At 66.7% G+C, this 43,220-nt stretch carries 40 protein-coding genes, 1 tRNA gene and 1 pseudogene; 18 read left to right on the top strand and 24 right to left on the bottom strand.

The window, feature by feature from the left end:
- Positions 1–44: 44 nt before the first annotated feature.
- Together ACFWM7_RS08155 and clpB are read right to left on the bottom strand one after the other, a co-directional pair.
- On the bottom strand, positions 45–593 hold the full coding sequence (locus ACFWM7_RS08155; protein WP_383256491.1) for a YbjN domain-containing protein: 549 nt from the start codon (positions 591–593) through the stop codon (positions 45–47).
- A 158-nt stretch (positions 594–751) separates the two neighbouring features.
- Positions 752–3,343, bottom strand: coding sequence for an ATP-dependent chaperone ClpB (gene clpB, locus ACFWM7_RS08150; RefSeq protein WP_383256489.1), 2,592 nt, complete (start codon positions 3,341–3,343; stop codon positions 752–754).
- A 245-nt stretch (positions 3,344–3,588) separates the two neighbouring features.
- Here clpB and ACFWM7_RS08145 point away from each other — a divergent pair, with 245 nt between their 5' ends.
- Positions 3,589–3,990, top strand: a complete 402-nt coding sequence (locus tag ACFWM7_RS08145) for a pyridoxamine 5'-phosphate oxidase family protein (protein ID WP_010063192.1) — start codon at positions 3,589–3,591, stop codon at positions 3,988–3,990.
- A 114-nt stretch (positions 3,991–4,104) separates the two neighbouring features.
- Here ACFWM7_RS08145 and ACFWM7_RS08140 read toward each other — a convergent pair whose 3' ends face one another.
- Both ACFWM7_RS08140 and ACFWM7_RS08135 read right to left on the bottom strand, forming a co-directional pair.
- Positions 4,105–4,425 (bottom strand): hypothetical protein, encoded by a 321-nt coding sequence (locus ACFWM7_RS08140; RefSeq protein ID WP_030588701.1) that lies wholly within the window; start codon positions 4,423–4,425, stop codon positions 4,105–4,107.
- A complete protein-coding gene (locus tag ACFWM7_RS08135; protein WP_383256484.1) occupies positions 4,422–4,661 on the bottom strand; it encodes a hypothetical protein in 240 nt (79 codons plus the stop codon). The genes ACFWM7_RS08140 and ACFWM7_RS08135 overlap by 4 nt, the downstream gene beginning before the upstream one ends.
- Positions 4,662–4,762: 101 nt before the next feature.
- On the opposite strand from ACFWM7_RS08135, the gene ACFWM7_RS08130 reads away from it, so the two are divergent.
- Positions 4,763–5,773 carry a helix-turn-helix transcriptional regulator gene (locus ACFWM7_RS08130; RefSeq protein ID WP_383256481.1) on the top strand — a complete coding sequence of 337 codons (1,011 nt, stop codon included), beginning with the start codon at positions 4,763–4,765 and terminating at the stop codon, positions 5,771–5,773.
- A gap of 389 nt (positions 5,774–6,162) precedes the next feature.
- On the top strand, positions 6,163–6,687 hold the full coding sequence (locus tag ACFWM7_RS08125) for a hypothetical protein (RefSeq protein ID WP_383256479.1): 525 nt from the start codon (positions 6,163–6,165) through the stop codon (positions 6,685–6,687).
- A 109-nt stretch (positions 6,688–6,796) separates the two neighbouring features.
- Here the strand turns inward: ACFWM7_RS08125 and ACFWM7_RS08120 are convergent, their stop codons facing one another.
- From ACFWM7_RS08120 to dnaK, 4 genes are all read right to left on the bottom strand, one after another.
- Complete coding sequence (locus ACFWM7_RS08120; RefSeq protein WP_205081238.1) at positions 6,797–7,249, bottom strand: heat shock protein transcriptional repressor HspR; 453 nt, start codon at positions 7,247–7,249, stop codon at positions 6,797–6,799.
- 1 nt (position 7,250) lies between these two features.
- Positions 7,251–8,441, bottom strand: coding sequence for a molecular chaperone DnaJ (gene dnaJ, locus ACFWM7_RS08115; protein ID WP_383256475.1), 1,191 nt, complete (start codon positions 8,439–8,441; stop codon positions 7,251–7,253).
- A gap of 96 nt (positions 8,442–8,537) precedes the next feature.
- A complete protein-coding gene (grpE, locus tag ACFWM7_RS08110; protein ID WP_205081236.1) occupies positions 8,538–9,191 on the bottom strand; it encodes a nucleotide exchange factor GrpE in 654 nt (217 codons plus the stop codon).
- Positions 9,188–11,041 (bottom strand): molecular chaperone DnaK, encoded by a 1,854-nt coding sequence (gene dnaK / locus ACFWM7_RS08105; protein WP_383256471.1) that lies wholly within the window; start codon positions 11,039–11,041, stop codon positions 9,188–9,190. Before dnaK ends, grpE begins: the two co-directional genes overlap by 4 nt.
- Before the next feature lie 316 nt (positions 11,042–11,357).
- Here dnaK and ACFWM7_RS08100 point away from each other — a divergent pair, with 316 nt between their 5' ends.
- From ACFWM7_RS08100 to ACFWM7_RS08085, 4 genes are all read left to right on the top strand, one after another.
- A complete protein-coding gene (locus ACFWM7_RS08100) occupies positions 11,358–12,320 on the top strand; it encodes a sugar transferase (protein WP_383256468.1) in 963 nt (320 codons plus the stop codon).
- A 148-nt stretch (positions 12,321–12,468) separates the two neighbouring features.
- Positions 12,469–14,736 carry a (Fe-S)-binding protein gene (locus tag ACFWM7_RS08095; protein WP_383256465.1) on the top strand — a complete coding sequence of 756 codons (2,268 nt, stop codon included), beginning with the start codon at positions 12,469–12,471 and terminating at the stop codon, positions 14,734–14,736.
- A gap of 250 nt (positions 14,737–14,986) precedes the next feature.
- Positions 14,987–16,126, top strand: a complete 1,140-nt coding sequence (locus tag ACFWM7_RS08090; protein ID WP_383256462.1) for an FG-GAP repeat domain-containing protein — start codon at positions 14,987–14,989, stop codon at positions 16,124–16,126.
- A 118-nt stretch (positions 16,127–16,244) separates the two neighbouring features.
- Positions 16,245–17,252 (top strand): Yip1 family protein, encoded by a 1,008-nt coding sequence (locus ACFWM7_RS08085; RefSeq protein WP_383256459.1) that lies wholly within the window; start codon positions 16,245–16,247, stop codon positions 17,250–17,252.
- Positions 17,253–17,336: 84 nt separating this feature from the next.
- On the opposite strand, the gene ACFWM7_RS08080 is transcribed toward ACFWM7_RS08085, so the two are convergent.
- Both ACFWM7_RS08080 and dcd read right to left on the bottom strand, forming a co-directional pair.
- Complete coding sequence (locus tag ACFWM7_RS08080; protein ID WP_018514097.1) at positions 17,337–17,837, bottom strand: phosphoribosyltransferase; 501 nt, start codon at positions 17,835–17,837, stop codon at positions 17,337–17,339.
- Between the two features lie 6 nt (positions 17,838–17,843).
- Positions 17,844–18,419, bottom strand: coding sequence for a dCTP deaminase (gene dcd / locus ACFWM7_RS08075; RefSeq protein WP_050358434.1), 576 nt, complete (start codon positions 18,417–18,419; stop codon positions 17,844–17,846).
- A gap of 515 nt (positions 18,420–18,934) precedes the next feature.
- Here dcd and ACFWM7_RS08070 point away from each other — a divergent pair.
- Positions 18,935–19,008, top strand: a tRNA-Gly gene (locus tag ACFWM7_RS08070).
- 260 nt (positions 19,009–19,268) lie between these two features.
- Here the strand turns inward: ACFWM7_RS08070 and ACFWM7_RS08065 are convergent.
- From ACFWM7_RS08065 to ACFWM7_RS08050, 4 genes are all read right to left on the bottom strand, one after another.
- Positions 19,269–20,117 (bottom strand): hypothetical protein, encoded by an 849-nt coding sequence (locus ACFWM7_RS08065; protein WP_383256456.1) that lies wholly within the window; start codon positions 20,115–20,117, stop codon positions 19,269–19,271.
- A 362-nt stretch (positions 20,118–20,479) separates the two neighbouring features.
- Complete coding sequence (locus tag ACFWM7_RS08060; protein ID WP_383256453.1) at positions 20,480–21,637, bottom strand: tyrosine-type recombinase/integrase; 1,158 nt, start codon at positions 21,635–21,637, stop codon at positions 20,480–20,482.
- A complete protein-coding gene (locus ACFWM7_RS08055; RefSeq protein ID WP_070204304.1) occupies positions 21,637–21,855 on the bottom strand; it encodes a helix-turn-helix domain-containing protein in 219 nt (72 codons plus the stop codon). Before ACFWM7_RS08055 ends, ACFWM7_RS08060 begins: the two co-directional genes overlap by 1 nt.
- A gap of 188 nt (positions 21,856–22,043) precedes the next feature.
- Positions 22,044–22,529, bottom strand: coding sequence for a helix-turn-helix transcriptional regulator (locus ACFWM7_RS08050; protein ID WP_032782050.1), 486 nt, complete (start codon positions 22,527–22,529; stop codon positions 22,044–22,046).
- A gap of 305 nt (positions 22,530–22,834) precedes the next feature.
- On the opposite strand from ACFWM7_RS08050, the gene ACFWM7_RS08045 reads away from it, so the two are divergent.
- From ACFWM7_RS08045 to ACFWM7_RS08030, 4 genes are all read left to right on the top strand, one after another.
- A complete protein-coding gene (locus ACFWM7_RS08045) occupies positions 22,835–24,064 on the top strand; it encodes a DUF3631 domain-containing protein (RefSeq protein WP_383256501.1) in 1,230 nt (409 codons plus the stop codon).
- 184 nt (positions 24,065–24,248) lie between these two features.
- Positions 24,249–25,046 (top strand): DUF2637 domain-containing protein, encoded by a 798-nt coding sequence (locus tag ACFWM7_RS08040; RefSeq protein WP_383256448.1) that lies wholly within the window; start codon positions 24,249–24,251, stop codon positions 25,044–25,046.
- Positions 25,047–25,127: 81 nt separating this feature from the next.
- Complete coding sequence (locus ACFWM7_RS08035) at positions 25,128–25,784, top strand: MobC family plasmid mobilization relaxosome protein (RefSeq protein ID WP_383256445.1); 657 nt, start codon at positions 25,128–25,130, stop codon at positions 25,782–25,784.
- Positions 25,781–27,484, top strand: coding sequence for a relaxase/mobilization nuclease domain-containing protein (locus tag ACFWM7_RS08030; protein ID WP_383256442.1), 1,704 nt, complete (start codon positions 25,781–25,783; stop codon positions 27,482–27,484). Before ACFWM7_RS08035 ends, ACFWM7_RS08030 begins: the two co-directional genes overlap by 4 nt.
- 32 nt (positions 27,485–27,516) lie before the next feature.
- Here the strand turns inward: ACFWM7_RS08030 and ACFWM7_RS08025 are convergent, their stop codons facing one another.
- Positions 27,517–28,359, bottom strand: coding sequence for a DUF1932 domain-containing protein (locus tag ACFWM7_RS08025; RefSeq protein ID WP_383256439.1), 843 nt, complete (start codon positions 28,357–28,359; stop codon positions 27,517–27,519).
- A gap of 300 nt (positions 28,360–28,659) precedes the next feature.
- Between ACFWM7_RS08025 and ACFWM7_RS08020 the strand changes: the two genes are divergently transcribed.
- From ACFWM7_RS08020 to ACFWM7_RS07995, 6 genes are all read left to right on the top strand, one after another.
- Entirely contained in the window at positions 28,660–29,889 is a 1,230-nt protein-coding gene (locus tag ACFWM7_RS08020; RefSeq protein WP_383256436.1) for a helix-turn-helix domain-containing protein, read from the top strand.
- Between the two features lie 283 nt (positions 29,890–30,172).
- Positions 30,173–30,391 carry a hypothetical protein gene (locus tag ACFWM7_RS08015; protein WP_073741181.1) on the top strand — a complete coding sequence of 73 codons (219 nt, stop codon included), beginning with the start codon at positions 30,173–30,175 and terminating at the stop codon, positions 30,389–30,391.
- Positions 30,388–30,597 carry a hypothetical protein gene (locus ACFWM7_RS08010; protein ID WP_383256434.1) on the top strand — a complete coding sequence of 70 codons (210 nt, stop codon included), beginning with the start codon at positions 30,388–30,390 and terminating at the stop codon, positions 30,595–30,597. Before ACFWM7_RS08015 ends, ACFWM7_RS08010 begins: the two co-directional genes overlap by 4 nt.
- A gap of 97 nt (positions 30,598–30,694) precedes the next feature.
- On the top strand, positions 30,695–31,927 hold the full coding sequence (locus ACFWM7_RS08005) for a hypothetical protein (RefSeq protein WP_383256498.1): 1,233 nt from the start codon (positions 30,695–30,697) through the stop codon (positions 31,925–31,927).
- A 108-nt stretch (positions 31,928–32,035) separates the two neighbouring features.
- A complete protein-coding gene (locus ACFWM7_RS08000) occupies positions 32,036–33,358 on the top strand; it encodes a UDP-glucose dehydrogenase family protein (protein WP_383256431.1) in 1,323 nt (440 codons plus the stop codon).
- Positions 33,359–33,384: 26 nt separating this feature from the next.
- On the top strand, positions 33,385–33,696 hold the full coding sequence (locus ACFWM7_RS07995) for a MazG-like family protein (RefSeq protein ID WP_383256428.1): 312 nt from the start codon (positions 33,385–33,387) through the stop codon (positions 33,694–33,696).
- A gap of 376 nt (positions 33,697–34,072) precedes the next feature.
- Here ACFWM7_RS07995 and ACFWM7_RS07990 read toward each other — a convergent pair whose 3' ends face one another.
- The 9 genes and pseudogenes from ACFWM7_RS07990 to ACFWM7_RS07950 all read right to left on the bottom strand — a co-directional run.
- On the bottom strand, positions 34,073–34,855 hold the full coding sequence (locus ACFWM7_RS07990; protein ID WP_383256425.1) for a DUF3883 domain-containing protein: 783 nt from the start codon (positions 34,853–34,855) through the stop codon (positions 34,073–34,075).
- 191 nt (positions 34,856–35,046) lie between these two features.
- Complete coding sequence (locus tag ACFWM7_RS07985; RefSeq protein ID WP_383256422.1) at positions 35,047–37,008, bottom strand: SNF2-related protein; 1,962 nt, start codon at positions 37,006–37,008, stop codon at positions 35,047–35,049.
- 2 nt (positions 37,009–37,010) lie between these two features.
- Positions 37,011–37,943 carry a hypothetical protein gene (locus tag ACFWM7_RS07980; RefSeq protein ID WP_364885917.1) on the bottom strand — a complete coding sequence of 311 codons (933 nt, stop codon included), beginning with the start codon at positions 37,941–37,943 and terminating at the stop codon, positions 37,011–37,013.
- 443 nt (positions 37,944–38,386) lie between these two features.
- Entirely contained in the window at positions 38,387–40,378 is a 1,992-nt protein-coding gene (locus ACFWM7_RS07975) for a DUF1156 domain-containing protein (protein ID WP_383256418.1), read from the bottom strand.
- 706 nt (positions 40,379–41,084) lie between these two features.
- Positions 41,085–41,261: pseudogene (locus ACFWM7_RS07970) on the bottom strand (site-specific integrase); the annotation flags it as partial.
- A 57-nt stretch (positions 41,262–41,318) separates the two neighbouring features.
- The gene (locus tag ACFWM7_RS07965; protein WP_383256415.1) at positions 41,319–42,008 is read right to left on the bottom strand and encodes a contact-dependent growth inhibition system immunity protein; all 690 of its coding nucleotides are present in this window, start codon (positions 42,006–42,008) and stop codon (positions 41,319–41,321) included.
- A gap of 12 nt (positions 42,009–42,020) precedes the next feature.
- Entirely contained in the window at positions 42,021–42,326 is a 306-nt protein-coding gene (locus ACFWM7_RS07960; RefSeq protein ID WP_383256412.1) for an RNase A-like domain-containing protein, read from the bottom strand.
- 9 nt (positions 42,327–42,335) lie between these two features.
- Positions 42,336–42,944: a hypothetical protein gene (locus tag ACFWM7_RS07955; protein WP_383256410.1), complete on the bottom strand. Its 609-nt coding sequence runs from the start codon at positions 42,942–42,944 to the stop codon at positions 42,336–42,338.
- A 98-nt stretch (positions 42,945–43,042) separates the two neighbouring features.
- Positions 43,043–43,220: transposase (locus ACFWM7_RS07950; protein WP_383256495.1), on the bottom strand; the 178-nt coding region annotated here is incomplete at its 5' end.

Genomic DNA, 43,220 nt, shown 5'->3' with positions numbered 1-43,220 from the left:
GTCGTGATGACCGCTGCCCGGGCCGTTGCCGTGACGAAGCGTGGTCAGGCGCCCGCAGGCTCCTCGCCGTCCTCCGTCTTGCCCTCGGCGGGCTGGATGCCGAGCCGCTCGACGAGCCACTTGTCGAACTCGATCGAGGCGCGCACCCAGCTCACCGTCGAGGAGACGAAGTGCTCCAGGCTGACGCCGGTGCCGATGAGCATCTGCGCCTCACCGATCAGCCGGACGGAGCCCGTCTCGCCCTCCTCGCCCTCGTGGGCGTGGGTGTAGACCTTGGGCCACAGGGTGCGGCGGTTCCAGTCGTCGATGGCGTCCAGCAGGACGGGACGCTGGTCCAGGTCGTGCGGGCGGTCGTAGAACGTACGGACCGAGAAGACCTGCTGCTCCGCCTCGCCGCGGAACATGAAGTACGTCCGGAACTCTTCCCACGGCGCCGCGAGGTCGCCCTCGTCGTCGACGACGTACTTCAGCTCCATCTGGTCGAGGAGCTGCTTGACGAGGTCCTGGTCAGGGACGACGGGGCCCTCCGGTCCTGCCGCCTGCGGTTCGGGCTGGCCCCCGAAATTAGGAATCGAGGACGGATCGATGCTCACCGTTATTTCCCTTCGTGCGGTTGCGGCCATCCTCTCCCATGGCGGGCGGGGCATGGCAAGCCCCGGCGGCCCCGATCAGCCACAAGCTGACAGACAGCGTGTGGAGACGGGATCCGCCGGGCGTTCGCCCACAGACTGCGACGGTCCGTGACCGCAGGTTACGAGGCGGGGCCGACGATCAGTCCGTCCTCGGCCCGGTCCACCCGTACGGTGTCACCGTCGCGGACCTCGCCGGACAGGATCTCCTTGGCGAGCCGGTCGCCGATCGCCGTCTGGATGAGCCGGCGCAGCGGCCGCGCCCCGTAGGCCGGGTCGTTGCCCTCCTGGGCGAGCCAGGCCAGCGCCTCGGGAGTGACGTCGAGGGTGAGCCGCCGCTCGGCCAGCCGGGCCGCGAGCCGGTCGATCTGGAGCCCGGCGATATGGGCCAGCTCGTCACCGGAGAGGGCCGAGAAGACCACGAGGTCGTCGAGCCGGTTGATGAACTCCGGCTTGAAGGAAGCCCGCACCACCTCCAGCACCTGCTGCTTCTTCACCTCGGGCTTGACCAGGGGGTCCATCAGGAACTGGGAGCCGAGGTTGGAGGTGAGGACGAGGATGGTGTTGCGGAAGTCGACCGTGCGGCCCTGCCCGTCGGTGAGCCGGCCGTCGTCGAGGACCTGGAGCAGGATGTCGAAGACCTCGGGGTGGGCCTTCTCCACCTCGTCCAGGAGCACGACGCTGTACGGGCGCCGGCGGACGGCCTCGGTGAGCTGGCCGCCCTCCTCGTACCCGACGTAACCGGGCGGGGCCCCGACGAGCCGGGCGACGCTGTGCTTTTCGCCGTACTCGCTCATGTCGATGCGGATCATGGCCCGCTCGTCGTCGAACAGGAAGTCCGCGAGCGCCTTGGCCAGCTCGGTCTTGCCGACGCCGGTGGGCCCGAGGAAGAGGAACGACCCGGTGGGCCGGTCGGGATCAGCGATCCCGGCGCGCGTACGACGTACGGCGTCGGAGACGGCCTGCACGGCCTCGGTCTGCCCGATCAGCCGCTTGCCCAGCTCGGACTCCATCCGCAGCAGCTTCTGGGTTTCGCCCTCCAGCAGCCGCCCGGCCGGGATGCCGGTCCAGGCGCCGACGACGTCCGCGATGTCGTCCGGCCCGACCTCCTCCTTGACCATGGTGTCCTTGTCCTTCGAGGCTTCCTGCTCGGCCTCGGCGGCCTCCTCCAGCTCCCGCTCCAGGCCGGGGATCTCTCCGTACAGCAGCTTGGAGGCGGCGTCGAAGTCGCCGTCGCGCTGTGCCCGTTCGGCCTGGCCGCGCAGTTCGTCGAGGCGCTCCTTCAGCTCACCGACCCGGTTGAGCCCCTGCTTCTCCTTCTCCCAGCGGGCGTTGAGGCCGCGCAGCTCCTCCTCCTTGTCGGCGAGATCGCGGCGCAGCTTCTCCAGGCGCTGCTTGGAGGCGGGGTCGGACTCGTTCTTGAGGGCCAGCTCCTCCATGCGCAACCGGTCGACGGAGCGCTGGAGTTCGTCGATCTCCAGCGGCGAGGAGTCGATCTCCATCCGCAGCCTCGACGCCGCCTCGTCGACCAGGTCGATGGCCTTGTCGGGGAGGAAGCGGGAGGTGATGTAGCGGTCGGAGAGGGTGGCGGCGGCCACCAGCGCCGAGTCCGCGATCTGCACCTTGTGGTGGGCCTCGTAACGGCCCTTGAGCCCGCGCAGGATCGCGATGGTGTCCTCGACGGACGGCTCGGCGACCAGCACCTGCTGGAAGCGGCGCTCCAGGGCGGGGTCCTTCTCGATCCGCTCGCGGTACTCGTCGAGCGTGGTCGCGCCGACCATGCGCAGCTCGCCGCGGGCCAGCATCGGCTTGAGCATGTTGCCGGCGTCCATGGCGGAGTCGCCGCCGGCGCCCGCGCCGACGACGGTGTGCAGCTCGTCGATGAACGTGATGATCCGGCCGTCGCTCTCCTTGATCTCGGAGAGGACGGTCTTCAGGCGCTCCTCGAACTCACCGCGGTACTTCGCGCCCGCGACCATCGCGCCGAGGTCCAGCGACACGAGCCGCTTGTCCTTGAGGCTCTCCGGAACGTCGCCCTTGACGATGCGCTGGGCGAGCCCCTCGACGACGGCGGTCTTACCGACGCCGGGCTCGCCGATGAGGACGGGGTTGTTCTTCGTCCGGCGCGACAGCACCTGCACGACGCGGCGGATCTCCTGGTCGCGGCCGATGACCGGGTCCAGCTTGCCCTCGCGCGCGGCGGCCGTGAAGTCGGTGCCGAACTTCTCCAGGGCCTTGTACTGGCCCTCCGGGTCGGGTGTGGTCACCCGGCGCCCTCCCCTGCTCGTCTCGAATGCGGCCAGCAGCTCCTTGGCACCGGCGCCCTGCCCGTCGAGGATCTCACCGGCGCGCCCGCCCTTCGCGGCGATGCCGATGAGCAGGTGCTCGGTGGAGATGTAGTCGTCGCCGAGCTCCTTGGCCCGCTGCGCGGCGTCCTGGATGACGGCGAGCATCTCGCGGTTGGGCTGCGGCGGGGCGACGGTGGACCCGGTGACGCTGGGCAGCCCGCCGAGCAGCCGCTCGGTCTCGCCGCGCACCAGCGCCTGGTCGGCCTCGACAGCGGCGAGGAGGTCGGTCACGTTCTCGTTGTCCTGCCCCTCCAGCAGCGCGAGCAGCAGGTGTCCCGGGGTCAGGTCGGGGTGCCCGTCCTTCACGGCCCTGCTGGTGGCCGCGTTGATGGCGTCCCGGCTCTTGTTGGTCAGCTCGGCGTCCACGTGTGGTTACTCCTCCTCGCAGCTGGTGGGTCGTGCCTGCGTGCGTACGTCCTGTATTGACTCAAACAACGTGTACAAAGTTGAGTCTACTCCACTCAAGGCGCTGCGCGCACGCGTGGCGGGGCCCTCGAAGCGCCCTGGCCGCGGGGCCCCCGGAGCACCCTGCCGGGCTGCGGGATCCTCGGAGCACCCTGCCGGGGGTGCTCGCACGCCGCCCGTGGCCGGGGTGCTCGTACGCTGCCCCCATGGCAGACGTACGCAATCCCTCCCCCGAATACGTCGCGTTCTGGCGCGAGAGCCACCTCTCCACCCTGACGACCCCCCGCCCGGACGGCACGCCGCACGTGGTGCCGGTCTGCGTGACGTACGACCCGGAGGCCGGCGTGGCACGGGTGATCACCGACGGCGGCAGCCGCAAGGTCGCCCACATCCGCGCGGCCGGCCCCGACGGGGCGCGCGTGGCGGTCTGCCAGATCGACCGGGCCCGCTGGGCGACCCTGGAGGGCCGCGCGGTCATCCGCACCGAGCCGGAGACCGTCAAGGACGCGGAGGCCCGCCACGAGGAGCGCTACGGCCGCCCGCCGCGGATCAATCCGACGCGGGTCGTCATCGAGATCACCCTCGACCGGGCACTCGGCAAGGCCTGACCTCTCCGCCTTGGGCAGCCCGGGGACAGCACAACGGCGCCACCGTGTTCAGGTCACGGTGGCGCCGCTGTGTGGGGGAAGCGCCGGAGCGATGGGTGACGACGGGGGAATCGCTCAGGCACTGCGGGGGGTGGCGGAAAGGGGTTCTGCGTCGAACAGCTCGTGGTCCCGCTGGTCGAGATTGACGAAGATCATGCCGTACCTGACAGCACAGCGGACCGGCTGCGGCGCACCGCGGGGCCGGCGGAGGCAGCGATAGGCGCGGACGTCCTCGTCCTCTTCCATCACCACGACGATCGGCTCTCCGAACAGGGTGACCATCAACGAGTCGCCACGGCGGGGGAGTGCCGTGAGCAGATCGATGAAATGCCACCCTGAGCGATAGGCGGTTGCCATCTCGCGCCGGAAGGTGCGGTCGTCCGGCGGGGTGGTCATGCGACCGTACGGGCCGGAGCGACCCAGCCGATGTCCCCTGGGACCGCGGCGGGCGCGACCCAGCCGATGTCACCCGGGACCGCGGCGGGCGCGACCCAGCCGATGTCACCGGGCGCTGCAGCCTGAACAGCCTTCTGCTCGCCGCTGCCGCCCATGACGCCGACGCCCGTCAGCCCGAGTCCAAGGGCCGCGACGAACGAGGCGGCAAGCGCCGAGCGAAGCATTCGCTTGTACATAGTCGGCTTCGTCCTCACTTGTGGATTCTTCTCCCCCGCACCTAAGACGATGTCCCACCTGGGCACACGAACACCACCGGGTCGATGCATCATGTTCCTGAATGTTCAGGAACCTGGGGGGTGGAGATATGACCACAAGCCACATAAAGACGACACATCCTCACGGGATCACCGAACTATGCGAAGCAGGGGGGCGTCTTTACGCCACCGCGCTCCGGTCCGGCCGCATCGCCCGATCCGAGCTGGCACCCGCTCCGTGCCTGATGGAATTCGCGCTGCTCCATCCGGACCCGGACGACCCGGGCTGGCTCCGGCCGGTGCCGCCGTCAGCGGCGCTGGCCCAGCACCTGCACCCCATAGAACGCGAGATCCAGGAACGCCGACGGCATTCGGTGGAACTGACCGAGTCCTTCGAGCCTTTTATGGACATCAGCGCCCAGGGCCCGCCCACAACGCATGCCATCACCGTGCTGGAGGGCGTCAACCGGATCAACGCTGCCCTCGATCTCGCGACCACGGAATGCCGGGCCGAGGTGCTCACCGTCCAGCCGGGCGGCGGACGGAACGAGGACCAGCTCAGCAAGTCCCTGGAGCGCGGGCTGTCCGTCGTCCACCGCGGGGTGCGCATCCGCACCCTCTACCAGCACACGGTGCGCCACAGCCCCAGCACCCTGGCCTACGCCGAGCGCATCGCCAACGACAACGTGGAGATCCGGACGCTCGAAGAACTCATAGAGCGCCTGATCGTCTTCGACCGCACGGTTGCCTTCATCCCGGCCCAGGACGACCGCCAAGTCGCTCTCGAACTGCGCCACCCCGGCCTCGTCGAATATCTTGTGAAGGTCTTCGAGCAACTCTGGACCCGTGCAGCGCCGCTCCTCGAAGAGGTCAAGTACGACCCGATGCCCCAGGGAATCAGTGGCGTTCAGCGTTCCATCGCCCAACTGCTCGTCGAGGGGCACGTCGACGATTCCATCGCCCGCCGACTCGGCATGAACGTCCGGACCTGCCGTGCACACGTGGCCAAACTCTCCGCCGCCCTGGGAAGCAGCAGTCGCGCCCAACTCGGCTATCTGATCGCCCGTTCGGGAATCCTGGACCAGAGCTCCTGACCCTTGCGCCCCCTCTCGCACCGGGGCACGGCCGCGCCAGGGGGAGAGGGCAGCCGCGCCCCGGAACCATCGAGGAAGTGCCCCGACTCCCCATGCCCCGAGCCTTTCGCGCCCCTTAGGCTTTGACCACCGTCATCTTGTTGCACTGCAAATGATGGGGGGTCAAAAATGCATACGGAGGGGCGAAACGGGCCCATGCGCACGGGAACAGAGAATTGTGCCCGCCCGCCGTCCAGCTCTACGAGACGGCGCTCCGCAACGGCCGCATCGCCCGCGCCGAGACCACCGGGCTTCGCCCCCCCTCCCCCGCGTCCTGCGAGAATCCCGTACGTCAGTCCTGACCGACCTGGCGAACACTCTCCGCACGACAGAAGGACCACGAAGCCCAGATGACCGACACCGCCCCCCTGCCCGCCCCCGTCGAGGACGACCACCACGGGGACATCCTGGTCGAACTCACCGGTGAGCACGGCGAGATGATCGTCGTGAGCGGCGAGCGGATCCCCCGCGTCGTCCTCACCCGCGCCCCCGGCGCGACGGTCGACGACCACATCGCCATCGGCACCCGCGACCGCCGACACCTCACCCTCACCGTGGACGGCCGGGAAGCGACGATCGCGCCCGGCAAGGGGAAGCTCCGCCGCCGCTCCTACCGGGTCGACGTCCGCCACGCGGGTACGTCCTACCGGCTCGTGCCCGACTCGATCCCGAGCAGCCGGCTGACCCGGAACGGCAAGCGCATCGGGGACTTCTCCTCGGCCGGCGACCGGCGGGTGCTCGCCGAGTGGCGGGACGGGGCCGTCGTCGAGCCGGCCGACGCGGCGATCGGCTACGCCCTGGCCGCCGCGTTCGGCACCGGCGGGCAGCCCATGTGGATGATGGCGGTCGAGACGATCAGCGAGTTCCTGCCGTAGGGCCCACCCATGCCCCCGGACACGCGAAAGGGGCCGGGAGGGCGTTCAACCGCCGCTCTCCCGGCCCCTTCGCACGGGCGCACGCACAGGCGCACCGGACGGACAGGCCCTACTCCGTCGGCCGCTTCGGCTTCGGCCGCCAGACCACCAGCGCGCTGGTCTGCTGCACGTCCTGATACGGCACCAGGTCCCGCCGGTACGAGGCGTGCACCTGGGCCTCGCGCTGCTGCATGGCGACCGCCGCGCCGTCCACCGCCGCCGAGAGCTCGGCGACGCGCTGCTGGAGCGCGGTCACCTGGTTCTCCAGCTCGATGATCCGCTTGATGCCCGCGAGGTTGATGCCCTCGTCCTGCGACAGCTGCTGCACGGTGCGCAGCAGCTCGATGTCGCGGGCCGAGTAGCGCCGGCCGCGCCCGGCCGTACGGTCCGGGGAGACCAGGCCGAGACGGTCGTACTGGCGCAGCGTCTGCGGGTGCAGGCCCGAGAGCTGGGCCGCGATCGAGATCACGTACACCGGGGTCTCGTCGGTCAGCTGGTACGGATTGCGTCGACGGCCGTCCATCTCAAGCTCCCTTCGCCGCCTGGAACAGTTCCGCCCGCGGGTCCTCGTCCGCGGTCGCCTTCCGGTAGGCCTCCAGGGCGTCCCTGGCCTCCTGGCCCAGGTCCCTGGGGACCGCGACCTCCACGGTGACCAGCAGGTCGCCGCGGGTGCCGTCCTTGCGCACCGCGCCCTTGCCCCGGGCGCGCATCGTACGCCCGTTGGGGGTGCCGGCGGGAAGCTTCAGGGTGACCGGGGGGCCGCCGAGGGTCGGGACCTTGATGTCGCCGCCGAGCGTCGCCTCGGGATACGTGACGGGCACGGTGACCGTGAGGTTGTCGCCCTTGCGGCCGAAGACCGGGTGAGCGTCGACGTGGACGACGACGTACAGATCGCCGGCCGGACCGCCGCGCTCCCCCGCACCTCCCTTGCCGCGCAGCCGGATCCGCTGGCCGTCGGAGACGCCCGCCGGGATCCGCACCTGCATGGTGCGCGCCGACTTCGCCCGGCCGCTGCCCTTGCAGACGTCGCAGGGGTCCTGGGCGATGAGGCCCCGGCCCTTGCAGTCGACGCAGGGGTCGGTGAGCGAGAAGCCGCCGCCGCTGCCGCGCGAGACCTGGCCGGTGCCGACACAGGTCGGGCAGACCCGGGGGGTGCCGTTCTTGTCGCCGGTGCCGGAACACGCCTTGCAGGGCGCCTGGCTGGACATCCGCAGCGGGACCGTGGCCCCGTCGACCGCCTCGGTGAAGCTGAGCGTCACCTCGGACTCGATGTCCTGGCCGCGCCGCGGCTGGACCCGGGTGCCCGTGCCGCCGCGGTTGAACAGCCCGCCGAAGACGTCGCCGAGACCGCCCCCGCCGCCGAAGCCGCCGCCCGCACCGCCCTGTCCGCCGCCCGGGGCTCCCCCGCCGAAGAGGTCGCCCAGGTCGAAGTTGAAGTTGCCGCCCGCACCACCGGGACCGGCCCGGAAGCCGCCGTTGCCGAAGAGGGCGCGTGCCTCGTCGTACTCCTTGCGCTTCTTGGGGTCACCGAGGACGTCGTTCGCCTCGGAGATCTCCTTGAAGCGCTCCTCCGCCTTGGCGTCGTTCTTGTTGGCGTCCGGGTGGAACTCGCGGGCGAGCTTCCGGTACGCCTTCTTGACCTCGGCGTCGGTGGCGTCCTTGGGGACGCCGAGGACCTTGTAGTAGTCCTTCTCGACGAAGTCCTTCGTGCTCATCGACGTCCCTCCTTCCGGACGATCGGCCGAGCGGCCGGCCCGTGGGCCGGCCGCCGGGCCGGTCGGTGTGCACCGCGGTGATCAGACGGGTCGACGTCAGACCTCCTCGGTGCCACCGCTCTCCTCGTCGTCTGCCTTCTTCTCTTCCTTCGCCGCGGCGGGCGTGGCGCCCGGCTGCGGCTCGGCGACGGCCACCCGCGCGGGGCGGATGGTGCGCTCGCCGATGCGATACCCCGGCTGAAGGATCGCCACGCAGGTCGTCTCGGTGACGTCCGGCGCGTAGCTGTGCATCAGGGCCTCGTGGATCGTCGGGTCGAAGGGCTCGCCCTCCTTGCCGAACTGCTGGAGGCCCAGCTTCGCGACGGTGGTCTCCAGCGATTCGGCCACCGACTTGAAGCCGCCGACCAGCTCGCCGTGTTCCCGGGCGCGGCCGACGTCGTCGAGCACGGGCAGGAGCTCGGACAGGAGGTTCGCGACGGCGATCTCCTTGACCGTGACCCGGTCCCGCTCGACGCGGCGACGGTAGTTCTGGTACTCGGCCTGGAGCCGCTGGAGGTCCGCGGTGCGCTCGCCGAGCGCGGTGCGTACCTGGTCCAGCTGTGCGGTCAGACCGACGGTCGGGTCGAGGTCCCCGGCCGGGGCCGCCTCCTCCTCCTCGGAGGAGTCGGCAGCCTTCGGCTCGGCGTCATCAGGGGTGGCGCCGGAGGGGACGTCGGGCTTCTCCTCGAAGCCCGGAGTCTCCTCGGTCACGCCGCACCGCCCTTGGCGTCCTTCTCGTCGTCCACGATCTCGGCGTCGACGACATCGTCATCGGCCTTGGCCTGCCCGTCGCCCGGGGCCTCGGCGCCCGGGGTCGCACCCTCGGCCTGGGCGTTGGCGTACATCGCCTGGCCCAGCTTCTGGGAGACGGCGGCGACCTTCTCGGTGGCCGTACGGATCTCGGCGGAGTCCTCGCCCTTGAGCTTCTCCTTCAGCTCCTCGACCGCGGTCTCCACCTCCGTCTTGACGTCGGCGGGAACCTTGTCCTCGTTGTCCTTGAGGAACTTCTCCGTCTGGTAGACGAGCTGCTCGCCCTGGTTGCGCGACTCGGCGGCCTCGCGGCGGGCGTGGTCCTCCTCCGCGTACTTCTCGGCCTCTTCGCGCATCCGGTTGACCTCGTCCTTCGGCAGCGAGGAGCCGCCGGTGACGGTCATCTTCTGCTCCTTGCCGGTGCCGAGGTCCTTGGCGGCGACGTGCATGATGCCGTTGGCGTCGATGTCGAAGGCGACCTCGATCTGCGGCACACCGCGCGGGGCCGGCGGCAGACCGGTCAGCTCGAACATCCCGAGCTTCTTGTTGTACGCCGCGATCTCGCGCTCGCCCTGGTAGACCTGGATCTGGACGGACGGCTGGTTGTCCTCGGCCGTCGTGAAGATCTCGGAGCGCTTGGTCGGGATCGTGGTGTTGCGCTCGATGAGCTTGGTCATGATCCCTCCCTTGGTCTCGATGCCGAGGGACAGCGGGGTGACGTCGAGGAGCAGGACGTCCTTGACCTCGCCCTTGAGGACACCGGCCTGGAGCGAGGCGCCGATGGCGACGACCTCGTCCGGGTTCACACCCTTGTTGGCCTCCTGGCCGCCGGTCAGCTCCTTGACGAGCTCGGCGACGGCGGGCATACGGGTGGAGCCACCGACGAGAACGACGTGGTCGATCTCGGAGAGCTGGATGCCCGCGTCCTTGATGACGTTGTGGAACGGGGTCTTGCAGCGGTCCAGGAGGTCCGAGGTCAGCTGCTGGAACTGCGAGCGCGTGAGCTTCTCGTCCAGGTGCAGCGGGCCCTCGGCGGACGCCGTGATGTAGGGCAGGTTGATCGTGGTCTCGGTCGAGGACGAGAGCTCGATCTTCGCCTTCTCCGCGGCCTCGCGGAGACGCTGGAGAGCCATCTTGTCCTTGGACAGGTCCACGCCGTGCCCGTTGGCGAACTGCTTCACCAGGTAGTCGACGACGCGCTGGTCCCAGTCGTCACCACCGAGGTGGTTGTCACCGTTGGTGGCCTTCACCTCGACGACGCCGTCGCCGATCTCCAGGAGGGACACGTCGAAGGTGCCGCCACCGAGGTCGAAGACGAGGATCGTCTGGTCGTCCTTGTCGAGGCCGTACGCCAGGGCGGCGGCGGTCGGCTCGTTGACGATGCGCAGGACGTTGAGGCCCGCGATCTCACCGGCCTCCTTGGTCGCCTGACGCTCGGAGTCGTTGAAGTACGCCGGGACGGTGATGACCGCGTCGGTCACCTTCTCGCCCAGGTACGACTCGGCGTCGCGCTTCAGCTTCTGCAGGATGAAGGCGCTCATCTGCTGCGGGTTGAAGCTCTTGCCGTCCAGGTCGATCTTCCAGTCAGTGCCCATGTGGCGCTTGACGGAGCGGATGGTCCTGTCGACGTTGGTGACCGCCTGGCGCTTCGCGACCTCGCCGACGAGCACCTCGCCGTTCTTGGCGAAGGCGACGACGGACGGCGTGGTCCTGGCGCCTTCGGCGTTGGTGATGACGGTGGGCTCGCCGCCTTCGAGAACGCTGACGACGGAGTTAGTCGTGCCCAGGTCGATGCCGACCGCACGTGCCATTTCAATTCCTCCAACAACTGACTACTTGAGTGGATCTGACTCAAGAATGCATGACGCCGGTCCCCGCGTCAACAGACCTGAGTCTCTTACGCTCAACTTATGTGCTCACACGGGGCACACTCGGCCCCGCCCGGCCGCCTCCACCACCACACGCCCCCACCCGCGCACGCCACACCCCGCGCGCACCACCCGGCCCACCGTCTCACCGTGGGATCGTTCTGTCACGAAATGCCGTGAGACGGCCACAACCGTCACCGACCGGCAGGTTTCACCGTGGATCGTCACACCATCGAACCTCGAACCCCGGGCGGGCGCGATGCAGAACGCGAGGAAGCCGCGCGTACGGCAGAAGAACAAGAAGAACCGGAAGAGCCAGAGGAACCGGCAGCCACAACAAACCCGGCCGCCCCAGCAGCCCCAGCCCCCACAGCCCCCACAGCCCCGCTCGGAGCCGGACAGGAGCCCGGAGCGGTACGCGACGCAATCGCGCAGCCCGGAGCGGTACGCGACGGAATCGCGCAGCCCGGAGCGGTACGCGACGGAATCGCGCAGCCCGGAGCCGTACCCGCCACCCGCGCACGCATCGGCCCCGCCCGCGCACCCGTACCCGCACCCGCACCCGCACCCGCACCCGTACAGAACACACCCGTACAGAACACCCACCGGCACAGCCAGGGGCCACTTCCCCTCGCGCCCCGCCGCACGCCTGGCCGACCTCACCGACCGGGCCGGGCGGCTCGCGGACCGCTTCGCCCCGCGCACACCGGCCGAACGGGTCCTCGACCTGACCCTCGGCACCGCCCTGCTGCTCCTGACCGCCCCCGCCGTAGCCGCGGCCGCCCTCACCCTGACCGCGAGGCGCACCCCGGGCGGCGCCTGGGACCGCCGGCCCCGGACCGGCCTGGGCGGCCGGGTCTTCGAGCTGCGCACCCTGCGCACGCGACGCTTCCGCCTGGACGTACTCTCCCGGCTCCCCCACGTCGTCCGGGGCGACCTGTCCCTGGTCGGACCCGCCCCTCTGGCCCCGGGCGACCCGCGGGCCACCGGGCCCGGCGCCCGGCAGTGGCGGCAGGAACTGCGGCCGGGACTGACCGGACTGGCCCAGGTACGCGCCCGCTCCGGCATGCCGTGGGACGACCCCGCCCTGCTGGACCAGCACTACGCAGAGCACCATGGAGTGGTGCTCGACCTGGCGATTCTGACGGAAGCCGTACGCGACTGCTTGCGGACGGCGCTCCGGAAGGCCCGCCTCGTCGAGGCACGACCAAGGCACACCTGAGCGACGCAGATCACCGCCCGCCCGACTGCAGCAGGGTGGACTAAGTGGATAGTGTCAGCACAGACTAATTAAGTTACTGCTTAGTAGTAGCGGGCAGTATCACGTACTCAACTGGATCCCGCTCTCGCAGGCCCGAGGAGCCCTACTCATGCAACTCGCCGCGATCATCGTGTCGCTGGTGCTGACGGTTGTCGGCGTTGCGCTCGTCGCCCGAGCCGTCGCGCAGATCTACCGCTTCGTCCGCCTCGGACAGGCGGTACCGGCAGGCAGCCGCACCGACGACCCCAAGCAGCGGACGATCACCTTGATCAAGGAGTTCGTCGGCCACACCCGCATGAACCGCTGGGGAATCGTGGGCGTCGCCCACTGGTTCGTCGCGGTCGGCTTCCTGACCCTGGGCCTGACGATCGTCACGGCGTACGGCCAGTTGTTCAAGGCCGACTGGGTGCTCCCGTACATCGGCACCTTCCTGCCGTACGAGGTCTACATCGAGTTCATCGCGCTCGGCACGACCCTCGGCATCCTCGTCCTGATCGCGATCCGCCAGCTGAACCTGCCCTCGCGGGCGGGCCGCAAGTCGCGGTTCACCGGCTCCAAGATGGGCCAGGCGTACTTCGTCGAGGCGATCATCCTGATCATCGGCGCCGCGATCATGGTGCTCCGCGGCCTGGAGGGCGCGCTCCACCACGTGGACGGCTACGGCCCCGCGTACTTCGCCTCGTACCCCCTGGTCATGGCCTTCGAGGGGCTGAGCGTCGAGACGCTGCAGAACCTGGTCTACCTGTTCGCCATGATCAAGCTCGGTACGACGATGATCTGGGCGATCACGGTCGGGCTGAACACCAACATGGGCGTCGCCTGGCACCGTTTCCTCGGCTTCCCGAACATCTGGTTCAAGCGGAACGCCGACGGCGAGGTCGCGCTCGGCGCGCTCCAGCCGATGACGTCGGGCGGCAAGGAGATCGACTTCGAGGACCCGGGCGAGGACGACACCTTCGGCGTCTCCCAGGTCGAGCAGTTCTCCTGGAAGGGCATCCTCGACTTCTCCACCTGCACCGAATGCGGCCGCTGCCAGTCGCAGTGCCCCGCGTGGAACACCGGCAAGCCGCTCTCGCCGAAGCTCCTGATCATGTCGCTGCGCGACCACGCGCACGCCAAGGCGCCGTACCTCCTGGCCGGCGGCGGCAAGGACATGGAGGGCAACGAGAAGGCCACCGAGGAGCAGCTCAAGGACGTTCCCGCGGCCGCCCTCGCCGAGGCCGAGCGCCCGCTGATCGGCACCGCCGAGGAGAACGGCGTCATCGACCCGGACGTGCTCTGGTCCTGCACCACCTGCGGTGCGTGCGTGGAGCAGTGCCCGGTCGACATCGAGCACATCGACCACATCGTCGACATGCGCCGCTACCAGGTGATGATCGAGTCCGCATTCCCGTCCGAGGCGGGCACGATGCTCAAGAACCTGGAGAAGAAGGGCAACCCCTGGGGGCTGGCCAAGAAGGCGCGCGTCGAGTGGACCAAGGAGGTCGACTTCGAGGTCCCGATCGTCGGGAAGGACGTCGAGGACCTCACCGAGGTCGACTACCTCTACTGGGTCGGCTGCGCCGGCGCCCTGGAGGACCGGGCCAAGAAGACCACCAAGGCCTTCGCGGAGCTGCTGCACATCGCGGGCGTCAAGTTCGCGATCATGGGCGGCGACGAGAAGTGCACGGGTGACTCCGCCCGCCGCCTGGGCAACGAGCCGCTGTTCCAGCAGCTCGGCCAGGAGAACGTGGCCATGCTGAACATGGCGTACGGCGAGGACGATGAAGACACGACGACGAAGAAGCCCAAGTCGTCGAAGAAGATCGTCGCGACCTGTCCGCACTGCTTCAACACGATCGCGAACGAGTACCCGCAGCTCGGCGGCGAGTACGAGGTCATCCACCACACCCAGCTGCTCCAGCACCTCATCGACGAGGGCAAGCTGATCCCGGTGACCCCGGTCGAGGGCCTGATCACGTACCACGACCCGTGCTACCTGGGCCGTCACAACAAGATCTACACCCCGCCGCGCGAGATCATCGCGAAGGTCCCGGGTCTGCGGAACGAGGAGATGCACCGCCACAAGGAGCGCGGCTTCTGCTGCGGCGCCGGTGGTGCCCGGATGTGGATGGAGGAGCGGATCGGCAAGCGCGTCAACAACGAGCGCGTCGACGAGGCCCTCGCCCTCAACCCGGACATCGTCTCCACCGCCTGCCCGTTCTGCCTCGTCATGCTGACCGACTCGGTCAACGGCAAGAAGAACGACGGCCAGGCCAAGGAGTCCATCCAGGTCGTGGACGTCTCGCAGCTCCTCCTGGAGTCCGTGAAGGCGCCCGTCGACCCGACCGGTGAGCCGGAGCAGGTGGACGCACCGGAGCCGGAACCGGCAAAGTGACGTAACGCATCAGCGCGATGAGCGGCCGGACCTGCCTCGGGGGCAGGACCGGCCGCTTTTTCGTGCCCGGAACCTCGCGGTGGCCGGAGGCCGACGTGACGACCGCCGCAGAGGAACTGTGAACTCGGACATGTACGCGACGACGTAACTGGAGCATCATGTGCCCCGGAGAAGCCCACCCGGGCTCCCGGAACACCTCCCCGGCATCGACGGGGGAGGTAGAGGTCACCGAACACCGAACGAGGCCCCCGTGCGCCCACGCACCCGCACCGAGCACCCGCAGGCAGCGGTCACCAGCAGGGTGACGGCCGCCCTCGCCGTGGGCTGTACGGCCCTGCTGCTGGCGCTCACGGCCTGCACGGGCCCGTCCTCCGCGTCCGACGGCAAGAACGGCGACACCCCGCCCCCGGCGCGGGCACGGGCCCAGGCGGAGACGGCGAGCGCCCCCGTCCCCCGCGGCACCGGCAGCCGCGTCCCGTACGACTTCAACGGCGACGGCCACCGCGACCTGGTCATCGACGACCTGGTGAAGGCCCCCGAGGACAGCCACGGCGACGACGCGGGCATCGGCATCGTGTACGGCTCCGAGGACCGCGGCCGCCCCCTGGACCCGGCCACCCGGCAACTGCTGAGCGCCCGCGCGAACGCGGCGAAGTCCGGCGACACCCTGCCGGCCGCGTTCGACGCCGAGGCCGCCTGCGACCTGGACCGGGACGGCTTCACCGACCTGATCGTCTCCACCGACCCCCCGTACAACGGCATCGGCGCCCCGCCCGTCCCCCTCCAGATCCTCTACGGTTCCCCGCAGGGCCTGACGGGCAAGGCGGTCACCGTACGCATCCCGCAGCAGGCCCGGTTCGGCAACGAATGGCCCGAGCAGCCGGTCTGCGGCGACTTCGACGGCGACAAGAAGGCCGACCTCGCGGTCACCGCCAGCGCCGGCCAGGTCACCTTCCTGCACGGCCCCTTCACCCGCACCGGGGCCCCGCGCAGCGCGGAACTGCTGCCCGACGGCGGCCCGTACCTCTACGCCCCCGAACCCCGCTCCGACACCGACGGCGACGGTTACGACGACCTCGTCGCCGCCGCCCGCCCGCACGCCCCCGGCCAGGCGGGCAAGGGCACCCTCCTCCTCGGCTCCGCGAAGGGCCCGGCGGGTCCGGGCAGCGCGTACGCGTTCGCGGCGGAGGAGCTCCCCACCGCCCCGCTGAACGCGACGGGCGCCACCCGTACCGCTCTCCTGAACCACGGCGACTACGACGGCGACAAGAAGCCGGACACGGTGGTGCGGACGTACCGGGGCGAGCGGCAGGACCTGATCGCGCTCTACCCGGCGGGTAACACGAAGGAGCCCCTCGTCACCTTCTCCACGGCGCTGTTCCTCCCCTGAACTCCCCCTCCGGGGGCCCGGGGTGCGGCCCCTAGGGGATGTCACAGCTCGGCCGCAATGGCGCCCGGGTTCCCCCGGCCCCCGCTCCCCGCCCCCGAGGACCAGGTACGTTCGACGGGTGGCTGGATTCAGGATCGGACGCGGCCGGGACAACCGCACCCCGCAACAACCGCAGCAGCAGCGGCAGCAGCCGTACGGAGGGCAGGCACCACAGCCGCCGTACGGTGCTCAGCCGTGGCCGACGGCAGGAGGCCCCGGCAACGGCGCGGCCCCACCGCCGTACGGACCCCCGCAGGGAACCCCGTACAACAACGGCGGCTACCAGGGCCAGGGCGGACACGGACACGGCGGGCACGGCGGACACGGACACGGCGGGCACGGCGGACACGGACAGGGCGGCCACCACGGCCACGGAGGCGGCGGCCACGGCGAGCCGGAGTATTTCGGCGACCCGTACGCGGACCCCGCGCCGCACGACCCGTACGCCAACAACCCGGGCCACACGCAGGCCTTCCGCGTCGACGAGGACCCGTACGGCGACGGCAACACCTACCGCGCCGGTTCCGCCCCCGCCCAGCCCGCGGGCCCACGCCTGCGCTGGAAGGAGCTGCTGAGCGGCATCGTGATGCGCCCGGGGCCGACGTTCTGGCAGATGCGGGACTACCCGGTCTGGGGCCCGGCGCTGGTCGTCACGTTCCTCTACGGCCTGCTCGCGCTGTTCGGCTTCGACCAGGCGCGCGAAGAAGCGATCAACGCGACGATCTCGACGGCCATCCCGTACGTCCTGTTCACCGGCGTCGGCTTCGTCATCGGCGGCCTGGTCCTCGGCGCGGTGACCCACACCCTGGCCCGCCAGCTCGGCGGCACGGGCTCGTGGCAGCCGACGGTGGGCCTGTCGATGCTGATCATGTCGATGACGGACGCCCCGCGCCTGCTCTTCGCGCTCTTCCTGGGCGGCGAGAACTCCCTGGTCCAGATCGTGGGCTGGCTGACCTGGCTGGCGGCCGGTGCGCTGTTCACGTCGATGGTCAGCAAGTCGCACGACCTGCCGTGGCCGAAGGCGCTGGGAGCGTCGGCGATCCAGCTGATCGCGCTGCTGTCGATCATCAAGCTGGGCACGATCTGAGGAACGTACGAAGAAGGTCCCCGGAGCAGGCACCACGCTCCGGGGACCTTCTCACGTACAGGGGGCACGTGCGGCTACGAGGGCCTACGCGTCGAGAACCTGCCCGTCCCGCCGCACGACGGGCTTCTCCACACTCCACGGGAAGTTGATCCACTGATCGGTCTTCTTCCACACGTACTCGCACTTCACGAGGGAGTGGGACTTCTCGTAGATGACGGCGCTGCGCACTTCGGCGACATGGTCGACGCAGAAGTCGTGGACGAGCTTGAGCGTCTTACCGGTATCAGCGACATCATCAGCGATCAGAACCTTCTTGTCGGAGAAGTCGATCGCGTTGGGGACGGGCGCCAGCATGACGGGCATCTCCAGGGTGGTCCCGACCCCGGTATAGAACTCCACATTGACCAGGTGGATGTTCTTGCAGTCGAGGGCGTAGGCGAGCCCGCCGGCGACGAACACCCCGCCCCGGGCGATGCTCAGCACCACATCGGGCTCGTACCCGTCGTCGGCGACGGCCTGCGCCAGCTCGCGCACGGCCCGTCCGAAGCCCTCGTAGGTCAGGTTTTCCCGCACGTCACTAGCCATGATCAATCACACCTGGGTCCGATGGAAGTTCTGGAACGACCGCGAGGCCGTCGGCCCCCGCTGCCCCTGGTACCGCGACTCGTACCGCTCGGAGCCGTACGGGAACTCGGAGGACGAGGTCAGCTTGAACAGGCACAGCTGCCCGATCTTCATGCCCGGCCACAGCTTTATCGGCAGCGTGGCGAGGTTCGAGAGCTCCAGGGTCACGTGCCCGGAGAACCCGGGGTCGATGAACCCGGCCGTCGAGTGCGTCACCAGACCGAGCCGCCCGAGCGAACTCTTGCCCTCCAGCCGCGAGGCCAGGTCGTCGGGGAGCGAGATCACCTCGTACGTGGACGCCAGCACGAACTCCCCCGGGTGGAGGATGAAGGCCTCATCGCCCTCGGGCTCCACGGTCCGCGTCAGATCGGGCTGTTCCACCGCAGGATCGATGTGCGGGTACCGGTGGTTCTCGAACACCCGGAAGTAGCGGTCCAGCCGCACGTCGATGCTCGACGGCTGCACCATCGAAGGGTCGTACGGGTCAATACGGACTCGGCCGGCGTCGATCTCGGCCCGGATGTCCTTGTCTGAGAGAAGCACGTCCCGAGGATACGCAGAACGCGCGAGCCCGCCCCAACCGGACCACCCGCGCGCCTGCCGGACACCTTCCGCCCCGACTGCCTACCGCTCTGCCAGACCCTGCTCTACCGCTTCTCGAACGCCACCGGCACGGCCTGCCGCAACCGGGCACACCGCGGACACCGGATCAACCGCCCGGGCCCGATCCGGTCGGCCCCGAGCTGCTGCATCGGGAACGACGAGGTAGCGAAAACATGCCCTTCGGCACAGCGGACGACGGTGCGCTCCATCGACTCCATCAAGTCCCTTCCCCAACCACATATGGACGAGAAAGCCACATTAGGGGATGAACAGGACGCCACTCCACGCGGCACTCCGACCACCCACGCTACGCCCCCAACTCCCGCGCATCACACCCCCGTCCACCCTCCCCTCCCCCCGGGGCCACACGACACGAAGGCCCCACGGCGCATCCGCCGGGGGCCTGACATGGGGTACAGTGTGGAACGATGCAGCGCCGGTGATCGGCATGCTTCGCGGGTGTAGTTTAATGGTAGAACATGAGCTTCCCAAGCTCAGAGCGCGAGTTCGATTCTCGTCACCCGCTCCATGATGAAGGCCCTGGTCAGCGACCGGGGCCTTGTTTGTTGTCTAGACCGCCCAGAGGGCTCCGTGCCCTCCACGTGCCCTAAGTCGCCATGGGTCGCTGTTTCGCGATCCGTTCGCGACCCACTCAAGGGAACACCGGTCCGGGCATCTCGAATAACGAGACGCACCCCTTGTGACCTGGGTCACCGCTCGGGCGGTCAAGTAGGAACTCTCCACTCGACATGGTCAGCAGTTCGCACAGCCGTGTATGAGCATCCAGCGTCAGACCGGAGGTCCAGAGGAGAAGAACGTGCTGATGCTTCGCGTCAGACGTGACGCCTCGTTGAGCCCATGCCGCGCCGCCAAGAGCACGTATACGGCCACAGGGAAGGCCAGTATCGCCAATGGCACCATCAGCTCCGCCGGCACACCTAGCCCCGCGAGGAGCAGCGAGAAGAGCGTTACGCAGAGTATCGACCACGTGCACGCCTTCGCCAAGCGGAGGCCGTCCACCCGGTCAGGTGCCAAAGAGCCCTCTCCAGATTCCTCGCTCGGGAGCAATGCCTCCGGGAGGATTTCCTGAAAGCGATCGACGGCGATGCTGCTCGCGGCAGTCGCGGCAAGCAGACCAAGCTTCCGCGCCGCGCCCTCGCGATCTCGCAGAAGTTCGTCCGCCGCCTGCGTAAACGTCGTCTCCACCAGCCTTACGTGGCTCACGAGTTCCTTTCGGATTGCCCGGCTAACCCCGAACGCAGATGCAGCATCTCCAGCGACCTCCCGCAGAGGGAGACCGACTCTCCAGACCTTCTTACGGAGTCGCCCTGCATCTGTGTAATGGCTTTCCGCCATACCGACCAGATCCCCACTGGCCGAGAGCAAGCTGAGGAGTGGGTAGAGCGGCTCGTAGCAGCGCGCGATGTGCTCCGCGCGCCATATCGACCACACAAAAACGAGGACCATCGAGACGCAGACGAAGACCGCAGTCGCCCGCGGGTCGCCCCCAGGTCCGAGAACGTAAGCAGAGTAGGACCCGCAAGACGCGGGACCAACATCGAGGATCCCGCCAGGTCGACAAGCCGGGCGGTAGGTAACAACGGCCGTAACGCCCAGAACCACGAAGAAGATCAGCACTCGCCGCAGTCTCAGCAGATAGGGGGCCCATCGAAATGCGAGTGCCTTACGGACGCTGTGCGTATCGAAGGCGACACCCAGATCAGCAGCAGCCTTTTCCGCCCGCCCCACATGTTTCTCAACCTGCCGATTGTGCAGTCCCTGTATTGGATGCCGTCGCTGCGGCGATCCTGCACCACTCACCGTTCCCCCTGTGTCCTCGGTGAGAGGCAGCGTAGATGCAACGTCTGACAGCAAGAGCGAAGATGGCCATCCCGGAGTCGTATCCGCGCGCCACTGCCGAAGCACGCGGCACGTCGGCCGGACTCCGCCACGTATCGAGCCCGGGGCTGTGTTCGGACAGCCCCGAGCCGGTCTGCTCGTTACGCTTCGCGAGCGCTCTGCGACTCAACGACCTTCGCTGCCTTGACCCGTTGGGCACGGACCAGGTCATTGATGCCCTCCGCCACCTCCCGCTGCCGCTCCCCGTCGGAGTGCTGGTAGATCAGCGCCGCCTTCTCCGAGGACTGGCCGGCGCGGACCATCGTGTCCTTGAGCGTGGCCCCCGACTGGGTGGACAAGGTGTGGCCGGTGTGGCGGAGGTCGTAGAAGCGGAAGTCCTCCGGCAGGCCCACCTTGGCGCGGGCCCTGCGCCACTTGCGGCCGAAGGTGGACCGCCGGAATGGCGCGCCCCGCTCGCCGACGAACAGGAGGCCGTTGGGCTCCTTCTCCGCATACCAGTCCAGGTGGCGTTTCACCTCGATGTGCAAGAAGGCCGGGAGGAAGACGGTTCGGCGTCCGGCGGTCGACTTCGTGTCGCCCTCGACCCGGCGGCCTGTGGTCAGCTCCGGCGCGGCGTCGCTGATCCTGGCCGCGAGCGGTTCGAGCGTGACGTCGGGCCGCCGCAGTGCCGCCTGCTCCTCCGGCCGCATCGGCCCGTAGGCTCCGAAGTAGACCATCAGCCGCCACCTGGGGCCCATGGCATCCGCGAGCGCGTCGACCTGTTCGACGGTGGCGGTAGGGCGTTCCTTGGCCCTCTCGCTGCCGGCGCCCCTGATCCGGCAGGGGTTGCGGCGGATCAGCTCGTCATCGGTGGCCGTCTCCATGATGGCCTTGAGGAGGCGGTACGACTTGGCGACGGTCGTCGCACCGGTTGCCTCCAGCCGCTCGGCCCGCCAGGTACGCACACCGGGCGGTGTGATGTCGTCCAGGTTCACCGAGGCGAACGTGGGCAGCAGGTGCAACCGCAGGAGCCTGCGATACAGCTCCTCCGTGGTGGCCGAGAGGCCGCGCTCCTCGACCCACTGAACCGCGTAGGCAGCGAAGTTGACCGCCCCGGCGTCCGGGTCGACCCAGTGCTTGCGCTCGATGTCGGCCTGGGTGAGCGTGAGCCAGGTCTGGGCGTCGGTGCGCGTCGAGAAGGTCTCCGGGGCGGTACGGCGGCTGCCGTCCGGGGCCCAGTAGCGTGTCTGCCAGCGTCCCGAAGGCAGTTGGCGGACCGTGCCGAATTCACGCCGCCTCTGCGGCTTGCGAGCGGCCATCAGGCGGCCTTCCCGTAGCGGGAACGCTCATCGCGGAGAGTCGGCACGGTGCGCTCCTCGATGTAGGCGGCGATGGCGCTCTCGGGTATCCGCACGGGCTTACCGAGCTTGACGTAGCGGATACGGCGCTCCTGGACGAGTCGCCGGATGAAGCGCACGCCGGTGCCGAGGCGGTGGGCAGCCTGCTCCACGGTGAGGAGAGGGTCGGTGGTGGTCACCTCCTCTGACTGGAGGGTGCGCTGAGCAGGGACGTGCGGTATCGCCGAAGGGCGCAAGGTTGGTGCTCCGGTTCTGGCCGGCGGGCAGGGCGGCAACCCTGGGCTGGCCTGGTGTCGTTCAGGGATGGGACGGGTGATGCGTCCGCAGCGGGGGTTTGCGTTCCCACTGCGGCGGCTGGATTGGTTCGCTACGCGTCGGAAGCGGGACCGTACTCCTCGTTGACCTTGATCAGCTCGGTCGCGATGGCGTTGGAGACCATCACGTCGGCTTCCTCACGGATGTCCGGGTGGTCGGCGAGGTAGGCATCGAGCTGGTCGCGGGCTCTCCGTGCCTCGTGGTTGGCGCGGTTGGAGGCCCGATAGGTGGCGACGACGTTGTCGATCAGCTCCATGGCGCGGCCCATGGTCGCCAGGCTGGGCGGCCCGACGAAGTTGCTGAGCGGGACGCCGAAGACCTCGGCGAAGCCGATGGCCTCGTCGAGGTTGATGCGGCGCTTGCGGTTCTCGATACGCCACACCGCGGACGGGTTCATGTCGAAGCCGGCCTCGTTCATGTGGTCGGACAGCGTCGTGGTGCTCCAGCCGCGCTTCTCCCGCTCCAGCTTGATCCGCACGGTGGCGTTCTCTTCGCCACTGAGGAGCACCCCCTCGGAGCCCTCTTCGTCATCCGACATCGCCGCCTCCTCTCACTCTCCGCGTTCACCGCCACTTCGGCGCATGCCATAACGCTAGCATCGCTTCTGCTGATCGCAAAACGCTATGCGATTCGCAGAGGTGGTGGTACAGTTGAAACTCCCCAGCAGACCGCATCGGACCGCTGGCGCGCGCTTGACCTGCCCAGAAGCACAAAAAGCCCCCCGGTGACCCAACACCGAGGGGCTCAGCGCGCAAACCTCATGCCGCCCATCCCTGAACGACTGACCTGCAAGCCGGGATTGCCGTCCCATTGGCCTGCAAGTAGAGGAGCTACATGTCCAGTATGGACGATCCCGCCCCGAGCACGCCATCTCTTCCCGTCGGCGCAGCCGCTTGGCCGCCCGTGGCCGTACCCGGCCGCCCCCGTCCCGACGAGGACGGGCCCTCCTCCGAACAGCACCACCTCGCCTCCGCCTCCGAAGGCGAAGAAGTCCTCACGTCGCTGCGGGAGCAGATCCTGCGGTACGTGGTGATGCCGAGCGAGGAGGCATCAGTGGCGGTGACTTTGTGGGTTGCGGCGACGCACCTGCAGACCGCATGGCAGCACGCGCCGCGTTTGGCGGTGGTGGGGCCTGCGAAGCGGTGCGGTAAGTCACGGCTCCTGGACGTGATCACCGAGAGCGTCCACGATCCGCTCATCACGGTCAACGCCTCGGCCGCCGCAGTGTTCCGATCGATCACCGACACCCCGCCCACCCTGCTGGTCGACGAGGCCGACACCCTCTTCGGGTCTGCAAAGGTCGCGGAGAAGAACGAGGAGATGCGCGGCCTGCTCAACGCCGGTCACCAGCGCAACCGCCCGACCCTGCGGGTCTCAGGACCCAACCACGAGGTGTCGAAGTTCCCCACCTTCGCCATGGCAGCCCTCGCCGGAATCGGAGACCTGCCTGACACGATCATGGACCGCTCGGTCGTGATCCGCATGCGGCGCCGCATGCCGGGCGAGAAGGTCGCCGAATTCCGTACCTTCCGCGACACCCCGCCCCTCCACGCCCTGCGCGAGCGACTCGCCACATGGCTGGGCCCGCTCCACGCCAGCGCAATGGAACTGACACCCTCCATGCCGGTCGAAGACCGGGCAGCCGACACCTGGCAGCCACTGGTCGCAGTCGCCGACCTCGCCGGCGGGACGTGGCCTTCCCTCGCCCGCAATGCTTGCCGGGTCATGGCAAAGCACGAGGCCGAACAGGACCAGGACCGGAGCAGCCTGGGCATCCGCCTCCTGGCCGACGTCCGCCGCGCCTTCGCCTCCGAGGGCAACCCACCAGCGCTGCGCACCAGTCGGCTCCTGGACATCCTCAACCAGGACGCCGAGACCCCCTGGCCGGAGTACACCGCCAACGGCCTCACTCCACGGGGCCTGCAGATCCTGCTCAACGAGTACGGCATCAGCTCTGCCCCCAAGCGCTTCCACGGCAACGTCCAGGCTCGGGGCTACACCCGTCGGCACTTCGCCGACGCCTGGGCCCGCTACTGCCCCGAGCCCGCACCCGATGCCGCGACCGGGGCCTGACCCTGTACGACCCGTCACGACTCGTCGCCGCGCAGGTCAAAGCGGTGACAGGTCGAGATCCGGTGACGAGTCGTCTCGATGTCACCGCCGCACCCGCATCTGCCCTGACCAGGCATGCGACATGTCGTGACGGGTCCCCCGCGCCCCCCGGGCCGAACCTCGCACCTACTGGAGCACTCCCCCCTTGCCTTCGCTCACCCTCGCCGCAGGACCGTCGACCGCGCTGCCGCCCTTGGCACCTGCCATCCGCACCGGTGTCGCGCTGCTGGCTGTGGCCGCGTTCGCGCTTTCCTATGACGCCTTGCGCCAGATGGCCGCCGCCAGCCACATCCATCCCGCGCTCACCTACGCCTTCCCGCTCGTCATCGACGGGTTTATCGCAATCGGGATCGGCTCCCTGCTCGTCCTACGGACCGCGCCTTTGTCCGCCCGCCTCTACGTCTCGGCACTGGTCGGCATCGCCACCGCCACAAGCATCTGGGCCAACGTCCTGCACGCCATCCGCCTCAACCAGCAGAACCGGCGCAGCGCACTCGCTCTCGACGACCTCACCGTCGGGGCCATCTCAGCCATCGCCCCGCTCGCCCTGGCCGGAGCCGTCCACCTCTACCTCCTCGTCCAACGCCGACCCACGCGAAAGGAGCCCCGCCCCGAACCACACAACGACGGAGCCACCTCTCCCGAAGACGGGGTAACCCCCACACCGGCCCCGGTGCCCGACGCCGATGTGGCCAAGGCCCCTGCGGTGTCCGTGTCTCAGCACACCAAGCCACGTGGCAAACGTCGCGGCCGACCGAGCGCCACCTTCGAGCAGGCAGTGGAGATCGAACGTGCGGCCCCCACTGGACGTGGCGGCCAAATCTCTCGCCGCCACATCGAGGCGGCCGTCCACGCCAAGGGACTCGGCATCGGGCGGTCCCGCCTCGACGAGGTCAAGAACCTCCTCCAGGCCGAGCTCGACCAAGCCCGCACCACGGCGTAGGCCCGCGCCCTCCCGCCAACTGCTCGCCTCGGAATCGCCGGGCGGGCACGGCTTCCCCTTCGTACGGTTAGAGAGCCCCTCATGCACGAACAGTCCACACACCCCCTCCCCCACTCCTCTCGTCACCTGACCTCCACCCCAGCCCCAGGCGGAGCAAGGTATGGCGTTGGACCGTCCAAGGGCCGGTCCAACGCAGGTTCCTCCGCCCCGGGGGTGGCGGAGGGTCTCGGGCCCCAGGGGGCGCCCGAGCAGGATCAGCCCATCGACACCTCCAGCGCTGCCGTGCCGCAACCGCGTGCCTCCGAAGCCGCCGCGCTCCACCGCGTCGCCCGCCGCCGCGACCGCAACGAGACCCAGCGCACCGCGCGCGTCGATGTCCGCTACAGCACCGAAGAGAAGGCGGACATCGTCGCCAAGGCCCGCTCGCTGAACATCGCCGCCGCCCACTACGTCGGTGCCGTCGTCATGGCGCACCTCGACGGGGACCTCGCCTTGCCCGGTCAGCGCACCCCGCTCGACGACTACGTCGATGAACTCACCACGCTCCGTGGCGAGGTCGCCAAGATCGGCCACAACATCAACCAGATCGCCAGGAAGCTCAACTCCGGCGACCTCCCTCACTCCGGCGACACCGCCACCCTGGCCCAGGCCGAACGCACCCTCGCCGCGGTCGGCACCGCTGTCCGCCACATTGCGGAGGCCACCAACCAAGCCGTCGCCACAAAGGGCCACCGATGATCGCCAAGATCAGCAGTGGCAAGAGCACAGCCGGCCTCATCCGCTACCTCTACGGACCAGGCCGTGCCAACGAGCACACCGATCCCCACCTTGTCACTTCCTGGGACGGCTACGCCCTCGACCCAGGCCGCGTCGACGACAGCACGGCGGCCAGGAAGCAGCTCGTCGACGACCTCGACCTGCGCGTCAAGCAAGCTGATCGACTGGGCCGCGCCCCGAAGCAGCACGTGTGGCACTGCTCCCTCCGCGCGGCACCCGGTGACCGCATCCTCGAAGACGGCGAGTGGGCGGATATCGCCCGTCGCGTCGTCGCGGCCACCGGCATCGCGCCGGCGGACGACCCGGACGGCTGCCGCTGGATCGCCGTACGCCACGCCCCCGATCACATCCACATCGCCGCCACGAAGGTCCGAGGCGACCTGCGTCCCGCGCGTCACTGGAACGACTACCTCACCGCTGACCGCGAACTCGCAGCCATCGAGAAGGAATACGGGCTGCAACGGGTCATCCGCGGTGACCGCACCGCCGCCAAACGGCCCCATCGCGCCGAACAGGAGAAAGCCCTGCGGAACGGCCAGGCCAAGGCCGCCCGCGAACGCCTGCGCACCGTGGTCCGCACAGCGGCGGCTGCCGCCACAGATACCGAGGAGTTCCTCGGTCTGCTCACCCACTCCAAGGGGGTTCTCGTCGAGGTCCTGCACTTCCCCTCGGGAGAACCACGCGGCTACAAGGTCGCTCTGGAGAACGACCGGAACGCCAAAGCAGAACCGGTGTGGTTCTCCGGCTCCACGCTGGCGCCGGATCTCTCCCTCCCGAAGATCCAGAGCTGTCTCGCCGCAGCAGAGGTTCCAGCGTCCGCCGCCAAGAAGCGGCTCAGGCCGCACCCATGGCATCAAGCCACCACAGCCACCGAGCGCATCCCCCACCACCTCGACCAGCCGGACGCCGAGGCCGCCCAGGCCCACCTGGCCGCCTTCGGTGAAGCGCTCGACGCCGTAGCTCTCACCGCACCGCCGGACATTCGTACCGAACTCTGCTCAGCGGCCTCAGCTTTCGAGCGCGCGACCCGTTCGCGCGTCCGCGCCGAGCACCACCACGCTCGTGCCCTACGCGGCGCGGTCAAGGCGATGCTTCGCGAGCCGGCACCGAAGGACGGAGCCGCCTTGGCGATGTTCCTCGACGCTGCGCTCCTCGCCGTCATCGCCGCCGCACGCTGGCACAACCGACGAGAGCACGAGCAACAGGTGGCCGCAGCACGCAAGAGCCTGCTCCACCTCCAGGCCGCCTACGACCACACCGCAGCCACGCCCCTACTGGTCCTCGGCCAACCCCGACCGTCCCAGAATCTTGCGGACCAATACGTCCGGCTCATCCGCCAGGCCGCCCCGGCGCACACCGACCAGATTCTCGCCGACTCTGCCTCGCAGGCGCTCACCACCGCATTGGCCGAAGCAGAGGCAGCGGGCCACGACCCCAAACGCCTGTTGCAGCAGGCAGCAGAAGAACGAGCCCTCGACGACGCACGCTCCCCGGCACGCACCATCACCTGGCGCGTACATCGGCTCTCGCAGAGGCCGGCTCCCAGTCGACGAGCTCTGGCGGCACAAGCTCGCAGCACCGGACTACGCCACGTGCCCTCGCCCGAACCTGCGGCGACGGCCCCACCCACCATTCCCGCGTCTCGCCCTCGGCGGAGGTGATCGTCCAGCGGCTAGCCCTCAGCGTGAACGAATCAACGGCTCTTCTCTGACCGGAGCTGGGAGAGGGTGTGCACGACCGGCAGGTCGAACTGGTCCTTGTCCTGCTCCCAGTAGGCGAGCACCCGAGCCGTGGCTTCGGCCATGTCCGTGGGCAGGTCAGCCGCGCGGAGAGTATCGGCGACCTCTTCCATCTCGGGCGCCCAGCGCCAGGCTCGGGCTGCCACGCTCGGTAGATACTCCGGATCGGAGAGGATCGCGGAGATCATGACCTCGGCTTCGGCTGTGAGCTGATCACCGACTCCGTGGGCGTCGGCGAGCGCGTGAGCGACTCCGGCGAGGGTGCGGGCGACCTTCTGGTAGCTGGAGAAGGCCATCTTCAGCGCGGAAGCGGAACCGAGTGTGTCCCCGACGCGGCACACATGCAGCGCAGAGTCCGTGAACAGCGACGCCACCAGATCGACGGCAGAGTCGGCCCCTGCGAGATAGAGCCGTGTGGCACGCCCCTCGCCTGGCGGCTGACCGAAAACGGCACCGTCGACAACTGCGGAGCCGGGGCGGATCTCGTCAGCGATGTGCCGTACGCGTTGAGGGCTCATGGCGTTGAGATCGGCGTACACCCCCGCGAAGCCATGTGCGGCCACCGCCACCGCGACGTCCTCCGCCGCCTGTGGTGGGCAGACCGAGAGAACGACCGCGCTCCGCGACAGCGCTTCCGCGAGTGAGTCGTACGCCGTGGCACCAGCCTCTCTCCCTCGGAGCCAAGTGTTGTCACTGCGGCCCTTGGTCACCGAGAGCGCCTCATGGCCGCCGGCGACGAGCTCGGCGGTGATCGCCGCGCCCATGGTTCCAGGGTGGAGGACGGTCACGGTGATCACTGGCTGCCTCCGGCGGTGCGCGACGTGGAGTGTTCCTCATCCCCATGATCCGCTGTCTCTCGGCACCGGCGGCTTCAGGATCAATGCCTGATGGCAGTCCGGGCACTGATGGCGGACAGAAGTGCCTCCGGTCTCGGACTCGCCGTTCAGGACGGGACAGCGGTACACGGGCCGCGGCCCCGACGGTCCTTGCAGCTCGTCTCACGCTGAAGCCGCGTCATGGGTACCGTGCAGGAGACGAACTCTGTACGGACAGATCGGCGGTCGCGCCGGATCGTCCGGCGGCTGGGAGGTGTCCTGATGCTGGAGGAAGCCGAGGAGATCGGCAAGCGCGCTCGCAGGGCGAGGCTGCGGCTGGGCATGCCGCAGGCCGACCTGGCGACGGCCCTCGGGAAGTCGCAGGGCTGGGTGTCGAAGATGGAGCGTGGCCTGATCGAGCTGGACCGGGTCGGGCTGCTCAACCAGGTGGCCGCAGAGCTGCACGTCCATCCGAACGACCTGATCGGACGCCCGTACAGCAGCTCCCCTGACGACAGCCAGTGGCAGATCGCCGCCTCGTCGATCCTGCGCGAGCTGCGTCGCTACGACCTCGTTCCCGTCTTCGACGGGGTTCCGCGACCGGCGTCACAGCTATGGCGTGAGGTGACCCGGCTGCACCGCCTGCGGGACACCGCCTCCAACGTCGCGATCCTGCGAGTTCTCCCGGACCTGTTCCGGGAAGCGCGCGCCCTGGCGGAGGAATCGGACGGGCACGAGCGGGAAGAGGCGTATGCCGTCTACGCCGTGTGCTGCAAGTTCGCGCACACCGCCGCGCACGCCCTCGGACACCCGGAGCTGGTGGCCATGGCGTGCGAACGGGCCGCGTGGTCAGCCAGGTTGTCGGGAGATCCGGTGCTGCCTGCCGTCGCCGACTGGATGCGCGTCTGGGACATGTGGGCGACGGCTGACTGGGCCGACGCTCTGACCCTCTCGGACAAGGCGATCGCCTCGGTGCAACAGCCGTACGAGCACGGTGATCCGCTGGCCGTGCGGGCTTGGGGCACGCTTCAGCTTCGGGCGGCCATCTCCGCCGCTCGGGCCAACCGTCCATCGGAAGCGGAGGACCGGATCGGGCACGCGAAGGACGCGGCAGAACGCATGGACGCCTACGTCGGCGCACCGGTGTACGACCGGCATTCGCTGACGTTCTCCGCCGGGAACGTGCAGATCCACGCGATCAGCGTCGCCCTGGAAATGGGCAAGCAGGGCAAAGCTCTGGAGATAAACCGCCGCACCAGCCCGGGCTTGGTCGGGGCACTGCCCAACTCCCGTCAGGGTCACCACCACATGGACGTCGCACGGGCCTGGCTGTGGGACGGAAACCGGGCAAAGGCCCTCACCGAGCTGGAGACGGCTGAGCGGATCGCGCCGCAGCTCGTACGGAACCATCCCATCGCCCGTTCAACGCTTCGCAGCATCGTCTACGCGGAACGAGCAGCCACGAGGGAGAAGCTGCGGCACATGTCCGACCGCTTTCACCTGGACGGATAGGGGTCGTATTCCTCCGGCTCATATTCGAGGCTCGTCCTGTCCCTAACTTCGGAGCATGACGCGACGACGTTCTTCTCATCTTCCCTCGCAGGAAGCCGAGTTAGGTACGGCAGCACCGTTCGTTCCACGGCTCGGCGACCTCGCCACGGACAGCGCTCGCGATGGCCGTGTGGGCGTCGTGGTCGCTCTCCCTGGTGAGGGCTCTGCTACGACGTACCACCTGCGTCCGCCCGGGGGCGGGGCCCCGTGGTCCGCGCCCGCCGACGGGACGACGCTCAGTCCCGTGCCAGTGAGGGCAACCCACGCCACGCTCTCGGCCGGACGGGACGCGGTCTATGACCCGAGGGCCCGACAGGGATCGGTTCCCATCGAGTTCCACTTGGATGACGGCTCGACCCTCGATGGCGCGCTCATCCTCACCTCAGCCGAGGTGGAGTGGCTGCACCAGCAGACCAGCCGCCTCGTCGACGCACATGAACGCGCCCTCGGCGGCACCCCGTGACCGAGCCTCGGCGACGCCACGCCCGAAAGGCCGCGCCGCGCTCCGTACGCCCCGAAGGCGGAGGCATCGCGCTCACGCTTCTGGCCGTCGCCGGCCTGGTGGGACCGGCCTGGGCACTGCGTGAGCAGGCCGCCCCGCTCCTCAACGGCCTCGGTCACCAGGTCGCCGCCGTCTCAGCGGACGCGAGCCCTCCCTCCGACCACTGACTCCGCTCCACTGTCCGGGACGTTCACCCCACGTTCCCAGCAAACGGAGCCTGCCATGCACCCGGAACATCCAGGCGTGATTCTCCAGGGAGAGATCGTGGACATCCCCTACATCGTCATCGACCAGCTCACCCCCGACCAACAGCAGGTCTGGAAGACCTACTTCGGCGACGCCGACCGACCCCGCTACATCGAGGAAGGCATCTGGCGTCGTACGCAGGAGAAGGCCACGGCCGAACAGAGCGGCTGGACGGCCGCCGACGACGCCCGGCGGCGGATCATCCACTACCGCTACCGGTACGGCCTGGTCCCCACCACCGCCGCGCCGGCCATCGGCCTGACCGACCTGTACCTCTACCACTCCGCCACCGCTCCCGGGGACGAGATCGACGCGCACCACGACGCCCTGTGGGACTCGCTGGCCACCGGCGCCTGGAAGGAGGCTCCCGGTGGATTCTTATGGACACGTCGGGATCTGAAGTGCCGCATCACCGAGCACGACGTCCACCCCCAGGACGCCGCTGCGGGCCGCACCCTCCCCGTCGGCTACCGGAGCCTGGACGTGCAGATCGCCTCGGTCTCCTACGCACCGCCGCCCTCTGTCCGACAGCTGCCATGGAACGTCCTCTCCACCGGAATTAGGTGCAAGGACCGCCCCGGTACGCCGACCCGCGTCCCGGACCTGTCCGTCCTCGCGGACCTGCTGCCGTTCCAGGTGGAGATCGGCTGCGGTACGTCGGTCGAGGCGGGTATCCCGCCGCTGCACCGGCTCCACGAGATTTACCGGGTGACCGACCGTCAGGGCCACGAGCCTCGGGAACACCGCTTCACCCTCTCCCCGACAGCGGACACGCTCCTCCACGAGGTTCTGACGGAGCCGGAGGAGAAGACTGCGGAATTCGTGGAGATGTTCCGCGCCTGCTTTCTGGCCGAACCGACTCCGGCCATGTGGGCGCTGAAGGAACTGAAGGACGCCGGTCACCTCGTCGGCCCGGTCATCACCAACAACTTCGACGTGCTCGCGGCGCGCGCCGGGCTCGACGAGTGCTTCATGCGCCGCTACGACCAGGCCGTACCCGATGTCGAGTGGGTGGACGGCGCCAAGGCCCTCCTCGTCGTCGGCCTGCACGCCGACCGCCGCAAGGTCCAGGCCCGCGCCCGCGCTCGCGGCATGCAGGTCGTCTACCTGGACCCGGAGGGCTTCTGGCGCGACGGCCAGTTCCTGCCCTACCCCCTGGAAGGGCCCCAGGACAGCGACCTGGTGTGCCGGGCAACCGCCGCCGAGGCGCTACCCGCCCTCGTCAACCTGCTGATGCAGCACGCTGGTTGATTCGCCTGCACGAAGAGGGCCCTGCCGGGTGTTGGCGCTAGCGTGACGCACCCGGCCGGCCCGGACTCCTCTGGGCGGGCGAGAGGCAAGGAAAGGAGCGTCGACCCCATGCGCGTATCCGTCATCGGCTGCGGTCACCTGGGCATCCCCCACGCCGCTGCCATGGCCGAGATCGGCCACGAGGTCATCGGCGTGGACCTGGACCAGGCGAAGATCGACCGCCTCAACGCCGGCGAGTGCCCCATCTACGAGGACGGCCTTCCCGAACTCCTCAGCACCCACACCGCCACCGGACGCCTGCGGTTCACCACCAGCCTCGCCGAGGCGGCCGAGTTCGCCGACATCCACTTCCTGGCCGTGGGCACGCCGATCGACGCGGACGGACGGAGCTACGACACCGGACAGGTCTTCGGCGCCGCCCGCGCCCTCGCCCCCCACCTGACCCGCCCCACGGTCGTCATCGGCAAGTCCACGGTCACCGTCGGCACCTCCCGCGACCTCGGTGCTCTTCTCGCCCGGCTCTCCCCGGCCGGTGAGGACGTGGAGGTGGTCTGGAACCCCGAGTTCCTGCGCGAGGGCCACGCCATCGACGACACCCTGCGCCCCGACCGGATCGTTGTCGGCGTCCCCTCGGCCCGCGCCGAGGACGCGGTACGCGAGGTCTACGCACCCCTCCTGGCGAACGGCATCCCGCTGTTCGTCACCGACCCCGCCACCGCCGAACTCATCAAGGGCGCCGCCAACGCCTACCTCGGCATGAAGATCTCGTTCATCAACGGCGTCGCCGACATGTGTACCGCCGCCGGAGCCGACGTCCAGCAGCTCACCGAGGCCATCGGCCTAGACCCCCGCATCGGCCGCGGCGGCCTGAACGCCGGCCCCGGCTACGGCGGCGGCTGCCTCCCGAAGGACGTCCGCGCCTTCACCGCCTCCGCCCGCACCTTGGGCGCCGCCGAGGCAGCGACCATGCTGCGCGCGGCGGAGGAGGTCAACGAGTCCCGACCCACCGCCGCACTGAAGCTCATCGAGCAGACGCTCGGCCGACCCGTCGACGGCGTACGCATCACCGTCTGGGGCGCCTCCTTCAAGGCCGGTACCGACGACGTCCGCGAATCCCCGGCCCTGGCGATCGCCGCGCTCATGCACCAGCGCGGCGCGACCGTCACCGTCCACGACCCGCACGCCGTGCCCACAGCACTGCGCCGCCACCCCGAACTCGACTACTGCGAAGACCTCGAAGGCTCACTCGCGGCAGCGGAGTTGATCGTCCTGGCCACCGAATGGCCCCACTTCCGCGAGGCCGATCCCAAGGCCCTCGCCCCACTGGTCGCGGACCAGGTCCTCGTCGACCTCCGCAACCTCATCGACGCCGATGCCTGGCGCATGGCCGGATGGACCGTACGCCAGCTCGGACGACCCGCACAGGAATAGCCGAACCCATCGATCGGAGGTCCGACGTGGACACCCTGTGGGACAACATCGAGAAGCTCTCCGCCGTCTGCCGAGCAGCCGGCGCCCACCTCCCCGACGAGGAGCTCAAAGCCCTGCAGGTCGGCAAGGTCGCCGAGGAAGCCGGCGAGGCCATGCACGCCCTCCACGGCCTGAAGGGCCTCACCACCTGCGCCGACGACCACACCTGGCCCGAGGTCCAGAACGACCTGGTCGGCGCCGTCATCGCAGCCCTCCTGGCCATGCACTACATCGACCCCATCGGCGCCCGCGCCACCTTCGACGAGATCTGTCACCGACGGACTCGTCGGGGGCGCTAGGGCAATGCCGCGGCCTGACGACCGCTGAACGCACCACCGGCCGCGCCGACGAGGCGCGGCCGGCAACCAATGCTTGCGGCCACCGTCGTGGGGCCAAGAGGGCCAAGACCTCGATCGCGCAGGCACGTTCCACGAAATGACAGAAGTCGCAGGAGCCCGCCGGGCTTTTGACATTTTGCGGGAACCGCTGGGTGCGACTGGTTGAGCTGGCCCCGGCGGCCGGCGTGGAGAGCAGGGATCCCTCCCACGACGTCCGGAAGCCCACATCGACCGGACTTCAAGACATCGCGGCACAGCAGACCGTAGACGCGGGCCAAGTACCTAATCAGAGCGCGGTAGGACTTCACCTACTGCGTCAAGACCTGCGCAACCGACCTCACTCCGTCGGGCCCGTCCGCTCAGATGCACCTGATCGAGTCACTAGATACTGAGTCGGTACCGCAGACAGCTGATTCGAGGCCAGCATGCCTTCCAGGCCGCGAAATACCAGAGGATACCCAAGCCCAGTCAACTTATCAAATTCATCTTTGACGGGAGCCTTCAGTGAAATCCCTCCCCAAAAATGTATTTCGTAGCAATCTCCGAACCGATGAGCCATTCCCCACTCATTACGACTCAGAAAAAACCGCACCGACTTATCTCCACTAGCCTTTACCTCAATCATGCGCTTAGGTGCAAAATTGGCATCTTCAATATCGTACCCCAGCGCCTCATCATCTCTCGCTACCCAGCGAACCTTAGCAGGATCGTCAGCCGCCAACCGACAGTATTGATAACTGTAGAGTTCACCTCTATTACCCATGTCCTTTCTATAGTCGAAATCAGGGCCAGCGGTCGGCGGGAGCAATGACCATACGTCGCTTATTTCTGCCACCACATCAGCAGCCACCGTCAACCGATCAGTCAGCACAACGGATCCCGCAAAGCGACGCAAAATACCCGTCAGTTGAGGTGCAAATGTAAGCGCCAGATCCCGGGGGCAGACAAGCGAACGAGAGACATCAATCTCGCTCACCTCAAGAAGACTACGCGCCTGGCTGGCAAACAGGCCCGAACGAATCAGCGCCAGACCTAGCAGTCTTCCACCCGACTGATGATCTTGCGTAGCAACCTTTAGCCCGGCCTTGGTTACCTTCAGCCACGTATCCTGCACTTCCACAAGGCCGATTTGCATCAAGACGTCTAGGAGTACGGGGACATCGTCTATAGGACCGCCACATTGCCGCCAAAGGTGCCGACGAGCCTTCTCGGTGTCGATGCCCGGCGGTGGATACCTTCTGATAGTCGTGAGCATCACCGGCAGACGGACTACTCGTACAGCAGTCAACCAGCTACCCAAGTCCCGTTGTGTCACTCGCCCTGCCCCAACAAGTAACGCAACAACAACTCCAAATCCTTCTCACTGCCCTCCGCGTCTACAGACGGGTCCTCAGAAAGATCAATCGGCAACAGCTCCGCCCCTTCAAGCAGTTGCTGCATTCGACGGGACTTGGATTCCAGAGAACTCTGAACCAAAGCATCGACCGTCTCCCGACCGTCAACAAGCGCGTCGATGATATGGATGTTAATCGAGGCGTCCGCTGGCAGCCCAAGCCGGTGAATTCGGTCAATGGACTGCAAGTACATCGCACAGTCATACGTACGATCAAGATAAATCGCATTATGGCATGAGCTGTGCAAAGAAATTGACTCAGAACACGAAGCGGGATTTGTTACGAGAACTGCTGGCCCCGGCTCTTGCAAGAATCTATCGATTACAGACTCGCGAGTGTCTCCGTCACCGGCTACCTCAGCATCGGCTCTGGCGTCCGAATGCAAATCATCCCGACCTGCTGGGACTCGACCATCAATTTGATAGCACGGGATACCCAGACTCTCAGACACCAGGTTTCTAAAGTGGTCGAGGTTGGCCACGAAGTTGCTCCAGCAGACTACCTTCTCTCCCCTTTGAGCAATTGACGTAATGAGCTCCACCGCCAGAGCCGACTTGGCTGGAACCTCCCCACCTGAACCATAATTCGCGAGGCGTTCCATCAAAGTTGGGCTAGAGTCCTCAATGCGAGGAAGTCGAAAATACGCATCCTTAGAAGAGAAAACCAATGGGTTTGTCGCAGCCTGCAAAAGCCGGATAGGCCGTCCTCGGCGAAGACTGTCGATCTTATCTCGCCACGTCGCCGCATCTGCAATTTTCTGACGAAATCTACCTTCGATCAACTCGTAAATTTCGGCCTGCGTGCCCGACAGATTAGCCGAATGATGATGGATCGAGTAGGGAGGCAGACCCAGGGCAGATTTCGGGGTACGCGAAACGAATGGCATGACTTCACGAACCACATCATCGAAGTCGTTTTCGACGCGCGCTGCAAAAGCGTCCCTAGTGCCCGTCAATTGTCCATCTGGCCATAGAATGTTGAGCTGACTATACAGATCTCTACCTGACTGCGGCATTGGAGTTCCGGAGAGAACCATGCGCACCTTGGCTCGCTTTGCAAGCTCAACTAGCGCGGGTGCCCAAACTCCTCCACGGAATCTTTTCACGCGATGCGACTCATCAACGATCAGCATCACGTTGTGAGTGACGAAGAGGTCGAGCAACATCAACTGATCCGCTGCCGCAGTTGGATAGCTGAGGAGCAGCAGATCTCTCGTTCTCGTCTTCTGGTAAATGGCCTGCCTTTGGCGCGCTGACCCCCGGATCCTCCTGGTTCTTATAAGAGGACCTACTGCAATACGGGTCTCCTTTTCCCATGGGTCGAAACATGCCAACGGTCCAACTACCACCACCAAATCGACTGTTCCCGACTGCAGGTGGGTGACTGCTGTAGCTAGCGTCGTTGTTGTCTTTCCAGCTCCCGGAACAGAGAAATTCCCAACGTTGATCGCAGTTAGTGCGTGGGCCACACCTGCACGTTGGTGGGGGCGGAGCTTCCTTTCCGCCGACCAACCAAACGTCTGAAGAGAGGAATCAACTCGGGAGAAGTCGAAATCGACCGACTCACCCTTTTGTTTTTGGGCAGCCTCTTGGGTCCTAACAAAGCTGCGTCGACGCTCCAGCTCCGCGTTGACAGTGGTCTTAACCTCGCCAGCACCCTCTGCCTCGTACCCGTTCGCGAGAAGCCAGTCATAAACCCGGAGGACCAAGGTTGAGGTACTGAGTCGTCGACGCGGACACCGGTAAGCACCCTCTAGCGCTTTCGCTCCAAGGACACTCCGGAAGAACAGGCGAGCTCTGCGATCAACGGCTAGCGCAGTGCCGACTACCAAGAGCTCGTCATCGACGAACTCCAGTGTGACCCTCTTGGAGTTCTCCATCTCTAAATGGCTCGATCGGCGAAGTGCCTGTTTTCGTCAACCCATTGAACGATTTTCTCCAAATTCTCCCTCACCTTGATTCCTTCGTCTCTCGACAAGGCGCTGCTTAGACGGTTCTTTTCCGTGAGGACCTCAAGGCGATTGCAAATTTCTTGGAGTACCTGTGCGACGTCATCCTGCTGAGACGCCGAGAACCCGTCAATTGCTAGCTCGATAGCGGTACCAACCGCCACCTTCGGGTAATTAGCTACCTCTGGTCCGGGCCCCTCATCATCGGCCTCAGATTCCTCTTCGCCGGCCTCAGTCTCAATCGGCACCGATGATCCCGGGTTGGAAAGAGACGGACCAGCCGTGACATCCCATCCAGCTTCCGCATCTGCCACCTTCGTGGCCAGCTTATCGAAGCGTGGTCGATCGGACTTAAACATTGCTCGGATTACGCGAATGTCCAGATGCCCCCTATTTGCGCGGACTGCCGCGAAGAGGGTCTGGAGAATTCTATCGGCTTCTAGGGGGTACTGATCCTCGACCTGCATCATCATCCGGCCGATGTCGCGGAATCGTTCCAGGGTCTTCAACAGTCGGTGGTACTGCCCAGCCTGTTCTGAATCCTCAAGGAAGATATCCATATACTTGACTGCGAACAGGTCGCGTACCACTTCTCCCTTCGACTTTTCCACCATGCTCTGTAGTTCGCCAGCTACTGACTCAATGCTTTCGCGATCAAACCAATCAACTTCGCGGTTCTCTGCGGCTTCACGCAGAGCGAGCAGGTAGTCAATGTCGTTATAGCGAACCTTAAAGTTCTCTGTCAGCTGCTCTCGTTGTTCCATCTCCAACAACGAGGGCTCATCAATGTCCTCCCCGGGGAGGATGATCGCGTCGACCCACTCAAGGCCCGTGGAACCGATCTCTCTCTGGAGCCTTTTAACCATGGAAAGGCGACGATTCCCATTTCGCACCGTCCCATCTGGCCGAATCCAAAGAGGCGACTCTTGCTTTCGGCGAATCCAGTCATTCTTGAGAGATTCGTAGCTGCCACTCGGTTTACCGACTACCTGGTCTCCCTCGACTCTGTGAGAGACATCCAGGAGCAGAGACGTAATGGATAGCTCGTCACCAGGGATATTCTCGGGATCCAGCTGCCGGCCCAGATGTTCCTCTGCCCACATTCGCTCCGCTCGAAAGCGTCGGTTGTCTGCATTGAGTAGCAGCGCGTCCACTGGCACTCGATACACCGCAAAGTCACGCCATCCGTCCTGCACCCAGATTCGGACGCTATACTCAGCCGACCTTTTCTGTTGATCAATGACTTGCTTACGTTCACCTGAACTACGCATTGTTCCCCCCACCCCAGTTTTCGCCCTGTAACACTTGCTTAGAACACCTTGGCAAATCGAGACCGAGCCATATCGATAGCGAAGTTAAAATTTTGAATATCTGCGGCATTTACCTCCAAGGGTTTCATATTTGAAACCCAGAGGCTCACCTCGTCCGGAAATTCCTGTGCGGCCGTACCAGCCTTCGGTCGGCAGACGACCACAACATCCCACTCGCAGTTCCCCGGATTGCTGTGATGCCCCATGTGTCCGTCGCTGCGGATGGGCCATAGTTTTGTGACCACAAGTCCAGCGAAGTCCAAAGCCACTCCCACTGCCCTCCAGGCATCTGGATTCGCGGAATGGTACGTGAAGGCAAAGGGGTTAGATCCTCGTGCGCGATTTACCATTTCACTGAGGCACTGACCAAGCTGCAGACCGAAGGATTCCACGGGTTCTTCAGATCTCGGCAGCAAGGGATCGCCGGCTAGGTCGAGTTCTCCGAACCAGGCGCGGTGAAACTCGGACAACTCATCGTATGCAATGAAGTCAAAATAGGGAGGGTCAAATATAGCGACATCAATTTTCTCCAGCGCCTCTGCATCCGAAGCAGATGTGGCATTCTTAAGCTCCACCCAGAACGGTTGATTTTTCCGCAGGAAAGAGAACAGATTGGGCCTCGGTTGTTCTGTTTGAGCATCCCAAATGTGTCGACGGATTTCTCCGGTATCCGACTTTGCAACGCGCTCAATGCAAGCTGCGATAGTACCGCGCCCAGCAGTCTCATGCAGCGGATTGAGTTCCACTGTCAAAGCGGGAAGAGAATACCCACGCACCGAGAAAAGGGCAGAAAGACGGCCGTAATCGGTAGCATATCCGCATAGCCTATTATTGGTTGCGAGCGCATTTGAGATTGCGAGTTCAAGTGCCCTGCGGAAGTCATCGGCCTGAACATTGTCGCGGATCCACTTCAGCGCGTGTCCCAATACCAGGAGTTGACGCGGCGTGAAGAGCTCCTCGTACTTGTTTACGCCGTAGCTTCGAGGTCGCTCATCAGACCTTGTCGCCCTGATCTCTCCCTCAGGATGAGGGAGGTGAGGACGTTGCGCTTCCCATTCCCGAACAGCTTGCAACTGTTCAGCTTCGTCCTCATTATCCGGCGCCCGAAGGCGGCGTCGACCATTTGCCTGCGTCTCCTCGACGGCCAAAACACGTCGCCGGGCAGCACCAGTCTTAAGTTCTCGATGAGTTGATGCCACATCGCAAGACGGGCAGTGATACGCACCCGACCGAAACGTCCCTTGCGTGATCTTGAAGCGTTTTCCGCAGCATCGGATCTCTTTACGGTGTGCCGATTTCAAATTGTGAAGCTTAGAGCAAACGGGACAGAATGCTGTGATCGCATGATCGCGAACGACAGCGCCCGCTTTCTTGGGATCCCGGACGAGAACCAAATTGCGATAGAGCGGCCCAGTGGCGCTACACGAGGGGCATTGCACCTCTGCGATCGAGAAGTAATGCAAAGGCTCCGCATCGGGCTCTGATGGGTAAAGCCAGGACAATTCGGAGTGAAGGTGTGCAAGTAGAAGCTTGCCGTACTCTCGAAGTTCATTTCCGTCAACCGGCGCCAGCTCGGACTTTACGATGCGTACAGACATCGGATCCACATCCGACCCCATCACGGAAGCGCCAAGCCGCTGCGCTTCCACCAGGGTTGATCCTCCACCCATGAAAGGGTCGTAAACAGTCTTGCCAGCCAGATGATGCTCTTCAGACGCATACCTACGCCAGAATTCCTGCGCGCTAACGCCAGGAGGGAGTACGCTCGCAATAAGAAGCGCGCGAAGTAGCGCTGGTGGACGTCGAGCCCACCATCGGTGGGCAGCGTAGGCAGGGTCTCGCACTCGCCGGTCTTTGGCGATCAACTGTGAGAGTTCGCGTGCTGGAAACCACGACTCGATCAAAGTTGCACGCGTTTCCGGCTCGCTTGGAATCTCTGTAAAGTACTCTGCGAACCTCAGCTGGGTTCCTGCCGCGATATCGAGGGTCATCGTGCTCCATTTTATAGTGTTGGCTGATGGAGACTCCAGATGCCGTCACGGGCCGAGTCGCACAGCGTCCTCCCGATGAAGGATAGCTGCTCCGTGATCGCCCCCGCTGGCGAATCCGGGATCGGTAGCTCGCTACGACAGCTGTCTGCCAAGCTCAACGCCAGGCGAGCCGATCTCGTGACCGGGGCGAACACCACCGTGGAAGTTAGCCCCTCCCGCACCACCTCCCCTCTCCTGAGCTGAGTCGTGTTGCGTCAAGGTGGAGCCGGTTACCGAGCAGGCGGCCAAGGCGGCGGAAGCGCCGGAGCGCACGGACACAAGTACGCCATCGTCCCCGAGGTGGCACTGCGTCGGCCGAACCGATCGCCCTGCTGACCCCGAGCAGCGACGACAGGACCAACCTCTAGGGCAACCAAGTCCACATCATCCCCCTCTGACCAGCCAGTCCGCCCGAAGCGCAGCACGCCCCTCAAGGCCCCCCCTCGTGCCCCATCCGTGCCCAGCAGAGCGGACAACAGCGGTCAGATACGGCTCCCAGAGACCGAGGGCCATCCACCTGGCCAGTCCGAAACCGCAGGTCAGAGTGCCTTTAACTAGCCAAGCATCGCTGATTCCCAAGCTCAGAGCGCGAGTTCGATTCTCGTCACCCGCTCCACGACAAAGGCCCAGGTCATCGACCCGGGCCTTGTTTGTTGTCTGGGCCACTTCAGGCGTCGCGCACCAGATCCGCACAAGTAAGTTTCTCCTTGGCCTTCGTACGGGCGGCACGCACGAGGTCGTCCAAGCCGTCGGCTACCTCCTGCTGCCGCTCAAGGCCGGAGTGCTGGTAAATCATCGCGGCCTTCTCCGAGGACTGCCCGGCCCGGACCATCGCACCCTGGATGCACCACGCCTAGGAGGGACCGGCACCCCGGGCATAATGAGCGACACGTGCATGCAGTCAGACTGCGGCCGGTCCGGGGCCGTAGTCCGCCTTGAATCCGCCCACATCGTCCGCGAGGTGGGCCAGCCAGCCGCTCGGAGAGTACGGCCGGGGCGGGTCGACCTCCATGCCCAGCTCCGCCACCGCGAGGGCATAGCCGGATTCCTCAAGGCCGAGGGCGAGCAGTTCGTGCACCTCACCCATGAGGCGCGCAACCAGCTGCGGATCCGTGGCGGCGGTGTAATCGCGTACGGCCGCGTCGTGGTCCGGGAACTCGTCCGGCATGTCCTGCGAGAACCAGCCCCCGAGAAGCTGGCCGAGCTCGGGAAAGCGGGCGTGCCACTCCCAGTGAGTACGAGGGGTGGACGGGGGTGGGACTTCACCTTGCTCGACAGACCGTTTCAGGTGGTCAGCGACTACGAACAGCCAGTCCTGAATTGCGGCTTCGGAAAGGCCAACATCCGGCACGGGATAGAACTCACCGAGGCTCAGGCGTAGCCGGCCCGGTGGGTTGCGTGCGTACTCGCGGATCTGCTGTTCGGCTGAGGCCAGGGCCCAGGGACGGGTGTGCCAGGTATGGCGGAGGTAGGCCTGGAGGGCCTCGCTCGGCTTGTCCGGCTCGTCCTCGGCCGACATGCCTGAGTACGCGCTGATCACCTGGTCCAACTCGCCATAACGGCGGTCGAACTCGAGCGGCTTCATAGACACGGCGCTGGACCTCTACAGATAGATCGGGACGGTGGTGAGCACGACGAAGCCGTGGAGGCTGTTCGGATCACGCTTGAGCACGACACGCGCAGCGCGAACGTCAACGGGATCGCGACCGGAGAGCATCATCGCCTGCAGGAGTACCCGGCCGACGGCCGCCTCGCGAGAGGGCCAGGCGGCCTCGATGGCCAGGCGGGCACGGGTGCCCTGAGCAAGCCAGCGGTGGATCTTCTGCTCGTTGACGGTCACCACCTGCTGGGTGGCCCAATGGGCCGTTTCTCGGTCCGGGTAGGTGGCCGATCGGGTCCGTACGGTCATGTTGTCCCTTCAGCTTGCGTCGAACGACCAGATGAGGCCGACTTCGTCGTCGGACACCGCGAGGAGCCCGAAGTCCCAGACAAACTGACTCAAAGGCCAGCTAGTAGACACGTACTCATAGAAGTCCGGATTCTCACCGCCATGGCGGGTGTTGGTGAAGTACGTCGAGCCTTCGGGAAAGCGTGAAAGGATCGCCGCCGCGTGGCGTTCCATCTCGGCTCTGCGCTCGGGGAAACCTTGTTGCCGCGGCACGTTCATCGCGTTGGTCGCCAGCATGACGAGAAGACGCACCACCGAACTGCGGGGAATCTCGAAGAGCCTGCTTCGCCACCCCGCAGCACCGACCTCGTCCACCGGTGGAACGCGGAACGGGAATGCAGGGTCCTCCAGCAACTCCGGTTCGCCCACTTCCGGGTCGTCGCCTCGCCACCCTCGAGGGTCCGCCACCGCCCTGCGCATGATCGCGGTTACGTCGGGCAGCCAGTCCTCCCCAGTCCGCGGACCCACTGCGATGAACGAGTACCGATGGCGGTACATCTCGACCGCCGCCGACCACACATCGGCGTCCAGAGCCGCCGACGGTCCACACGTCGGGCCGTGGTGGGATTCGCTGTGCATCCGGGACCTCTTACTTGGGCATCGAGCTGAAGACGATGTAGGGCGGGTTCAAGTCTGGTTTATACAGAAGACGTATCGCGACTCCCTTAGACCGTGTCCTACATGGTCAGTTTGAGGAATCGTTTGTAGCAGCAGAGAGCGGCTGCCAGTCCGAGAAAGGCCAGGTAGTTGCCTGGTTTCCGCTCGTAGCGGTGGTTGAGTCTGCGGTAGCCGGTCAGCCAGGACATGGTGCGCTCGATGACCCATCTGCGGCGGCCGAGCCGCTCGCTGGATTCG

Source organism: Streptomyces sp. NPDC058375, from assembly GCF_042723425.1.
In the GTDB taxonomy this organism is placed as follows: Bacteria; Actinomycetota; Actinomycetes; order Streptomycetales; family Streptomycetaceae; genus Streptomyces; species Streptomyces durocortorensis.
Note: the sequence above shows the minus strand (reverse complement) of the source record. Positions and strands in the feature narration are given on the sequence as shown.

Coding starts and splice junctions, on each gene's coding strand:
- ACFWM7_RS08145 (WP_010063192.1), top strand. CDS start 3,589: ATGGCAGACGTACGCAATCCCTCCCCCGAATACGTCGCGTTCTGGCGC.
- ACFWM7_RS08140 (WP_030588701.1), bottom strand. CDS start 4,425: ATGACCACCCCGCCGGACGACCGCACCTTCCGGCGCGAGATGGCAACC.
- ACFWM7_RS08135 (WP_383256484.1), bottom strand. CDS start 4,661: ATGTACAAGCGAATGCTTCGCTCGGCGCTTGCCGCCTCGTTCGTCGCG.
- ACFWM7_RS08130 (WP_383256481.1), top strand. CDS start 4,763: ATGTTCAGGAACCTGGGGGGTGGAGATATGACCACAAGCCACATAAAG.
- ACFWM7_RS08125 (WP_383256479.1), top strand. CDS start 6,163: ATGACCGACACCGCCCCCCTGCCCGCCCCCGTCGAGGACGACCACCAC.
- ACFWM7_RS08120 (WP_205081238.1), bottom strand. CDS start 7,249: ATGGACGGCCGTCGACGCAATCCGTACCAGCTGACCGACGAGACCCCG.
- dnaJ (WP_383256475.1), bottom strand. CDS start 8,441: ATGAGCACGAAGGACTTCGTCGAGAAGGACTACTACAAGGTCCTCGGC.
- dnaK (WP_383256471.1), bottom strand. CDS start 11,041: ATGGCACGTGCGGTCGGCATCGACCTGGGCACGACTAACTCCGTCGTC.
- ACFWM7_RS08100 (WP_383256468.1), top strand. CDS start 11,358: ATGCAGAACGCGAGGAAGCCGCGCGTACGGCAGAAGAACAAGAAGAAC.
- ACFWM7_RS08095 (WP_383256465.1), top strand. CDS start 12,469: ATGCAACTCGCCGCGATCATCGTGTCGCTGGTGCTGACGGTTGTCGGC.
- ACFWM7_RS08080 (WP_018514097.1), bottom strand. CDS start 17,837: ATGGCTAGTGACGTGCGGGAAAACCTGACCTACGAGGGCTTCGGACGG.
- ACFWM7_RS08060 (WP_383256453.1), bottom strand. CDS start 21,637: ATGGCCGCTCGCAAGCCGCAGAGGCGGCGTGAATTCGGCACGGTCCGC.
- ACFWM7_RS08050 (WP_032782050.1), bottom strand. CDS start 22,529: ATGTCGGATGACGAAGAGGGCTCCGAGGGGGTGCTCCTCAGTGGCGAA.
- ACFWM7_RS08045 (WP_383256501.1), top strand. CDS start 22,835: ATGGACGATCCCGCCCCGAGCACGCCATCTCTTCCCGTCGGCGCAGCC.
- ACFWM7_RS08035 (WP_383256445.1), top strand. CDS start 25,128: ATGCACGAACAGTCCACACACCCCCTCCCCCACTCCTCTCGTCACCTG.
- ACFWM7_RS08030 (WP_383256442.1), top strand. CDS start 25,781: ATGATCGCCAAGATCAGCAGTGGCAAGAGCACAGCCGGCCTCATCCGC.
- ACFWM7_RS08020 (WP_383256436.1), top strand. CDS start 28,660: ATGCTGGAGGAAGCCGAGGAGATCGGCAAGCGCGCTCGCAGGGCGAGG.
- ACFWM7_RS08000 (WP_383256431.1), top strand. CDS start 32,036: ATGCGCGTATCCGTCATCGGCTGCGGTCACCTGGGCATCCCCCACGCC.
- ACFWM7_RS07985 (WP_383256422.1), bottom strand. CDS start 37,008: ATGGAGAACTCCAAGAGGGTCACACTGGAGTTCGTCGATGACGAGCTC.
- ACFWM7_RS07980 (WP_364885917.1), bottom strand. CDS start 37,943: ATGGTTAAAAGGCTCCAGAGAGAGATCGGTTCCACGGGCCTTGAGTGG.
- ACFWM7_RS07975 (WP_383256418.1), bottom strand. CDS start 40,378: ATGACCCTCGATATCGCGGCAGGAACCCAGCTGAGGTTCGCAGAGTAC.
- ACFWM7_RS07960 (WP_383256412.1), bottom strand. CDS start 42,326: ATGACCGTACGGACCCGATCGGCCACCTACCCGGACCGAGAAACGGCC.
- ACFWM7_RS07955 (WP_383256410.1), bottom strand. CDS start 42,944: ATGCACAGCGAATCCCACCACGGCCCGACGTGTGGACCGTCGGCGGCT.